This window comes from Azospirillum mesophilum (assembly GCF_053470405.2).
Map to the genome: position 1 here is coordinate 278731 of NZ_JBPXMQ020000001.1, position 54241 is coordinate 332971.

At 69.2% G+C, this 54241-nt stretch carries 56 protein-coding genes and 1 other RNA gene (1 of these 57 cut by a window edge); 29 read left to right on the forward strand and 28 right to left on the reverse strand.

Annotated elements, in window-relative coordinates; all coding sequences use genetic code 11:
* Window positions 1-57: 57 nt before the first annotated feature.
* From recR to ACSVC7_RS01340, 5 genes are all read right to left on the reverse strand, one after another.
* A complete protein-coding gene (gene recR, locus ACSVC7_RS01320) occupies window positions 58-651 on the reverse strand; it encodes a recombination mediator RecR (RefSeq protein ID WP_448204033.1) in 594 nt (197 codons plus the stop codon).
* Between the two features lie 72 nt (window positions 652-723).
* Window positions 724-1047, reverse strand: coding sequence for a YbaB/EbfC family nucleoid-associated protein (locus tag ACSVC7_RS01325; protein WP_448204034.1), 324 nt, complete (start codon window positions 1045-1047; stop codon window positions 724-726).
* Between the two features lie 3 nt (window positions 1048-1050).
* Window positions 1051-2916: a DNA polymerase III subunit gamma/tau gene (locus ACSVC7_RS01330; protein ID WP_448204035.1), complete on the reverse strand. Its 1866-nt coding sequence runs from the start codon at window positions 2914-2916 to the stop codon at window positions 1051-1053.
* A 101-nt stretch (window positions 2917-3017) separates the two neighbouring features.
* Window positions 3018-3115, reverse strand: an RNA gene (gene ffs, locus ACSVC7_RS01335) — signal recognition particle sRNA small type.
* 38 nt (window positions 3116-3153) lie between these two features.
* Complete coding sequence (locus ACSVC7_RS01340) at window positions 3154-3975, reverse strand: AraC family transcriptional regulator (protein WP_448204036.1); 822 nt, start codon at window positions 3973-3975, stop codon at window positions 3154-3156.
* 101 nt (window positions 3976-4076) lie between these two features.
* On the opposite strand from ACSVC7_RS01340, the gene ACSVC7_RS01345 reads away from it, so the two are divergent.
* From ACSVC7_RS01345 to ACSVC7_RS01360, 4 genes are all read left to right on the forward strand, one after another.
* Window positions 4077-5291: an MFS transporter gene (locus ACSVC7_RS01345; RefSeq protein WP_448204037.1), complete on the forward strand. Its 1215-nt coding sequence runs from the start codon at window positions 4077-4079 to the stop codon at window positions 5289-5291.
* 232 nt (window positions 5292-5523) lie between these two features.
* A complete protein-coding gene (locus ACSVC7_RS01350; protein ID WP_448204038.1) occupies window positions 5524-6573 on the forward strand; it encodes a hypothetical protein in 1050 nt (349 codons plus the stop codon).
* Between the two features lie 56 nt (window positions 6574-6629).
* Complete coding sequence (locus ACSVC7_RS01355) at window positions 6630-7058, forward strand: hypothetical protein (RefSeq protein ID WP_448204039.1); 429 nt, start codon at window positions 6630-6632, stop codon at window positions 7056-7058.
* A gap of 25 nt (window positions 7059-7083) precedes the next feature.
* Window positions 7084-7443: a winged helix-turn-helix domain-containing protein gene (locus ACSVC7_RS01360; protein ID WP_448204040.1), complete on the forward strand. Its 360-nt coding sequence runs from the start codon at window positions 7084-7086 to the stop codon at window positions 7441-7443.
* A 278-nt stretch (window positions 7444-7721) separates the two neighbouring features.
* Here ACSVC7_RS01360 and ACSVC7_RS01365 read toward each other — a convergent pair whose 3' ends face one another.
* Window positions 7722-8918: a phosphoglycerate kinase gene (locus ACSVC7_RS01365; RefSeq protein ID WP_448204041.1), complete on the reverse strand. Its 1197-nt coding sequence runs from the start codon at window positions 8916-8918 to the stop codon at window positions 7722-7724.
* Window positions 8919-9106: 188 nt separating this feature from the next.
* Here ACSVC7_RS01365 and ACSVC7_RS01370 point away from each other — a divergent pair, with 188 nt between their 5' ends.
* The 6 genes from ACSVC7_RS01370 (at window position 9107) to ACSVC7_RS01395 (ending at window position 14051) form a co-directional block, all read left to right on the forward strand.
* Entirely contained in the window at window positions 9107-10198 is a 1092-nt protein-coding gene (locus ACSVC7_RS01370) for a class I SAM-dependent methyltransferase (RefSeq protein WP_448204042.1), read from the forward strand.
* A gap of 86 nt (window positions 10199-10284) precedes the next feature.
* Entirely contained in the window at window positions 10285-11889 is a 1605-nt protein-coding gene (locus tag ACSVC7_RS01375; protein WP_448204043.1) for a CYTH and CHAD domain-containing protein, read from the forward strand.
* 11 nt (window positions 11890-11900) lie between these two features.
* Window positions 11901-12524, forward strand: coding sequence for a nucleotide-binding protein (locus ACSVC7_RS01380; protein WP_448204044.1), 624 nt, complete (start codon window positions 11901-11903; stop codon window positions 12522-12524).
* A gap of 117 nt (window positions 12525-12641) precedes the next feature.
* Entirely contained in the window at window positions 12642-13166 is a 525-nt protein-coding gene (locus ACSVC7_RS01385; protein WP_448204045.1) for a DUF4405 domain-containing protein, read from the forward strand.
* A gap of 202 nt (window positions 13167-13368) precedes the next feature.
* Window positions 13369-13740: a type II toxin-antitoxin system RelE/ParE family toxin gene (locus ACSVC7_RS01390; protein ID WP_448204046.1), complete on the forward strand. Its 372-nt coding sequence runs from the start codon at window positions 13369-13371 to the stop codon at window positions 13738-13740.
* Window positions 13737-14051: a helix-turn-helix domain-containing protein gene (locus ACSVC7_RS01395; protein ID WP_448204047.1), complete on the forward strand. Its 315-nt coding sequence runs from the start codon at window positions 13737-13739 to the stop codon at window positions 14049-14051. Before ACSVC7_RS01390 ends, ACSVC7_RS01395 begins: the two co-directional genes overlap by 4 nt.
* A gap of 20 nt (window positions 14052-14071) precedes the next feature.
* Here ACSVC7_RS01395 and ACSVC7_RS01400 read toward each other — a convergent pair whose 3' ends face one another.
* From ACSVC7_RS01400 to ACSVC7_RS01410, 3 genes are all read right to left on the reverse strand, one after another.
* Window positions 14072-14836: a methyltransferase domain-containing protein gene (locus tag ACSVC7_RS01400; RefSeq protein WP_448204048.1), complete on the reverse strand. Its 765-nt coding sequence runs from the start codon at window positions 14834-14836 to the stop codon at window positions 14072-14074.
* Window positions 14837-14880: 44 nt separating this feature from the next.
* Entirely contained in the window at window positions 14881-15087 is a 207-nt protein-coding gene (locus tag ACSVC7_RS01405) for a hypothetical protein (RefSeq protein WP_448204049.1), read from the reverse strand.
* Between the two features lie 113 nt (window positions 15088-15200).
* Window positions 15201-16607, reverse strand: coding sequence for a sensor histidine kinase (locus tag ACSVC7_RS01410; RefSeq protein ID WP_448204050.1), 1407 nt, complete (start codon window positions 16605-16607; stop codon window positions 15201-15203).
* A 127-nt stretch (window positions 16608-16734) separates the two neighbouring features.
* Between ACSVC7_RS01410 and ACSVC7_RS01415 the strand changes: the two genes are divergently transcribed.
* Window positions 16735-17055, forward strand: coding sequence for a hypothetical protein (locus ACSVC7_RS01415; RefSeq protein WP_448204051.1), 321 nt, complete (start codon window positions 16735-16737; stop codon window positions 17053-17055).
* A gap of 1 nt (window position 17056) precedes the next feature.
* Here ACSVC7_RS01415 and ACSVC7_RS01420 read toward each other — a convergent pair whose 3' ends face one another.
* The gene (locus ACSVC7_RS01420; RefSeq protein WP_448204052.1) at window positions 17057-18427 is read right to left on the reverse strand and encodes a dihydrolipoyl dehydrogenase family protein; all 1371 of its coding nucleotides are present in this window, start codon (window positions 18425-18427) and stop codon (window positions 17057-17059) included.
* A complete protein-coding gene (locus ACSVC7_RS01425) occupies window positions 18424-19107 on the reverse strand; it encodes a TVP38/TMEM64 family protein (protein WP_448204053.1) in 684 nt (227 codons plus the stop codon). Before ACSVC7_RS01425 ends, ACSVC7_RS01420 begins: the two co-directional genes overlap by 4 nt.
* A 134-nt stretch (window positions 19108-19241) precedes the next feature.
* Between ACSVC7_RS01425 and rfaE1 the strand changes: the two genes are divergently transcribed.
* Window positions 19242-20687 (forward strand): D-glycero-beta-D-manno-heptose-7-phosphate kinase, encoded by a 1446-nt coding sequence (rfaE1, locus tag ACSVC7_RS01430; RefSeq protein WP_448204054.1) that lies wholly within the window; start codon window positions 19242-19244, stop codon window positions 20685-20687.
* Between the two features lie 62 nt (window positions 20688-20749).
* Here rfaE1 and ACSVC7_RS01435 read toward each other — a convergent pair whose 3' ends face one another.
* Entirely contained in the window at window positions 20750-20908 is a 159-nt protein-coding gene (locus tag ACSVC7_RS01435) for an entericidin A/B family lipoprotein (protein WP_448204055.1), read from the reverse strand.
* Between the two features lie 127 nt (window positions 20909-21035).
* Here ACSVC7_RS01435 and ACSVC7_RS01440 point away from each other — a divergent pair, with 127 nt between their 5' ends.
* Window positions 21036-21914, forward strand: coding sequence for an alpha/beta fold hydrolase (locus ACSVC7_RS01440; RefSeq protein WP_448204056.1), 879 nt, complete (start codon window positions 21036-21038; stop codon window positions 21912-21914).
* Window positions 21915-22211: 297 nt separating this feature from the next.
* On the opposite strand, the gene hemA is transcribed toward ACSVC7_RS01440, so the two are convergent.
* Window positions 22212-23426: a 5-aminolevulinate synthase gene (gene hemA, locus ACSVC7_RS01445; protein WP_448204057.1), complete on the reverse strand. Its 1215-nt coding sequence runs from the start codon at window positions 23424-23426 to the stop codon at window positions 22212-22214.
* 484 nt (window positions 23427-23910) lie between these two features.
* Between hemA and ACSVC7_RS01450 the strand changes: the two genes are divergently transcribed.
* Window positions 23911-24246 carry a hypothetical protein gene (locus tag ACSVC7_RS01450; protein ID WP_448204058.1) on the forward strand — a complete coding sequence of 112 codons (336 nt, stop codon included), beginning with the start codon at window positions 23911-23913 and terminating at the stop codon, window positions 24244-24246.
* Between the two features lie 67 nt (window positions 24247-24313).
* Here the strand turns inward: ACSVC7_RS01450 and ACSVC7_RS01455 are convergent, their stop codons facing one another.
* Window positions 24314-25699: an aspartate aminotransferase family protein gene (locus tag ACSVC7_RS01455; RefSeq protein ID WP_448204059.1), complete on the reverse strand. Its 1386-nt coding sequence runs from the start codon at window positions 25697-25699 to the stop codon at window positions 24314-24316.
* A 186-nt stretch (window positions 25700-25885) separates the two neighbouring features.
* Here ACSVC7_RS01455 and ACSVC7_RS01460 point away from each other — a divergent pair, with 186 nt between their 5' ends.
* Window positions 25886-26533 carry a glutathione S-transferase family protein gene (locus ACSVC7_RS01460; RefSeq protein ID WP_448204060.1) on the forward strand — a complete coding sequence of 216 codons (648 nt, stop codon included), beginning with the start codon at window positions 25886-25888 and terminating at the stop codon, window positions 26531-26533.
* Window positions 26534-26587: 54 nt separating this feature from the next.
* Here the strand turns inward: ACSVC7_RS01460 and ACSVC7_RS01465 are convergent, their stop codons facing one another.
* Window positions 26588-28336 (reverse strand): putative bifunctional diguanylate cyclase/phosphodiesterase, encoded by a 1749-nt coding sequence (locus ACSVC7_RS01465; RefSeq protein WP_448204061.1) that lies wholly within the window; start codon window positions 28334-28336, stop codon window positions 26588-26590.
* Between the two features lie 365 nt (window positions 28337-28701).
* On the opposite strand from ACSVC7_RS01465, the gene ACSVC7_RS01470 reads away from it, so the two are divergent.
* The 4 genes from ACSVC7_RS01470 (at window position 28702) to ACSVC7_RS01485 (ending at window position 31102) form a co-directional block, all read left to right on the forward strand.
* A complete protein-coding gene (locus ACSVC7_RS01470) occupies window positions 28702-29541 on the forward strand; it encodes a universal stress protein (RefSeq protein WP_448204062.1) in 840 nt (279 codons plus the stop codon).
* A 153-nt stretch (window positions 29542-29694) separates the two neighbouring features.
* Complete coding sequence (locus tag ACSVC7_RS01475; RefSeq protein WP_448204063.1) at window positions 29695-30057, forward strand: hypothetical protein; 363 nt, start codon at window positions 29695-29697, stop codon at window positions 30055-30057.
* A gap of 138 nt (window positions 30058-30195) precedes the next feature.
* The gene (locus tag ACSVC7_RS01480) at window positions 30196-30732 is read left to right on the forward strand and encodes an outer membrane lipoprotein (protein WP_448204064.1); all 537 of its coding nucleotides are present in this window, start codon (window positions 30196-30198) and stop codon (window positions 30730-30732) included.
* Between the two features lie 175 nt (window positions 30733-30907).
* Window positions 30908-31102 carry a hypothetical protein gene (locus ACSVC7_RS01485; protein WP_448204065.1) on the forward strand — a complete coding sequence of 65 codons (195 nt, stop codon included), beginning with the start codon at window positions 30908-30910 and terminating at the stop codon, window positions 31100-31102.
* Window positions 31103-31477: 375 nt separating this feature from the next.
* Here the strand turns inward: ACSVC7_RS01485 and ACSVC7_RS01490 are convergent, their stop codons facing one another.
* The 4 genes from ACSVC7_RS01490 to ACSVC7_RS01505 all read right to left on the reverse strand — a co-directional run bounded on the left by ACSVC7_RS01490 (window position 31478) and on the right by ACSVC7_RS01505 (window position 35407).
* Window positions 31478-32368 (reverse strand): LysR family transcriptional regulator, encoded by an 891-nt coding sequence (locus ACSVC7_RS01490; protein ID WP_448204188.1) that lies wholly within the window; start codon window positions 32366-32368, stop codon window positions 31478-31480.
* A 295-nt stretch (window positions 32369-32663) separates the two neighbouring features.
* On the reverse strand, window positions 32664-32882 hold the full coding sequence (locus ACSVC7_RS01495; RefSeq protein WP_448204066.1) for a hypothetical protein: 219 nt from the start codon (window positions 32880-32882) through the stop codon (window positions 32664-32666).
* 58 nt (window positions 32883-32940) lie between these two features.
* Entirely contained in the window at window positions 32941-34383 is a 1443-nt protein-coding gene (locus ACSVC7_RS01500) for a DHA2 family efflux MFS transporter permease subunit (protein ID WP_448204067.1), read from the reverse strand.
* Window positions 34384-34627: 244 nt separating this feature from the next.
* Window positions 34628-35407, reverse strand: coding sequence for an enoyl-CoA hydratase-related protein (locus ACSVC7_RS01505; protein ID WP_448204068.1), 780 nt, complete (start codon window positions 35405-35407; stop codon window positions 34628-34630).
* A gap of 185 nt (window positions 35408-35592) precedes the next feature.
* Between ACSVC7_RS01505 and ACSVC7_RS01510 the strand changes: the two genes are divergently transcribed.
* The 3 genes from ACSVC7_RS01510 (at window position 35593) to ACSVC7_RS01520 (ending at window position 39249) form a co-directional block, all read left to right on the forward strand.
* Window positions 35593-37254, forward strand: a complete 1662-nt coding sequence (locus tag ACSVC7_RS01510; protein ID WP_448204069.1) for a peptide ABC transporter substrate-binding protein — start codon at window positions 35593-35595, stop codon at window positions 37252-37254.
* Between the two features lie 139 nt (window positions 37255-37393).
* Entirely contained in the window at window positions 37394-38359 is a 966-nt protein-coding gene (locus tag ACSVC7_RS01515) for an ABC transporter permease (protein WP_448204070.1), read from the forward strand.
* A complete protein-coding gene (locus ACSVC7_RS01520; RefSeq protein WP_448204071.1) occupies window positions 38356-39249 on the forward strand; it encodes an ABC transporter permease in 894 nt (297 codons plus the stop codon). Before ACSVC7_RS01515 ends, ACSVC7_RS01520 begins: the two co-directional genes overlap by 4 nt.
* Window positions 39250-39366: 117 nt before the next feature.
* Here ACSVC7_RS01520 and ACSVC7_RS01525 read toward each other — a convergent pair whose 3' ends face one another.
* From ACSVC7_RS01525 to nhaA, 7 genes are all read right to left on the reverse strand, one after another.
* On the reverse strand, window positions 39367-39840 hold the full coding sequence (locus ACSVC7_RS01525) for a protease complex subunit PrcB family protein (protein ID WP_448204072.1): 474 nt from the start codon (window positions 39838-39840) through the stop codon (window positions 39367-39369).
* 4 nt (window positions 39841-39844) lie between these two features.
* A complete protein-coding gene (locus ACSVC7_RS01530; protein WP_448204073.1) occupies window positions 39845-41038 on the reverse strand; it encodes a M20 aminoacylase family protein in 1194 nt (397 codons plus the stop codon).
* Between the two features lie 34 nt (window positions 41039-41072).
* Window positions 41073-41690, reverse strand: a complete 618-nt coding sequence (locus ACSVC7_RS01535) for a glutathione S-transferase family protein (protein WP_448204074.1) — start codon at window positions 41688-41690, stop codon at window positions 41073-41075.
* Between the two features lie 172 nt (window positions 41691-41862).
* Window positions 41863-43272: an oxygen-independent coproporphyrinogen III oxidase gene (gene hemN, locus ACSVC7_RS01540; protein ID WP_448204075.1), complete on the reverse strand. Its 1410-nt coding sequence runs from the start codon at window positions 43270-43272 to the stop codon at window positions 41863-41865.
* A gap of 96 nt (window positions 43273-43368) precedes the next feature.
* Window positions 43369-44136 carry a hypothetical protein gene (locus tag ACSVC7_RS01545; RefSeq protein ID WP_448204076.1) on the reverse strand — a complete coding sequence of 256 codons (768 nt, stop codon included), beginning with the start codon at window positions 44134-44136 and terminating at the stop codon, window positions 43369-43371.
* An 83-nt stretch (window positions 44137-44219) separates the two neighbouring features.
* Window positions 44220-44648 carry a DUF4112 domain-containing protein gene (locus ACSVC7_RS01550; protein WP_448204077.1) on the reverse strand — a complete coding sequence of 143 codons (429 nt, stop codon included), beginning with the start codon at window positions 44646-44648 and terminating at the stop codon, window positions 44220-44222.
* Between the two features lie 97 nt (window positions 44649-44745).
* Window positions 44746-45966 (reverse strand): Na+/H+ antiporter NhaA, encoded by a 1221-nt coding sequence (gene nhaA, locus ACSVC7_RS01555; RefSeq protein WP_448204078.1) that lies wholly within the window; start codon window positions 45964-45966, stop codon window positions 44746-44748.
* A 390-nt stretch (window positions 45967-46356) separates the two neighbouring features.
* Between nhaA and ACSVC7_RS01560 the strand changes: the two genes are divergently transcribed.
* From ACSVC7_RS01560 to ACSVC7_RS01570, 3 genes are all read left to right on the forward strand, one after another.
* The gene (locus tag ACSVC7_RS01560; protein WP_448204079.1) at window positions 46357-46584 is read left to right on the forward strand and encodes a hypothetical protein; all 228 of its coding nucleotides are present in this window, start codon (window positions 46357-46359) and stop codon (window positions 46582-46584) included.
* A gap of 188 nt (window positions 46585-46772) precedes the next feature.
* A complete protein-coding gene (locus tag ACSVC7_RS01565) occupies window positions 46773-47870 on the forward strand; it encodes a Tim44 domain-containing protein (protein WP_448204080.1) in 1098 nt (365 codons plus the stop codon).
* Between the two features lie 138 nt (window positions 47871-48008).
* Window positions 48009-48848, forward strand: coding sequence for an ImuA family protein (locus ACSVC7_RS01570; protein ID WP_448204081.1), 840 nt, complete (start codon window positions 48009-48011; stop codon window positions 48846-48848).
* A 14-nt stretch (window positions 48849-48862) separates the two neighbouring features.
* Here the strand turns inward: ACSVC7_RS01570 and ACSVC7_RS01575 are convergent, their stop codons facing one another.
* Window positions 48863-49033: a hypothetical protein gene (locus ACSVC7_RS01575; protein ID WP_448204082.1), complete on the reverse strand. Its 171-nt coding sequence runs from the start codon at window positions 49031-49033 to the stop codon at window positions 48863-48865.
* A gap of 241 nt (window positions 49034-49274) precedes the next feature.
* On the opposite strand from ACSVC7_RS01575, the gene ACSVC7_RS01580 reads away from it, so the two are divergent.
* The 4 genes from ACSVC7_RS01580 (at window position 49275) to ACSVC7_RS01595 (ending at window position 51486) form a co-directional block, all read left to right on the forward strand.
* Entirely contained in the window at window positions 49275-50009 is a 735-nt protein-coding gene (locus ACSVC7_RS01580) for a tRNA-uridine aminocarboxypropyltransferase (RefSeq protein WP_448204083.1), read from the forward strand.
* A 51-nt stretch (window positions 50010-50060) separates the two neighbouring features.
* Window positions 50061-50279, forward strand: a complete 219-nt coding sequence (locus tag ACSVC7_RS01585; protein WP_448204084.1) for an AbrB/MazE/SpoVT family DNA-binding domain-containing protein — start codon at window positions 50061-50063, stop codon at window positions 50277-50279.
* Window positions 50266-50616, forward strand: a complete 351-nt coding sequence (locus tag ACSVC7_RS01590) for a type II toxin-antitoxin system PemK/MazF family toxin (protein WP_448204085.1) — start codon at window positions 50266-50268, stop codon at window positions 50614-50616. Before ACSVC7_RS01585 ends, ACSVC7_RS01590 begins: the two co-directional genes overlap by 14 nt.
* A 291-nt stretch (window positions 50617-50907) precedes the next feature.
* On the forward strand, window positions 50908-51486 hold the full coding sequence (locus ACSVC7_RS01595) for a tyrosine phosphatase family protein (RefSeq protein ID WP_448204086.1): 579 nt from the start codon (window positions 50908-50910) through the stop codon (window positions 51484-51486).
* 3 nt (window positions 51487-51489) lie between these two features.
* Here ACSVC7_RS01595 and ACSVC7_RS01600 read toward each other — a convergent pair whose 3' ends face one another.
* On the reverse strand, window positions 51490-54241 hold the 3' portion of the coding sequence (locus ACSVC7_RS01600; protein WP_448204087.1) for an error-prone DNA polymerase. The gene runs 548 nt beyond the window's last position; only the last 2752 of its 3300 coding nucleotides appear in the window; the start codon falls outside the window, past its right edge; the stop codon is at window positions 51490-51492.

The window sequence follows — 54241 nt, forward strand, 5'->3', positions numbered from 1 at the left end:
CACACCGCGGACCTTTTGTTTTTCTCTTGTGTCCAACCCCACCCCCCGGGACCACCTCTACAGCGGCCTCCGCGCCTTCAGCGCCGCCGTCAGCGTCCCGTCGTCCAGGTAATCCAGCTCTCCGCCCACCGGCACGCCGTGGGCGAGGCGGGACACGGAGACGCCGGTGCCGGCCAGGCGGTCGGTCACCACATGGGCGGTGGTCTGGCCGTCCACCGTGGCGTTCAGCGCCAGGATGACCTCCGTCACCGCCGGGTCCTTGGCGCGTTCGACCAGGGAGGGGATGTTCAGGTCGTCCGGCCCCACGCCCTGCAAGGCCGACAGGGTGCCGCCCAGCACATGGTAGGTGCCGCGGAAGGCGCGCGTGCGTTCCAGCGCCCACAGGTCGCCGGCGTCCTCCACCACGCAGATGGTCGCGCGGTCGCGCGTGTGGTCCGCGCAGACGGAGCAGGGATCACGGCTGTCCAGGTTCCCGCAGACCGAGCAGTTGCGGATCGCCTCGGCAGCCAGGGCCATGGATTCCGACAGCGGCACCAGCAGCGTGTCGCGGCGCTTCATCAGATGCAGGGCCGCCCGCCGCGCCGACCGCGGCCCCAGTCCCGGCAGCTTGGACAGGAGCTGGATCAGCCGCTCGATTTCAGGTCCGATCATTCACGTCGTCATTCGTTGCGGGTCGGGCCAAGCGTCGGCGTGGCCCAACCCACGGCGCGGCGCGCCCGGTGATTAGAACGGCAGCTTCATGCCCGGCGGCAGCTTCAGCCCGCCCATCAGGTTCTGGGTCTCCTGGGCGACGTGCTGCTCGACCTTGGCCTTGGCGTCGTTGAAGGCGGCGATGATCAGGTCTTCCAGAACCTCGATGTCCTCCGGATCGACGATGGACTTGTCGAGCTTGATCTTCTTCATCTCGCCCTTGCCGTTCACGGTGACGTTGACCATGCCGGCGCCCGACTGGCCCGTCATCTCGACCTCACCCAGGCGGTTCTGCATCTCCGCCATCTTGGCCTGCATCTGCTGGGCCTGCTTCATCATCTGGCCGAGGTTCTTCATGGGTCAGAATTCTCCTTCATCGTCGAGCGGGTAATAAACCCCGTCTTCCTGCTGCATAACCATAAGGTCGGTGTTCTCGCCGTCATCCGCAACCGTGGGCTCGGCCTCGGCGGCCGCGGCGAGGTCGCGGACCTCGGTGATCTTGGCGCCGGGGAAGGCGTCCAGCACGGCGCGCACGACGGGGTTGGCCTCCGCCTCCGCCAGCGCGCGCTGGAGGGCGGCCTGCTCCTGCTGGATCAGGGTCGGTTCGCCCGGCGCGTCCGACACGATGACCACCCACCGCTGACCGGTCCATTCCGTCAACAGCTGGCCGACGCGATTCGGCAGGGTGGCCGGCGCCAGCGTGGTCAGGCGCAGTTCCAGCCGCCCCGGCTCCATGCGCACCAGATGCGCGCTGCCGGTCAGGTGGCCGTACAGCGCGCCCTCGCGCTTCTCGGCGAAGATCTGGACGAGCGTGCGGAAGTCGCGCGGCATCGGCACGCGGTCCTCATCCGCAACCGCCGCCGCGATGGCCACGGCCTGCACCGGCTGGGGCGCGGCCTGCGGGGCTTCCACCGGCCGGGCCACCGCCCGCACGTTGTTCCCGGCGACCGCCACCGGCCCGCCGCCCGGACCGCGCGGCGCAGGACCGCCGCCGTTGCCGGCGCCACCGCCGTTGTTCAGGTTCTGGAACTGCCGGATCAGCTCGCCCGGAGTCGGCAGGTCGGCGGCGTAGGCCAGCCGCACGATGACCATCTCCAGCGCCTGCTGTGGAACCGGGGCGGCCTGCACCTCGCCCAGCCCCTTCAGCAACAGCTGCCACGCGCGCGTCAGCGCCGGCATGCCCAGCCTGGTGGACAGGGAGGCGCCGCGCGTGCGCTCCGCCTCCGGCAGGGAGGGGTCGTTGGCGTTGTCCGGCACCACCTTCAGGCGGGTCAGGTTGTGCACGAGGTCCAGCAAATCCTGGAGGATCACCACCGGGTCGGCGCCGACGCGGTGCAGGTCGGCCAGGATGTCCATGGCCTCCGCCGGGCGGGCGGAGACGGCGGCCTCGAACAGGTCGATCACCTTCGACCGGTCGGCGAGGCCCAGCATGTCGCGCACCTGCTGCGCCGTCACGGTGCCGGCGGCCAGCGCGATCGCCTGATCGAGCAGCGACAGCCCGTCGCGCACCGACCCGTCGGCGGCGCGCGCGATCAGGCTGGCCGCGTCGGGCTCGATGCGAGCGCCTTCCAATTCGGTCACGCGGGTGAAGTGGTCCTTCAGCACCTGCGCGTCGACGCGCCGCAGGTCGAACCGCTGGCAGCGCGACAGCACCGTGACCGGCACCTTGCGGATCTCGGTGGTGGCGAAGACGAACTTCACATGGGCCGGCGGTTCCTCCAGCGTCTTCAGGAGCGCGTTGAACGCGCTCTTGGAGAGCATGTGGACCTCGTCGATGATGTACAGCTTGTAGCGGGCGGAGACGGGGGAGTAGCGCACGCCCTCGATGATCTCGCGGATGTCGTCGACGCCGGTGTGGCTGGCGGCGTCCATCTCCATCACGTCGACGTGCCGGTCCTCGGCGATGGCGCGGCAGTTGTCGCACACGCCGCAGGGGGTGACCGTCGGCCCGCCGGTGCCGTCCGGCCCGGTGCAGTTCAGCGCGCGCGCGATGATTCGGGCGGTGGTGGTCTTGCCCACGCCGCGCACGCCGGTCAGCATGAAGGCCTGCGCGATGCGGCCGGAGTTGATGGCGTTGGTCAGGGTGCGGACCAGCGCGTCCTGCCCGATCAGCTCGGCAAAGGTCTTCGGGCGGTATTTGCGCGCCAGGACCCGGTAGGCGAGCCCGTTCGAGGAACTGGCCCCGTTTTCGGACAGGGAGGATTCGGCAACGGTGGTATCGGTCACGCGGCTGGCCCGGAAATCGGCTTCACGACGGAGCGCAGAATAGCGTCACGGCGCGAAGCTGTCGCCGTTTCAATTCGCTATCACCGATGGATGAGGGGAAGGTGGGAGACTGGACAAACGACCCGAGCCGAAACTCGTTGCGGCTGCTTCCTTCCGGACCTGACCGGGTTGGCGAGGGACTCGTCCGCCGCCAGCCTCCCGCGCCTTATATCGGGGATGGCGCGGTCATATGCAAGATTAAAAGTATCCCTCGCCCGCCGGAGGCGGGCGAGGGGGAATAGTGTCCAGGTAGACGCTGGGCGCGGTTCCCAGGGCGCGGCGGAACATGGCGGTGAAGGCGCTGGCGCTGTCGTAGCCGGCGGCCCGCGCCACCTCGGCCACCGGCTTGCCGAGCGCCAGCTGCGCCACGGCCTCCGCCAGCCGGGCCTGCTGGCGCCACGCGCCGAAGGTCAGGCCGGTGTCGCGCAGGAACAGGCGGGCCAGCGTGCGGGCGCTGGCGCCGGCGCTTTCGGCCCAGCTTTCCAGCGTGTCGTCGCGCGCCGGGTCGTCCAGCAGGGCGCGGCACAGCGCCAGCAGCCGCGCGTCGCGGGGCAGGGGCAGGCGCAGGGGCACCTCCGCCGCGCGCGCCAGCTCGTCCAGCATCAGGCCGGTGACCAGCTCCACGCGCCGCGAGGGCGGCTCGTCGGCGCAGAAGGGTTCGGCCACCGCCGCCAGGATCAGCGCGCGCAGCAGGGGGGACACCTCCATCACCCGGCAGGCGGTGGACGGCAGGAAGGGGGCGATCTCCGCGCGCAGGAACAGGGTGCGCATGGACACCGCCCCGGTCATCGCCAGCGCGTGCTCCGTCCCCGGCGGGATCCAGACGGCGCGCAGCGGCGGGACGATCCAGGCGCTTTCATCCGTCGTCACCCGCATGGTGCCGCGCGTCGCGAAGAGAAGCTGCGCCCGCCCATGCCGGTGCGGCGGCACCAGCGTGCCGTGCGCGTACTCCTTCGCCATGGCGAGGACGGGGTGGGGCAGATGCTCCAGATCGCAGGGGCTGAGGGTTGGGGCTCGCACGGGAAGCTGTCCGTTTCGCGACGAAAGTTGGCCGGACACATCCTAGCGGACGCGCCTATCCTGTCCAGCGTTGCAACGGACTGGAGAAAAGGAAACCCGCCATGCCACCCCGACCACAGCGTGTGATCGCGTTCATCAACGCCGGCCATTTCATGGACCATCTGCTGATGCTGGTCTTCCCGACCGCCGTCCTCGGCATGAGCGACGGATTCGGCCTGTCCTATGGGGAGCTTCTGCCGCTCTCGCTCGGCGGCTTCATCGCCTTCGGGGCGGGGTCGATCCCAGCGGGCTGGCTCGGCGACCTGTGGAGCCGGCGCAACATGATGGTGGTCTTCTTCCTGGGCATGGGGGCGGCCTCCATCGCGACGGGCTTCGCGCCGACGCCCTTCTGGCTGGCGGCGGGGCTGACGGGGATCGGCCTGTTCGGCGCCATCTACCACCCCGTGGGCACGGCCCTGCTGACCGCCCATGCGGAGCGGCTGGGGCGCGCCATCGGCATCAACGGCGTCTGGGGCAACCTGGGCATCGCCGTCGCGGCACTGGCCACCGGTGGGCTGACCCAGTGGTTCGGCTGGCGCGCCGCCTTCGTGGCGCCGGGGATCGCCTGCATGCTGATGGGCGTCGCCATGCTGGCGCTGGTGCCCGATTCGCCGGTCGCGCCGAAGGCCGGGGCCAAGTCCGCCGCCGCCCTGCCGCGTGCCGTGGTGGTGCGGGCCTTCGGGGTGCTGGCCGTGACGACGGTCTTCGGCAGCCTGGTCTTCAACGCCGCGGTCATCGCCCTGCCCAAGCTGTTCGACGAGCGTGTCGGCGCGCTGGCGGCCACGCCGCTGGGCATCGGGGCGCTGCTCTGCGCGGTCTATGTGGTGGGGGCGACCTCGCAATGGATCGTCGGGCGTCTGGTGGACCGCCACACCCTGCGCCGCATCTTCATCCCGCTGTCGCTGTTGCAGGCCCCCTGCCTGTTCCTGGCGGCGAGTGCCGAGAACGCGGTCCTGGTCGCGGTGTCGGTGGTGGCGATGTTCGCGATCTTCGGGCAGGTGACCATCAACGACACGATGGTCGCGAAGTACACCGACGAGGCGTGGCGGGCACGGGCCTACGCCATCCGCTACCTCGTGTCCTTTGCGTCGAGTGCTGCGGCGGTGCCGCTGGTCGCGACCCTGCACGACCGCACGGGCGGCTTCGCGCTGGTGTTCCTGGTTCTGGCGGCGGGCGGGGCGGCGATCTTCCTGGCGGCCCTGGCCTTCCCGCACCGCCCGGACGAGGTGGAAACCGGCCCGGCACCGGGCGCCATTCCCGCGCCGGTTGAAGGATGATGCCCGGCGTCGCTCGAAACCGCTTGACACTCTGAAACGCAGAGTGACATAACTCTGCGAAACAGAGTGATGCCGGCGTGCGCATGAACGGACCTCCTCCGTTCATGCGCACGCCGGAGCGCCCGACCAAGCGCCGCGCCTCCCAATTCTTTTGTGGTTGGTGCGGAAAAGCCTGCGTGGCGTTTGAGCGCAATACGGCAAGTCATCGACTTGCCGGTAAGGAGGTCAAGCCGTGAGCGACGCCGTCAACCGCCAGCTTTTCGCCATCCAGTCCATGCTGTCCTCGGGCCACCGCAATTTGCGGATCGAGCGGCACACGTTGCTGTTGTGGGGGCTGTCGGGCGGCGGGCTGCTGGTGGTCAGCGACCTGATCTTCACGCCCCAGCAGATACCTTCCAACGAGATGCGGGCCTTCGCCTGGCTGGCCCTGCTGACGGCGGTGCTGGGGGCGGCGGGCCTGATCGACTGGCACCTGACCCGCCGCGTCAAGCAGCAGCGGGACGAGACTTGGTCCTTCGTGCACCGGCAGGTGCTGAAGGTCTGGTGGCTGCTGGTGGCGATGGGCACGCTGCTGACCTTCGCCACCTTCTTCTTCGGCGGCGGCTACATGATCTGCGCCGCCTGGGTGATCCTGCTGGGCATCGGCCTCTACGTGCACGGCCTGTTTTCCGAAGAACTGCTGGAGTGGGTCGGCGCCACCGCCATCCTGATCGGGGCGGGGACGCTGGTCGCCCGGCTCGACTACGACCAGACGCGCTGGATCGCCGCCTCCTTCTGCGGGCTCGGGCTGCCGCTGCTGGCCGGCATGCTGGACCACGGGCGCCGCCGTCCGGCGTGGCACCGCATGGCGCAGACCGTGGCCTGGATCCTGGTGGTGCTCGGCCTCCCCCTGGGCGCCCGCCTTGCCGGGCAGCGCGCGGTGGATGACGCGGCGCCGCGCTTGTCGCTGGAGTCCTACCGCCGGAATCCGGTGACGAGCGGCCCCGCGCTGGTCACCCTCCCGGCCGGCGCCGCCGTTCCCGTGACGCTCGCCATCAGCGGCAACCTGCTCGACGTCGAAGGACCGTTCACCCTGCCGCTGACCCTGCGGGAGCCCGTGGAGGTGCTGTTCCAGGACGGCCGCCCGACCGAGCGCTTCCGCGTGGGTGACGGCGGCTGGGCCCGCGCGTCGAGCAACATCTCGATCACCATGCCGTCCTGGACCATCACCCTCGACCCGGCCCGCGGCCCGGCGGTCGAGACCTCCCTCCTCGTCACGCGCTTCCCAACGCCCGGCCCCTGACGGCGCCGCGGCACCTTTTACCACCCCAACCACACCCCAAGAGAAGGACCCGAGCCATGAGCATCGGCAACGCCACCCGCTTGTCCACACGCCATCTGTCCAAAATCGCCCTTTGCCTCGCCGCCGCGGCTTCGCTGAGCGCCTGCGCCGGCATTCCGCCCTCGGCGGACGAGATGGCGAAGCTTCCCGTCGTGCGCTACGGCCAGCCGGCCCCGGCCGACAAGAACTTCGTGCTGCTCTACCCGGCCGGCGCGCCGCTGCCGGTGGTGGCGTCCGTCAAGGGCGACCTGCTGCAGCGCACGGACGAGAAAACCTTGGAAGTCAGCACCAAGCGCGACATTTATACGTATCGCGAGTGGGTCAGCTTCGACGGCAAGACGTGGGAGCGCGGCGACAACGCCACCAGCAGCCGGTTCGAAATTCTTCTGCCGGGCGGCGACGGCGTCAGCCCCGGCAAGCTGAGCGCCAGCTTCGACAAGAAGTAAGGCCGGAACGGAAAGACGGATCAGAATGGGACCAACGATGGAGCCGCTCGACCCGCTGCTGCACCAGCCGTTGCGGACCCAGCTCGCCGCCTTTCTCGCCGGCACCGGGGAGGCGACCTTCACCGAGATCAAGAGCCGGCTGGACGTCTCCGACGGCAACCTCGACTCGCACATGAAGAAGCTGCTGGCCGCCGGCTATGTGGCCGTCCGCCGGGAAACCGGCGACGGCCGCCCGCAGTCCTTCTACAGCCTGACGCCGGAGGGCCGCGATGCGCTGGCCCGCTACGTCAAGGCGCTCTACACGCTGCTTCCGCCGGACGCCGTCGCCGAAACGGGCGACACCCCGGCGGGCTTCCCCCTGACCCCGGTACCGCTTCTGCGGTGACGGGGCAGCGGTGGGTTGGGCCGGGCCGGGGCGGAGCGCAACGGTCGCTGCTCCAGGAGGCCGGGGTGTTCTCTCCGCGTCCCGGCCCAATTCACGAATGTCCGGTAAAGCCGGCGTAGGTTGGGTTGAGGCGCAGCCGAAACCCAACAGGTTTGCCATGGCGAGGGTGTTGGGTTTCGCTTGACGCTCAACCCAACCTACGAATGCCTACGGATGCCCGGAAAAGAAAAAGGCGGAAGGGATGCTCCTTCCGCCTTTTTCCTTGATCAAAACAGGTCTTACTTCTTCTTCAGAGCGGCGACGCCCGGCAGGTCTTTGCCTTCCAGCCACTCCAGGAAGGCGCCGCCGGCGGCGGAGATGTAGGTGAACTTCTCTTCCACGCCGGCGTGGGCCAGTGCCGCCACCGTGTCGCCGCCGCCGGCCACCGACAACAGGCCGCCTTCGGACGTGCGCTCGGCAACCAGACCGGCCACGGCGTTGGTGCCGGCGTCGAAGGGCTGGATCTCGAAGGCGCCCAGCGGGCCGTTCCACACGATGGTCTTCGCACCCTGGAGCTTCAGGCCCAGGAACTCGACCGTCTTCGGGCCGACGTCCAGCGCCATCTCGTCGGCGCCGATGGCGTTCGCGGCGACGGCGCGGTTGGCGGCACCGGCCTTGAACTCCTTGGCGACGATGAAGTCCACCGGCAGCAGCAGCTCGCAGTTGGACGCCTTGGCCGTCTCCATGATGGCGCGGGCCTGGTCGGCCATGTCCTTTTCACAGAGCGAGGCGCCCACGTCCACGCCCTGCGCGTAGAGGAAGGTGTTCGCCATGCCGCCGCCCAGCGCCAGCATGTCCACCTTGCGGACGAGGTTGCCGAGCAGGTCCAGCTTGGTGGAGATTTTCGCACCGCCGACGACGGCGGCGACCGGGCGCTCCGGCTTCTCCAGGGCCTTGGTCAGGGCCTCCAGTTCGGCCTGCATCAGGCGGCCGGCGGCGGCCGGCAGGTGGTGGGCCACACCCTCGGTCGAGGCGTGGGCGCGGTGCGCGGCGGAGAAGGCGTCGTTCACGTACACGTCGCCCAGCTCGGCAATCTGCTTGGCGAAGGCCGGATCGTTCTTCTCTTCCTCGGCGTGGAAGCGGGTGTTCTCCAGCAGCACGATGTTGCCCGGCTGCACGCCGGCGATGGCGGCCTTCGCCTTCTCGCCCACGCAGTCCTCGCCGAAGGCGACGGTCTGGCCGACGGCGGCGCTCAGCGCCTCCAGCACGTTGCGCAGCGAGTTCTTGGCGTCCGGGCCGTTCTTCGGCCGGCCGAAGTGCGACAGGACGACGACCTTCGCGCCCTTCTTCGCAAGCTCCGTCAGGGTCGGCGCCAGACGGTCGATGCGGGTGGTGTCGGACACCTTGCCGTCCTGCATCGGCACGTTCAGGTCGGCGCGCACCAGCACCGTCTTGCCGTTCACGTCGAGGTCGTCGATGGTGTTGAACTCGGTCATGGCCGCTGTTTCCCCAAGGTTCAAACTTTGACGGTTTAAATTTTGGGGCGCAATCCAGCACAGCATCGCCCGCTTTGCAACGCCCCGCGTGGGCTTCTCCCTTCGCGGCGATGCCATATGTGACGATGGGGCGCGGGGAAAAGGGGCAGTGCTGGGCGCCCGCCGTCGCGGCCCCCATTTGTTAACTCATGACGACATCCGCTTCCGCCCCCCTGGCTCCCCGCCTGGCCCCAAGGCTGGCCCCAAGGCTGGCCTATGCGGCGAGCCAGTCCGCCCGCGTGGCGTGGTTCCTCGGCCAGTACATGCTGGCCGCCCGGCTCGGCAACCGGCTGAACGGCCCGACGCGGCTGAGGCACGCGCCCGGCCGCCCCGTCCCCGACACCCGCGCCATCCTGGAGGAACTGCGCGCCCTGCTGGCCCGCGACCTTGCCAACATCGAGGCCGGCTACTACCGGCTGCCGCACGATCTCGTTCCCGACCCGCGCCGCGTGCTGACCGACGCCGCGGCCTTCTTCCGCGACGTGCCGGCGGTGTCCCGCCGCCGCCGCGACCATGTGGCGACGGAGGTGCGGGCGAACCCGCCGCCCGGCTCCGAAAGCCTGCCCGCCTACTACCGCCAGAACTTCCACTACCAGACCGGCGGCTACCTGACGGAGGAGAGCGCGCGGCTCTACGACCATCAGGTGGAGGTCCTGTTCGGCGGCGGGGCGGACGCCATGCGCCGGCAGGCGCTGGTGCCCATCTTCCGCCATCTGCGCGACCGCCGCGTCGCCGACGGACGCCTGTTGGACGTGGCGGCGGGGACCGGGCGCTTCCTGACCTTCGTGAAGGACAACCACCCGCGCCTGCCGGTGACCGCGCTGGACCTCTCCCCGGCCTATCTGCGGGAGGCGCGGCGCAACCTCACCCCCTGGGCGCGCAGTTCGTCGCTGGTCCAGGCGGCGGCGGAGGCGATGCCGCTCGCCGAAGGCTCGCAGGACATCGTCACCTGCATCTATCTGTTCCACGAGCTGCCGCCCAAGATCCGCGCCCAGGTCGCCCGGGAGATGGCCCGCGTGCTGAAGCCCGGCGGCATCCTGGTCTTCATGGACAGCATCCAGTACGGCGACAACCCGGCCCTGGACGGGCTGATCGACCTGTTCCCGCAAGCCTTCCACGAGCCCTTCTACGCCCATTACGCGCGCGACGACCTGCCGGCCCTGTTCGGCAACGCCGGCCTGCGCCTGCGCGACACGACGCTCGCCTACATGTCCAAGCTTCTGGTCTTCGAGAAGCCTTGATGCAACAAAAGCGTAACCGTTCTGTAACTTGACCGTGGCGGGGGGCTGTGCAACACGGAATCCACCGGGAAAACGTCGGGGCACATATGGTCGAAGCGGAGTCCAACCGGGAAACCGAGCTGAAGCTGGCCGTCAAGCCCGACGACATGGCGACGCTCCAATCCTCTCCCGCCATCGCGTCCCGCGCGACGGGAAAGCCGGTCACCAAGACCCTGGAAAGCGCCTATTTTGACACCGCCGACCGCCGGCTCGCCCGGCGGATGGTGGCGTTGCGGGTGCGCAAGGTCGGCGACCGCCACATCCAGACCGTGAAGGGCGCCCCCGACCGCGACGCGCTGGGCCGCGCGGAGTGGGAGATGCCGGTGGACGGGCCCACCCCCGATCTGTCGCGGATCGAGCCGCCGGAGGCGCTGGACCTGCTCGGTCCGGTCGGCGAGTCGGAGCTGATCCCCCTCTTCACCACCGTTATCCAGCGCACCGTCCGCATCGTGACGATGGGCGAGGGCGACTCGGCCAGCACTATTGAGGTCGCCTTCGACCGCGGCGACATCCGCACGCCGGACGGCGGCTCCGTCCCCGTGTCGGAGGTGGAGCTGGAACTGAAGCAGGGCTCCCCCGCCGCCCTCTACGAGCTGGCGCTGGAGCTGGCCAAGGCCGCCCCCCTGCGCCTCGACCCCCGCACCAAGGCGGAGCGCGGCTATGCGCTCGCGGACGGGACCGGGGACGCGGTGGTGAAGGCCGGCAAGCTGACGCTCGACCCCGACACGACGGTGGAAAGCGCGCTGGCCCGCATCGTCCGCACCTGCGTCAACCACCTCGCCGCCAACGAGGCGGTGTCGGTGAAGGGCGAGGATCCGGAAGGCATCCACCAGATGCGCGTGGCGCTGCGCCGCCTGCGCTCCGCACTCGCCCTGTTCCGGCCCTTCATCCCCGCCGACCAGTACGGCTGGGTGGTGGGGGAAGTGAAGTGGCTGGGCGGCAACCTCGGCCCGGCGCGCGACTGGGACGTCTTCCTGACCGAACTGCTGGCGCCGGTGCGCGACGCCTTCCACCGCGCCGACGGGCACGGCAAGCCCCTGCAGGAGGACATCGACGCGCTCGCCGCCGCCGCGTCGGCCAAGCGCGACCGCGCCTACGAGGCGGCGCGGGAGGCGATCCAGTCCGACCGCTACACGATCTTCCTGCTGAAGCTCGGCGCCTGGGTCGAGTCGCGCGGCTGGCGCGCCCAGAACGTCACCGAGCGGTCCGCCCGCCTGTTCGAACCGGTGGAGGATCTGGCCGACCATCTGCTGTCGCGCCGCGCCAAGAAGGCCCGCCGCGCCGGCCAGGGCTTCGCCGACCTGTCGGTCACCGAACGGCACGAGCTGCGCATCGCGCTGAAGAAGCTGCGCTACGCGGCCGAATTCTTCCGCAGCCTGTACGAGGACAAGCCGGCCCGCCGCTACATCCAGCAGCTCGCCGCCTTCCAGGACGCGCTGGGCCACCTGAACGACGTGGCGACGGCGACCCGCCTGCTGCACGAGCTGCACGACGACGGCAGCCGGCCCAAGCCGGGCGAGCCGCGCGCCGCCGGCATCGTCATCGGCTGGCACGCCCGCGGCGTGGCCGACGGCGAAGCGGCGCTGGTCGGCCTGTGGGAGGGATTCGCCGGGGCGAAACCCTTCTGGTCAAAGCCTGTGCGGGAGGCGTAATCTCCTCCTCCATGCGCACGATCCTCGTCGCCAACATCAAGGGCGGTTGCGGCAAGACCACCATCGCCACCCACCTCGCGGCCGCTTACGCCGGGGCGGGGCAGCGCACCGTTCTGGCCGACGTGGACCGCCAGCGCTCCGCGCTGGGCTGGATCGACCGCCGGCCGGTGAGCGCGGCGGCCCTGGTCGGGCTCGACTGGGCCAAGGACTTCACCGACGCGCCCAGGGGCACGCAACGCCTGATCATCGACGCGCCCGCCGCGCTGAAGACCAAGCAGATCGAGGATCTGGTCCGCATGGTGGACGTCGTCGTCCTGCCGGTGCTGCCCAGCGCCTTCGACGAGCAGGCGACCCAGCGCTTCCTCGGCAAGCTGGAGGAGCTGAAGTCCATCGCCCGCAACAAGAAGTCGGTCGCGGTGGTCGGCAACCGCTTGCGCGCCCGCACCAAGGCCGCCGACCGGCTGGACCAGTTCCTGGGCGGGGTGGGGCACCGCGTGGTGACCCGCCTGCGCGACAGCCAGATCTACGCGGACGCCGCCGCGTCCGGCCTCAGCCTCTTCGACCTGCCCGGCAAGCGCGCGGCGGAGCACCGCGCCGACTGGGACCCGCTGCTGGCCTACATCGACGGGGTGTGAGGGCCGGCGCGGCGCTGTTACACTCTGTTACGCAAGGCGCGCCCGCTCGACATCAAACATTTACAAACCGGCGTCAGCTTGGCCGCTGTTTTGTTCATCGGTCAGCAGGCTTCCGCGATGTCGTCCCCGTCCTTTTCCATCTCCCGCACCATCGTCACACCGGTCGTCACGGTGCTGTTCATGGTCTCGACCGTGTCGGGGATCATGCTGTTCTACAAGTGGAACCCCAATCTGGTGCGCAACGCGCACGAATGGCTGGGCCTCGGCTTCGGCGCCTTGGGGATCTGGCATCTCGTCCGGAACTGGAAGGCGTTCACCCAGTACTTCAAACGCAAGCCGGCGCTGGGCGCCTTCGCCGTCACGGCGGTGGTCGCGGTCGCCATGATCAGCCTGACCGGCACCAACCCGTCGCCCGGCGGCGGTCCCGGCGCGATGGTCCGCGCCCTGTCCAACGCCCCGCTGGAAACCGCCGCCCCGGTCTTCGGCCTGACCGCCGACAAGGCCATCCTGGTGCTGAAGGGGGCGAACATCGAGGCCACCAACACCGACACCCTGGCGGCCATCGGCACCAAGGCCGGAACCAACGCCGTCGCCGTCGCGTCGATCCTCAACGGCCAGAAGCCGCGCCCGCCGCAGCCGTAGGAGCGTGTGGCGCTCCCGCGAGTTCGGTCTTGAAAGTATGCCAAAAAAGGCATATATGCGTCTCAGGTAAAAGCCGGCCTATCATTAAGAAGCACGCGCACTAAGGCGCACAAACTAAGGAATGTCCGAATGCTCAAGCACCGAGGGATACCCTCGCCGTGGGGGCGTCGATTGATTTTGCGCCCTAAGGAGGGGCGCCCACATGGCCGACACACTCAAGACCGTTCGTTGGATCGGGTCCTCGCTTAAGGACCTGTCGCGCTTTCCGGACGATGTAAAGCAAGTCATGGGCTTCGGCATTTTCCTGGCCCAGGCCGGCGAAAAGCATCCCGACGCCAAGCCGCTCAAGGGCTTTGGCGGGGCCGGCGTCCTGGAAATCGTCGACGATTTCGACGGCGACACCTATCGCGCGGTGTACACGGTCAAATTCGAATCAAGCGTTTACGTCTTGCACGCCTTTCAGAAGAAATCGAAGCAGGGGGCCGCAACGCCCCAGGCGGACATCGCGTTGATCAAGGCGCGTCTCAAGGCCGCAGAGGACGACCACCGTCGCCGGCAGGAGGAAACAGGATGACCGATGCGACCGCAAGCAGCGGAAATGTCTTCGCGGACCTCGGTGTGGAGCAGGCCGAGGTTCATCTCGCCAAGGCGAACATCGCCGCGGAAATCTGCCGTCTCATCCGCGAGAGGGAACTGACCCAGAAGGATGCGGCGCAGCTTCTCGGCATCGACCAGCCGAAGGTCTCCGCCCTCATGCGCGGCAAGCTGTCGGGCTTTACCCTCGACCGGCTGCTGCGTTTCCTGACCGATCTGGACTGCGACGTGGAGATCACCGTCCGCCCGGCCAAGCGCAAGGGTCAGGGGCAAATTGCCGTTGCGGCCTGAACCGCTCCGGCCAATGCCGTCTACACCCTCGCCACGATGAACAGGCGCTTGAAGGGGAACAGGGTGTTGCCGTCGGGGTGCTGGGGGTAGGCGGTGTCCAGCTTTGCCCGGTAGGCGGCGAGGAAGGCGTCCAACTCCTCCCCCTGCAAGGTTTCCATGACCGGGACCAGCGTGGTGCCGCGCGTCCATTGCAGGACCGGCACGTCGCCGTTCAGGACCTGGAGATACTCGGTCTCCCAGATGTCCACGCGCGCGGCGCGCGGGCTCAGCCAGTCATAATAGGCCTGCGGGGCGTGCACCGGCTTGGTGCGCAGCACCTCCGCCAGCCTGTCCGCCCAGGGGCCTTCCTCCGCCGTCTCGTACAGCAGGCGGTGGGAGGGGGCGTCGAAGTTGCGGGGCATCTGCACGGCCAGCACGCCGCCAGGCGCCAGCGATTGCAGCAGTTCCGGGAACAGCCGCTCGTGGTCGTCCAGCCAGTGCAGCGCGGCGTTGGAGATCAGCAGGTCCACCGGCCACTGCGGGCGCCACGTCCGCAGGTCGGCCTGAAGCCAGCGCACGCGGGAGTTGGTGCCCTCCGCCCAGTTCAGCATGGCCGGGGAGTTGTCCACCCCCAGCACGTCCGCGTCCGGCCAGCGCTCGGCCAGCAAGCGGGCAAGGTGACCGCCGCCGCAACCGAGATCGACCACCGTCCGGGGCTGCAGGGAGGGCAGCGCCGCCACGAGGTCGTAGGCCGGGCGGCGGCGCCACGCGTCGAACCGCGCGTATTGTTCGGGATCCCAAGGCATGATTCAGCCTCCCCCTTGATGCGCGCGGTCGGCGTCGATGGGTGTCAGTGCCCGCGATGCCGGGCGATCTGCTCGTCCATGCGGTCGTAGTGTTTCACGACCATATAGAAGATCGCGACCACGCTGCCGATGGCCAGGATCCAGCCACCGTAATAGAACGCCTCGTCCGCCGCCCGCGACGCCGCGAGCAACCCCAGGAATGCCAGGAGGCCGAGCACGCCCCCGACGATCCACCGTCCAGTACCTTCCACGTCTCTTCCCCTCGTCCATAGTGCCGGGCTTTGTCCGGCTGGTTGCTTATGAGGGCCGGGCTTGGCCCGGCCTGTTGCTTATGGGCGAATTTTGCGCGGGCGGCGGCCGGAAATCAATGCGGCATGGACGTGCCGTCCGCCGCAGGCTCCTCCATCGGTAGCTCCAGCGCGAAGACGGTGCCGGCGCCGGTGCTCTCCACCAGCCGCAGCTCCCCGCCGTGGGCGCGCAGCACTTCCCGCGCGATGGCGAGGCCAAGCCCGATGCCGCCCGCCCGCGCCGACCCGGCGAAGGGCTGGAACAGGTTCTCCCGCGCGCGGGGCGGCAGGCCGGGGCCGTTGTCCGCGACCAGCAGCGCCAGCGTGCCGTCGCGCCGCTCGGCCGTCACGGTCACCGCGTCGGCGCCGGCCTGCACGGCGTTGCGCCCCAGATTGACCAGCGCACGGCCGAGTTGCACCGCGTCCGCCCGGACGGTCAGTCCCGCCGGCACCCGGTTGTCCCAGCGCGCCTCGCTTCTGGTTCCGGCCAGCACCTCCTGCCCGGCCTCTTCCACCAGCGCCCGCGCGTCCAGCGGCGTCCGTTGCAGCGGCAGCACGCCGTCGCGGCTGTAGGCCAGCGTCTGGCCGCACAGCTCCACCGCCCGGTCGATGGAGTCCATCAGCCGGGGCGTCACGCGCCGCACCTCCGGGTCGGTGCTCTCGGCCAGCCGTTCGGACAGAAGCGCCGCCGTGGACAGGATGCCGCGCAGGTCGTGGTTGATCTTGGTGACCGCGGTGCCGAGCGCGGCCAGCCGCTCCCGCTGGCGCAAAGCAGTGCGCACGGTGTCCTGCATCCCGGCCAACTCGCGCTCGGCCACGCCGATCTCGTCGGTGCGGGAGCTGGGTTCGATGGGCGGGGTGTTGTCCGGGGCGCGGCGGAAAGCAACCATGCTGGCCGTCAGCCGCCGCATCGGGCGCACCAGCAGCCCGTTCAGCGCCAGGAACACCAGCCCCGCCGTGATCAGCGAGATCACCACCGACAGCGCCAGGATGCGGCCCGAATAGTCGAGCATGGCGTCAATCATCGGCCGCTCGTCCAGCGCGACCTCCACGCGGAAGGCCGGGTCCTTGGGCGATTGGCCGATCACCTTGATGACGCGGTCCCCCGTCTGCGCCAGCGCCACGAAGGCGTCGGCGATCAGCGAGGCGGCCGTGGCGTCGCGCAGGTCGAAGACGGCGTCGATGCGCGGCGGCATGGAGCGCGCCAGCATGTAGACGCGCGAGTCCGGCTGCACCAGATCGACCGCGCGGGCGCCGACATGGGCCAGCAGCTTTTCCTGGAGCCCCATCGCCACCATCATGGTGGGCGAGGCCTCCACCGACAGCGCGGCGAGGTGGGCGGCGGCCAGCCGCTCCTCCAGGTAGGTCAGGCGGAAGCGCGCGATGGAGGGGGTGTAGATCAGCACCTCCGCCAGCATGACGAACAGCACCGTCAACACCAGCAGCTTGGCCGACAGGCTTCTCGTCACGGGCGGGAGCGGCATGGGACCGGCGCTGCGGAGGGGGGAAGGACGCCGGCATGGTACGCCCCGCGGGTCCCACTGCCTAGGCGGCGTTGACACCGGGCCGGAGCGGGACCATACCGGAGGAGGACAATCAGGAGTTGGCGCGATGCGATTTCTGCGGATCGAAGCGGTTGTGCGGACCGACCGCAACGCGGCGCTGATGGCGGTGTCCGACGCCATCAGCGGTTCCGGTGGATGGATCGTCGATCATTCCCTGTTCTCCGACGTGATGGCGGTCATCACCTTCGCCGTGCCCGCCGACCGCACCGGCGACCTCGGACGGGCGCTGGACGCCGCCGGCATCCCCGTCACACCGGCCCCGCCGGACAGCATGGGCGGTGCGGAGGGCGAGGTGTCGGGCCAGCTGACCCTGACCTTCGCCAACGGCACCGGCGATCTGCGCCGCACCGTTCCCGCCTTCCAGTGATTCAGCCGAACCACCCCAGGAACCGCACCAGCCGCCGCGTGCGCGGGCCGAACAGGGTGGGCGTGTAGAAGGCGCCAGCCGCGCGCTTTCCGGCTTCCGCCAGGGTGGGGTAGGGCAGGGTCAGGCCCGCCACGTCGCCGACGCTCATCCGCTTCGCGACGGCGAGGCACCACAGCGCGATCTGCTCCCCGGCGTGGGGGCCGACGATGCCCGCCCCCAGCAGCCGCCCGCGTTTCGTCGCGACCAGCTTCACCAGCCCGTCCGCCGCGCCCTCTGTCCGCGCCCGGTCGTTGTCGGAGAAGGGGGAGCGCAGCACCCGGACGCCAGAGCCGAACCGCTCCCGCGCCGCCGGCTCGGTCAGCCCGACCTGGGCCAGCTCCGGATCGCCATAGGTGACCCAGGGCAGGGCGTCGTAGCTTACCCTGGCCGGCAGCCGGAACAGCGCGTTCTTGATGACGACGGAAGCCTGCTGGCCCGCCACATGGGTGAAGGCCGGCCCGCCCGTCACGTCGCCCACGGCATAGACCCGCCGGTTGGTGGTGCGCAGCCGCGCATCGACCTCCACGCCCTTCGTGCCGGTGACGATGCCCGCCGCCTCCAGCCCCAGCCCCTCGACGTTCGGCGCGCGCCCGGCGGCGACCAGCAGGTCGGAGCCCTCGACCCGCCGCCCGTCTTCCAGGACCATGGCGATGCCGTTCCCGGTGCGCTCCACCCGTGCGACGGCGGCGCCTTCAATGAGGGTGACGCCCTCGGCTGCCAGCCGCCGGCGCACGACCTCCACCAGTTCCGGGTCGTCCTTGGGCAGCAGGGTGGACTTCTCGACCACCGTCACCCGCGCGCCGAGCCGCCGGTGCGCCTGCGCCATCTCCACCCCGATGGGGCCGCCGCCCAGGATGAGCAGATGGTCCGGCGCGGAGGTACGCTCGAACAGCGTCTCGTTGGTGAGGAAGGGCACGTCGCCGAGCCCCGGCACCGGCGGCACCAGAGGCCGCGAACCGGTGGCCAGCACGAAGCGCCGCGCCCGCACCACCGTCCCGCCGGCCTCCACCGCGTCGGGCGCGATGAAGCGCGCCGACTCGCGGATCACCCGCACGCCCAGCCCCTCGAACCGCTCCTGGCTGTCGTGCGGGGCGATGGAGTCGATCACGCGCCGCACATGCGCGTGCGCCTCGGCGAAATCGACGCGCGGTGTGGCCCTGGCGGCGGCCAGCAGGGACTTGGACGGCACGCAGCCGCTGTTCAGGCAGTCTCCGCCCATGGCGCCGCATTCGATCAGCACGGTGTCGGCGCCCATCTGCGCGGCCCCCGCCGCGACGGACAGCCCGCCCGACCCGGCCCCGATCACGCACAGGTCGCAGCGAAGTTCCCTCATCGCCGCCACCGCTTCAGCGCCACCGGCAGCAGCGCCAGCAGCCCCAGCCCGACCAGCGGCAGCAGCACCTTCGGCGCGAAGACCAGCCCCAGGTCCGGCCGTCCGCCAGCGTCCAGCACCGCGCCCAGCCCGTTCCCGACCGAGGCGTAGACCAAGGCCCCCGGCACGATGCCGACCAGCGTGGCGAGCGCGTAGACCCCCAGCGGCACGCCCAGCACCGCCGGCACGAGGTTCACCAGCCAGAAGGGGAACAGCGGCACCAGCCGCAGGAACAGCGTGTAGCTGAAGGCATTCTCCCGAAACCCACGCTCCAGCCGCCCGACCCAAGGCCCGGCCTTTGCCCGCAGCAGCCCGCCGAAGGCGGAGCGCGCGGCCAGGAACACGGCGACCGCCCCGGCCGTCGCCCCGGCCACGGCGTAGGCCGTCCCAGCGACCGTCCCGAACAGGAACCCGCCCGCCAGCGTCAGGACCATCGCCCCCGGCACGGAGAAGGCGACGACCAGCGCGTACAGCCCCACATAGGCCAGGGCGGCCAGCGCCCCGTCCTCCGCCACGAAACGCGTCAGGGACTCGCGGTGCACGGCCAGCGCGTCCAGCGTCAACTGCCGGTGCAGCCCCAGCGCCAGGGCCACCGCCAGCCCCGCCAGCAGAAGCAGCGGCGGCCCCCACCGTCGCGCCATGCCCGCCTCCCGTCCGTTGTCTCTTCCCTCACCTATCACCGCGCCCGCCTGGCGGCCATTCAAAGCCCGTTCACCATCGCGTGAGGCACGCTCTGCACTGGCGCGCGCCGCGCAAGGTTGGTACTAGGTCAGGCATGAGCGACCTTGCCCGTCACATCGAATCCCTGTCCCGCGCCAGCGTGCTGTGCGTCGGCGACGTCATGCTCGACCGCTTCATCTACGGCTCGGTCGACCGCGTCTCCCCCGAAGCGCCCATCCCCGTCCTGCGGATCGAGCGCGAGACCGCCATGCTCGGCGGCGCCGGCAACGTGGCGGCCAACGTCATGGCGCTGGGGGCCGCCTGCCGCTTCGTCTCCGTGGTGGGGGAGGACGCGGCGGGGCTGGAGCTGGTCCGGCTGGTCGCGAAGGAGACGGGCGACGGCGGCGGCCTGATCGCGGAGCCCGGCCGCCAGACCACCGTCAAGACGCGCTTCATCGGCGGCCGCCAGCAGCTCCTGCGCGCCGACGCGGAGACCATCGCCCCGGTCGAACTGGCCGAGGAGGTCATGGTCGCCGCCCGCACGGGCATGCTGACGGTGGGGGCCGTGATCCTGTCCGACTACGGCAAGGGCGTGCTGACCGACGACCTCGTGATGCAGCTGATCCACGCGGCGCGCGAGGCGAACCTGCCGGTCGTGGTGGACCCGAAGGGCGACGACTTCGGCCGCTACCGCGGCGCCAGCGTCGTGACGCCCAACCGCAAGGAGTTGATGCAGGCCACGGGCATGCCCGCCGACAGCGACGCGGAGGTCGAGGCCGCCTGCCGCTTCCTCATCGACACCTGCGGCATCGACGCCGTCGTGGCAACCCGCAGCGAGCGCGGCATGAGCGTCGTCACCCGCGATCAGGCGACGCATCTGCCCGCCAAGGCGCGGGAGGTGTTCGACGTGTCGGGCGCCGGGGACACGGTGGTGGCGACGCTGACCTCGGCCCTGTCGGTGGGCGTGGAACTGGCCGACGCCGCGCGTCTGGCGAACCTCGCCGCCGGGATCGTGGTGGGCAAGGTCGGCACGGCGGTCGTCCGCGCGCCTGAACTGCTGTCCGCGCTTCACGAGCAGGAATGGCGCAGCGGGGAGCAGAAGGTGGCGGCCCTGCCCCAGGCCGTGGAGTGGGCGGAACGGCAGCGCGCGCGCGGCAAGCGGGTGGGCTTCACCAACGGCTGCTTCGACCTGCTGCACCCCGGCCACATTTCCTTGCTGAATCAGGCCAAGGCCGCCTGCGACGTGCTGATCGTCGGGCTGAACAGCGACGCCTCGGTCAAGCGCCTGAAGGGCGAGACGCGCCCCGTGCAGAACGAGGCCGCGCGGGCGACCGTGCTCGCCTCGCTGGCCTGCGTCGATCTGGTGGTGATCTTCGGGGAGGACACGCCGGAAACGCTGATCCGCTCCCTGCGCCCCGACGTGCTGGTGAAGGGGGCCGACTACACCATCGCCACGGTGGTCGGCGCCGGTTTCGTGCAGAGCTACGGCGGCAAGGTCGTGCTGGCCGAACTGGTCGACGGCCAGAGCACGACCAACACGATCAAGCGCATGCAGGGCTGACGCTTCGTGTCTTCCCCGCCCGCCGCTTTCGGCGATGCGGGCGGGGAGGACGGGCCGAAGCCTTACATCTTCTTCTGGACGTTGTCCGACGACCGCTCCATGGCACGGCCGCCGGCCTGCACGTCCTCGCCCATGCCGGAGACCGTGTTGCAGGCGGCGAGGGTGGAGCCGAGCGCGGCGCCGAGCATGGCGAAAAGAACAAGCTTCTTCAGGGTACGCATGGCAATCTCCCGGTTGCGGTCACAAGCAATCGCCTGAAAAACGCGCGAACGGGGCCAAGGGTTTCCAGGCCGCCGCAAGCTCGGCAAGCGTGGCCGCCACTCGAACGGATAAGGGGGAGGCTCGCGCATGTTCGAAGGATTCGCCCGCCGCCGCGTCGCGACCAGCGGGGCGGAGATCAACGCCCTGATCGGGGGCGAGGGGCCTCCGCTGCTTCTGCTGCATGGCTTTCCGCAGTCCCACGTCATGTGGCACCGCGTGGCCCCGAAACTGGCCGAGCGCTTCACGGTGGTGGCGGCCGACCTGCGGGGCTACGGCGAATCCTCCAAGCCGCCGGGCGATCCGGCGCATGAGACCTACTCCAAGCGCGCCACCGCGCGCGATCAGGTGGAGGTGATGGCGGCGCTGGGTTTCGACCGCTTCCGCCTCGCCGGGCACGACCGGGGCGCGCGGGTGTCGCATCGCCTCGTGCTCGACCATCCGGACCGGGTGGAGCGCGTCGCCTTCCTGGACATCGTGCCGACGCTGGAGGTCTTCGCCCGCATCGACCAGCGCATGGCGACCGCCTATTACCACTGGTTCTTCCTGATCCAGCCGGGCGGCCTGCCGGAGCACCTGATCGGGCTGGATCCGGATTATTACCTGCGCCGCGTGCTGGGCTCCATCGGCAGCACCGCCGAGGTCTTCGACCCGGAGGCCATCGCCGCCTACCAGACCGCCTTCCGCGATCCCGCCGCCGTCCACGCCATGTGCGAGGACTACCGCGCCGCCGCGTCCATCGACCAGGACCACGACCGCGAGGACCGCGCCGCCGGCCGTCTGGTGACCTGCCCGTCGCTGGTCCTGTGGGGGCGCAACAGTGCGGTGGGGCGCCTCTACGACGACCCGCTGGGCATCTGGCGCGCCTACGCCCCCGGCATCCAAGGGCGCGCGCTCCCCGCCGGCCACTTCATCCCCGAAGAGGCGCCGGAGGAAACCGCCAAGGCCCTGCTGGATTTCTTTGCGTAACAGTCCATGCAGCAAAGAAAAAGCCCTTCTCGCCTTGGGGGAGAAGGGTTGGGATGAGGGGTCGTTACGCCCGGTAGGGCGGAAAAATTAGCTTCCGGCCTCTCGCGGGAACTACGTTCCCGCTGACGGCGTCAGGCGAATGCCTTGGCATTCGCCGAGAGCCAGCGACGCTGGCCCGCCACCCTCACCCCAACCCCTCTCCCTCAAGGGAGAGGGGCTTTCGACAAGCCACTCAGGCACTTACCGTGCTTGCGAAAACTTTGCATCCCGTAGTGTTTGAAGGGCTTTTTGGGATCGTCACGCCGCCAGACGCAGGTCCAGGCGGCTCCACACGTCGAGAAGGGCGTCCACGAGGCGGGCCATCTCGGCGTCGCTGTGCAACGGGGTGGGGGTGAAGCGCAGGCGCTCCGTGCCGCGGGGCACGGTGGGGTAGTTGATCGGCTGCACATAGATGTTGTGCCGCTCCATCAACTCGTCCGAGGCGCGCTTGCAGCGGTGGGCGTCGCCGACCATCACCGGCACGATGTGGCTGACCGACGGCAGGACCGGCAGCCCGGCATCCGACAGCAGGCGCTTCAGGGTGGCCGCGCGCTCCTGGTGGCGGTCGCGTTCGGTCTGGCTGGACTTCAGGTAGCGGATGCTCGCCAGCGCGCCGGCCGCCAGAACCGGCGACAGCGAGGTGGAGAAGATGAAGCCCGCGGCGAAGCTGCGGATGCAGTCCACCAGCGCGGTCGAGCCGGTGATGTAGCCGCCCTGCACGCCGAAGGCCTTGCCCAGCGTGCCCTCGATGATGGTCAGGCGGTCCATGGCGCCGTCGCGCTCGGCCACGCCGCCGCCGCGCGGGCCGTACATGCCGACCGCGTGCACCTCGTCCAGGTAGGTCATCGCCCCATGCTTCTCCGCGACGTCGCAGAGATCGTGGATGGGGGCGATGTCGCCGTCCATGGAATAGACGCTCTCGAAGGCCACGACCTTGGGCCGGTTCGGGGCGATCTGGGAGAGCAGCTCGTCCAGGTGCTTGGGGTCGTTGTGGCGGAAGATGTGCTTTTCGGCGCCCGAGTTGCGGATGCCGGTGATCATCGAGTTGTGGTTCAGCGCGTCGGACAGGATCACGCAGTTCGGCAGGATCTTGCCCAGCGTGCCCAGCGTGGCGTCGTTCGACACGTAGCCGGAGGTGAACAGCAGCGCCGCCTCCTTGCCGTGCAGGTCGGCCAACTCACGCTCCAGCAGCACATGGTAGTGGTTGGTGCCGGAGATGTTGCGCGTGCCACCGGCCCCGGCGCCGACACCGTCGATGGCGTCGTGCATGGCCTTCAGCACGGCGGGGTTCTGGCCCATGCCGAGATAGTCGTTGGAGCACCACACCGTCACCTCGCGCTCCCGGCCGGAGCCGTCGCGGTAGGTCGCCTTCGGAAAATTCCCCGCATGGCGTTCCAGGTCGGCGAAAACCCGGTAGCGGCCATCCTGCTTGAGGGTCGCGATCTGGGTGCGGAAAAAGCTCTCGTAATCCATCGCGCGCTTCCGTTCGCGGTCATCCGAAGGGGTCGGGGTGCCTGGCCGGCCGGCGGATCCTCGCCCTTGGCTCTAGCACCTTGGAAAGATGGCATGATCGGTGCCGTCTTGCCACCGGGCATTGATTGAAGTCAAAGGATGGCGGCGAAGACAACCGAATTCCGCGCCGCCCGTCGCGGTCCGGGGGCACCATTCCCCCTTCGTCGCCGCCCGTCCATGGCCGAACGCGCAACTCAGCCGTGTTCCTTTCGATCTTGGGCTCGCACGCGAAGGCTAATCCCGAAGAGCCATTTTTCATGGCTGCAACAAAGCGTTTCCCAAAGGAAATCTAAATTATGAAAAGGTGATCGGCTTGTCTTCCTCTGATGGAATAGAGCTGCATTCAGCCTTTTCTATACGCGGATAAGCTTATGGACGCATCTTAGTGATCGCTGTCACCATCATCATGGGTCTTCGTTGTGGAGGACACGCCATGAGTGCGGTCATGAGAGCGAACAGCGTGCCGGTCCGGCAGGCGTCCGGTCCGGAGCGCGGCAGGGACGTGCATGCCGGCGAGACGCCGGACCACCGGCGCGTGCGGCCGGACTTGCGGCCCGACTTGCGAATTGTGCCGATGGCGTCCGCTCCCGCGCCGGAGCCGGAACGTCTGGCCCGCGTCATCCACATGGCCAGTCTCGGCTGTTACGTCGCTGTGCATCACGGGCGGTTGGTCGAGGTGAACGGGCGCATGACGTGGCCCAGCGCCGAGTCGCTGGCCCGGGACGCACGGACGGCGGGCATCGTCGCGTCGCCGATGGCGATCGACACCACCCGCGCCTGACCGTACAGAACCAACGAAAAGGGCCACCCCCGCCGGTGGGCGGACGGCGGCCCTGTCGTGTCTGCCGTTACCCGCGCAGGGTCGGCGCCGCAGCGTCCAGCGCCTTGGTCAGGCGGTCGAAGATGGCGTCGATGTCGGCCTCTCCGATGACCAGCGGCGGGCAGAGCGCGAGGCTGTCGCCCATGGCGCGGGTGATCAGGCCGTTCTCCTGGGCCAGCGTGTTCACGATGGCACCGGCGCGGCCCACGGGCTCGAAGGGGGCCTTGGTCGCCTTGTCGGCCACCAGCTCGATGGCGCCGATCAGGCCGGCGCCGCGCGCCTCGCCGACCAGCGGGTGCTCGGCCAGCGCCTTCAGCCGGCGCTGGAAGCGCGGCGCGACGGCGCGGACGTGGCTGACGATGTCGCGCTCCTCATAAATCTTCAGCGTCTCGATGGCGACCGCCGCCGCGACGGGGTGCGCGGAGTAGGTGTAGCCGTGGCCGAAGGTGCCGATCTTTTTGCTCTCGTCCACACAGGCCCGGTAGATCCTGTCGGTCACCATGACCGCGGAGATCGGCAGGTAGCCCGACGACAGCTGCTTGGCGCAGGTCAGGATGTCCGGCTCCATCCCCATGGTCTGGCTGCCCCAGAAGTTGCCGGTGCGGCCAAAGCCGCAGATCACCTCGTCGGCGACCAGAAGGATGTCGTACTTCTTCAGGACCGCCTGGATCTTCGGGAAATAGGTGGCCGGCGGAACGATGACGCCGCCCGCACCCATGACCGGCTCGGCGAACATGGCGGCGATGGTGTCCGGCCCCTCCGCCAGGATCAGCTTTTCCAGGCTTTCGGCGAGGCGGGTGGCGAACTCCTCCTCGCTCTCGCCCGGCTCGGCGAAGCGGTAGTGGTGCGGGCAGTCGGCGTGCAGGATGCGCGCGATGGGCAGGTCGAAGTCGCGGTGGTTGTTCGGCAGGCCCGTCAGGCTGGCCGTCGCCACGGTGACGCCGTGATAGGCCTTCACGCGCGACAGGATCTTCTTCTTTTCCGGCCGGCCGAGCGCGTTGTTGTAGTACCACAGCAGCTTGATGACCGTGTCGTTCGCCTCCGACCCCGAATTGGCGAAGAACACCTTGGACATTGGCACAGGCGCCAGCTTGATCAGCCGCTCCGCCAGATCGATGCCCGGTTCGTGGCTCTTGTGGCCGAAAACGTGGTAGGTCGGCAGCTTGCGCATCTGCGTGGCCGCGGCCTCGACCAGCCGATCCTCGCCCCAGCCCAGCGACACGCACCACAGGCTGGCCAGCCCCTCGATGTATTCCTTGCCGCTGTCGTCGAAGACGCGCACGCCCTCGCCGCGCTCGATGATCAGCGGACCCTGGGTCTCGTGCGCGTGCAGGTTGGTGTAGGGGTGCAGAAAATACGCCTTGTCGCGGCTTGCCGCCGAGTTACCCAAAGCCGTGTTGCCGTTTTCGGTCATGTTTGCCCTTCCCGGTTTCGCTGCCGTGTTCGAAATCTTAAACAGCGAGTCCGATCATACGCAGAACGGGCGATGACGACAAACCCGTAGACGGGACACCTCGGGTATGCGCAACGCGGTGGCTTCTGGACGTCTGGGTTGGCGTGGGTGTATGCGGGACAGGACGCCAAAATGTAAGGGAAAAAGATGATCACGCTATATGGTATACCGAGTACTGCCGCCCTAGCGCCTCACATTCTGTTGCGTGAGATCGGGCTCTCTTTCGATCTGAAGTTGCTGAGCCGCGAGAAGGCTGAGCACAAGTCGGATGACTATCTGCGCCTGAATCCCAATGGCCGCGTGCCGACGCTGGTGGATGGCGACCTCGTCTTGTTTGAGACGGCGGCGATCTGTCTGCATCTGGCCGATTCCTACCCGGCAGTCGGTCTCGCGCCCGCGGTGGGCACGGCGGAGCGCGCACATTTTTATAAGTGGCTGGTCTACCTGACCAACACCGTGCAGGCCGACATGCTTGTCTACTTCTACCCCGAGCGTTACGTGGAGGGGGAAGCCCCCCAAGCGATGGTGAAGGCTATGGCCGAGGCGCGTCTGTTCGACCAGTTCACGCTGCTGGACCGGGAATTGGGTGGCAAGATGTGGTTTTTGGGTGACCGCTACAGTGTTGTAGACCCGTATCTGTTCGTGTTGGCGCGCTGGACGCGCTTCATGGCCAAGCCGGCGCGCTCCCTGCCGAACCTCGGACCATACCTCGCCCGCGTGCTGGAACGCCCTGCGGTTAAGGCGGCGTTTGAGGCTGAAGGTTTGAATGCGCCGTATTATTTGCCGTGTTACTGATGGTCAGATCGTAACGTTGTCGGCGGCGCCGCAAATTTTCAAGAAATCCGGCGCTTACCGCGGCTCCTGCCAGGGCAGATGCTCGGCGCCGACCAGCTTTTCGACGTCGGCGGCGGGCATGGGCCGGGCGAAGTGGTAGCCCTGCCCGTAATCGCAGGCGAGCGCCCGCAGCAGGTTGGCGTCGGCGCTCGTCTCGATGCCTTCGGCGATCACGTCGAAGCCCAGCAGGCGCGCCAGGTCCATGATGATGCGGACGATGGCGCGGTTTTCCTCCGAATGGTGCATGGCCATGACGAAGGAGCGGTCCACCTTCAGGCTGTCGATGGGCAGCTTGTGCAGGTAGGACAGCGACGAATAGCCGGTGCCGAAATCGTCGATGGACATCTTGATGCCCAGGCCGCGCAGGCTCTGCAGCAGGCGGATCGCCTGCTCGGCCTTTTCCATCACGGCGCTTTCGGTGATCTCCAGCTTGATCCAGGAGGGCTCGGCCCCCGTCTCGCGCAGCACGTCGCGCACCAGCGAGACCACGTCCGGGTCGTTCAACTGGCGGGTGGAGAGGTTCACGCTCATGAACAGCGTGGCGGAGCCGGGCAGGCGCTTGTCCTGCCAGTCGGCGATCTGCTTGCACGCCTCGCGCAGCACCCAGGCGCCCAGCGCCACGATCAGGCCGGTGCTCTCCGCGATGGGGATGAAGACGCCCGGCGGGATGTTGCCGCGCTCCGGATGGTTCCAGCGCACCAGCGCCTCGAAGCCGGCCAGCCCGCCCGTCACCATCTCCACGATGGGCTGGTAGGCGACCCACAGCTCCTCCCCGCGTTCCAGCGCGCGGCGCAGGTCATGCTCCAGCCGCACCTGCTCCACGACGCGGGTGTGCATGCCCGCGTCGAACCAGGCGTGGCGTCCGCCGCCCTGCTCGCGGGCGCGGCCGGTGGCGATCTCCGCGTCGCGCAGCACGTCCTCCGGTCGCTCATGCGCGTCGGAGGAGCGGGCGACGCCGATGCTGGCGGACAGGAACACCGACGCGCCGGAACTGGACTTGGCCGAGCGCACCAGCCCGGCGATGACCTCCAGCCGGTGCTCGATGGAGTTCGGCTCGCAGTCGCCGCCGATCAGCAGGGCGAAGGCGTGGTCGCTGATGCGCGCGATCAGGTCGGCGGAGCCGGCCTCGTTGCTGAGCTTCGTCGCGACGTCGGTCAGGATTTCGTTGGCGAAGCCCTGGCCCAGGCTGGTGCGGATGTCCACGAAGCGGTCGAAGTCCACGATCACCAGCGTGAACGGTTCGCCCATGCCGTGGAAGTCGGTCATGTGCTTGACCAGCAGCATGCGGTTCGCCAGCCCCGTCACCGGGTCGTAGTAGGCGAGCCGGAACAGGTCGTCCTGGGTCCGCCGCCGGTCCGTCATGTTCTGCATGATGACGAAATAGCCGGCGACGCGGCCGTCCGGCGTGCGGTAGGGCGCGTGCGTCCGCACGATGTAGTCGTTCCCGCCGCCGGGGCACGGCAGCCAGCCTTCCGTCTGCACGACCTCGCCGTTCAGCGCGCGCTCCGCCGCATCCTTGGTGGTGCGCAGCGTGTCGGCGCCCAGCAGGTCGCCGACGGTCGTGCCGACGATGCCCTCCAGCGTGCGCCCCATACGCTCAAGATAGGGCCGGTTCGCGTAGACGTGCCGGCGATCGCGGTCGAGCAGGCCGATCATGACCGGCATCAGGTCGAGCGTTTGGCGCAAGGTGTCCAGCGCCGGAGCCCCGGATTCGGTGCCGGAAAGGGCGGCGGCCAGCGCGACGATTTGAGGATCCGGCGTCATGGGCGGGAAAGGTCGGGGCACCTTGATTAAACGACGGCCAACACTTACGCGAAACATCGCCCACGCGTCAAAACCAAAGCCACGGGAAGCGGCAATTTGCACCGGGCGTCTATTGCCGCAGCATGGCGGGGGCTTTCATGCCCCGGTATTCATGCGCAGGAAGGTTGTTGAAGTTCCTGATAAAAGCCGTTTTCGTTGCGCTGCGCGGAGGCACCGATTCCACCTGGAAGCGCTGAGACGGCATGCCTGCGTCCTCCAATCTGATCATCGTCATACGGCCGCGTGCCGGCTATAATTTCGACCCTCGCGCGAGTGGTGGGCCCGACCAATGACCTAGCCCCCCGCGCGCACCAGGGAGAATCGCCATGGCATTCAAAGATCTGCTGGTGGTGGTCGACGACACGCCGGCCTCGGCCGCGCGCATCGACCTTGCCGCCCAGTTCGCCGCCCGCAACGACGGGCACCTCACCGGGCTGTACGCCGTCGTTCCCGTCGTGCTCCCCGGCTACATCGAGACCGAACTGCCGGAAGAGGTTCGGGACAACCAGCGCCGCTTCGCCGAGACGCAAGCCGCCAAGGCCGAGGCGCTGTTCAACGAGGCGGTGCGCCGCCACGGCCTGACCGACCGGTCGGAATGGCGTTCGGTGCGCGGCAACCCGACGGACGCCGCGGCGCTGCACGGCCGCTACGCCGACCTCGTGGTCGTCGGGCAGGTGGACCCGCACCGCGACCGCGAGCATGCGGTCGTCCTGCCGCAGGATCTGGTGTTCGAGTGCGGGCGCCCGCTGCTGGTGGTTCCCTACGCCGGCGGCTTCTCCAAGCTTGGGGAGCGCGTGCTGGTCGGCTGGAACGGCAGCGCCGAGGCGGCGCGCGCCGTCGCGGACGCCATGCCGCTGCTGGAAGCGGCCAAGCGTGTCCTGCTGATGGCGGTGAACCCGAAGACCGGCCGCGCCGGCATCGGCGACGAGCCTGGTGCCGACATCGCCAAGCATCTTTCCCGCCACGGCTGCCGCGTCGAGGCCGCGCACGTCACCACCGACCAGGTGGAGCCCGGCGACGCCCTGCTGAACGCCGTCGCCGACGAGTCCTGCGATCTGGTGGTGATGGGCGCCTACGGGCGTTCCCGCCTGCGGGAGCAGGTGCTGGGCGGCATGACCCGCTACATGCTCCAGCACATGACCGTACCGGTGCTGATGAGCCACTGACGGTTCGTTCCGTGGATCGAGGGGGGCGCCGTCTCCCCTCCGTCCCTCCCACCGCCGCTTCGTCCGATCCGGGAATAATTCGGCGCCGCCGCACGTTCGTGGTGGTGTCGCGATGCCCGCGACACGACCTTGCGGTGTTGAGGAGAGCGGACGATGCGTGCGCTGTCTCGTGTCCTGACGGCCCTGATCCTGTCCTGCGGACTGGCCCTCGCCCTGGTGCCCACTGGTGCGGCGGCGCACGGCGACCGCGGTTACTGGTCGAATGGGCCGGGAGTGGTTGTGCCGCCGCCCGGCAGCACCGTCATCGTCGTACCGCGCCCACGCCCCGTGCCACCGCCCGTGTACGTGCCGCCGGTCTACGCCCGTCCCTATTGGGGGCCGGAGCCGCGCTACCGCTCCTGGGACGGTCCGGAGCGGCACCATCACCACCATTGGGGTGAGGGGCGGGATGAGGGCTGGGGCCGTTCCGGCTGGTCCTCCGGCGGCGATCCCGGACCGTTCCGCCATCGCTGGTAACCCGGCGGAGGACCCGTCCACACGTCTTCTGTGCAATCGTCTGTGCGATCGCGCCGTGGAAGGGGGGCGATTGCCCGCGCACAGTCGCGAGATGGAAGCCGCGCTTGGCCTTCTTCTTTTCGACTGTGCGGGGATGACATGAGGCTTTCGGCATTGGGAAGACGGCGACCGCTGGCCGCCGCCGCTCTGGTCGCGTCCATGCTGTCGCTGGGCGCCTGCGCGACGCAGGGGCAGAGCCGGTACGGCTATCGGGACGTCGGCCAGACGACGTCGGTCGCCTTCGGGACGGTGCTGGCATCCCGCCCCGTGGACATCCGCGGGCAGAACACGGGGGCGGGCGGCGTGATCGGCGCGGGCGCCGGCGGCCTCGCCATGTCCAACGTCGGGCGCGGCACGGGCAACGTGGCGGCCATCTTCGGCGGTGCCGTGGTGGGCGGGCTCGCCGGCGCGGCGGCCGAGCAGGCCATATCGGACCGCACCGGCATCGAGTATGTGGTCACGCTCGCCAGCGGCCAGACCATCACCATCGCGCAGGACCAGGCGCCGGGCGATCCGGTGTTCGGCCCGGGCCAGCGCGTGATGGTCCAGACCAGCGGCAGCTACCAGAGGGTTCTCTCGGCCAGCCATCTCCCGACCGAGGTGAGCCGGCCCAAGGACATCAAGGTCGTGGACTGAGGCGCGCCCCGATCTTCGCCGCCCAACGGACCGGGGGTGACGGGAACGGTGAAGGGCAGGCCCGGCCGCTCCCTTCGAAGGGGCGGCCCGTTCCGTCGATCGGCGCGGTTGCGGAATAAAAATTATCAGGACCAATATGCCCTAATCGACATAACGGAACTGCGGGTTGGGCGGAATGCGCGACGTGGCGATTTCGTTTCTGGTGATTGCGGCCATGGCGGCCGGCGCTCACTGCGCCGCAACCGCGTGGTGCGACCGCAACGTCCCGCTGGAAGGTTCAGGCCCAATGGCAGCCATGGCGGCCACGCCGACGCCCTTGGCCAATGCTCCGGGCAGCGCTTTATCCCTGGCCGTGCTGTCGGCCCGGTGATCCCAGGCGTGCCCCACAAAAAAATCCGCCGCCAAGCCTTGCGGCTGGCGGCGAGTTGAACAGGGAGGCTTCACGTCTGGGAGACGCTGGGTCCGAAGACCCAACCCCGGAAGCGTGCTTCCGGGACGAAACGCCGGATGCTGCGGCGCAACATCCAACGCCCAAGTTTTGACCATTCTGCCCAAATCTTTCCATCATCAATTCGCCCAATCGGCCATGCGATATCCGCATGGCTTGCAAGTGCTTGAAATCAAACGGTCTAATCCCGCTTTGAGCGTGATGATGCCAAAGAAGCATGCGCCCGCCGCCGGTGCGGCAGCGGGCTTGCAATGCATTCTTTCTGGGCTCTTGTCGTTCGGCCGAAAGGGGGCCGGATCAGAAGGCGGACTCGGCCACCTTCTTGACGAGGAAGTCGCGGAACACCGCGATGCGCTTGGAATGGCGCAGTTCCTCGGCATAGACGAAATAGGCGTCGACCTTCGGACCGTCGATGTCCGGCAGGACGCGGGTCAGTTCCTTCGTGCCGTCCACGAGGTAATCGGGCAGGGCGGCGATGCCCAGGCCGCTCTCCACCGCGCGGTAGATGGCGTACATGCTGTTGACCTGCAGGACCGGCTTGCGCGCCCCCGGGGCCGGGTCGCCCACCTCGGTGATCCAGTTCACGTTGGCGATGGGCGCACGCACGTCCGGCGGGTAGGCGATGACGTCATGGTTGTCCAGGTCGGCCGCCACCTTCGGCGCGCCGCGCTTCTTCAGATAGCTCGGGTGCGCGTAGAGGTGGAAGTGCACCGACATCAGATGGCGCTGGATCAGGTCGGGCTGGCGCGGCGTGTTCATGCGGATGGCGATGTCCGCCTCGCGCATGGCCAGGTCCAGCTCGTCGTCGTCGATCAGCAGCGTCAGCTGGATATCGGGATAGATCTGCAGGAATTCGTTGATGCGCGGCGTCAGCCAGCTGGAGCCGAACGCCACCGTGGTGGTGACGCGCAACGGTCCCTTTGGATGCTCCCGGCTTTCGGTCAGCATCGCTTCGGTCATCGACAGCTTGGCAAAGACGTCGCGCGCCGTCCGGTGCAGCAGTTCGCCCTGTTCCGTCAGGATCAGGCCGCGTGCGTGCCGATGGAACAGCGGCACCCCGAGGCTTTCCTCAAGCGCGCTGATCTGGCGGCTGACCGCCGATTGGCTCAAATTCAACGTCTCGCCGGCGTGCGTGAAGCTTCCAGCCTCGGCCACGGCGTGGAAGACCCGAAGCTTGTCCCAGTCCATCATGCCTGTCCTGCCACCCGCGACATTGGCGGGGAGCCTCCCGTTTGTTCTTTATTGTCGGCGCATGGCCGACATGCATGTTTATACCGGGTACGCGCGACGAACGCACGCCCAACCACAGGCCATCGGCACGAAAAAGAGCCAAGCTTGGTAAGAATTTTCGATCGTGCGACCAAGATCGCACGTTTCTTTTCGGCTTTTTGTATGGATTGACCTGTCCTGCAACTGCTCAATGGTGTGGCCGGCGGGGATTTGCACCGTTCTTTCCGATAATCAGGAGGGGCCGGCCGGCGACTCAGGATCGGTCTTCTCCGCCGGGCGTCTTGCCGGCCTTCGTATCGTCCGTCCCCACTTCGCTGTTGCGCTTCGCTTCGGGCCGCGACGGCGCGCGGCCGGGCAGGGGAGTCTGGGGGATGGTGCCGGGCGTCGTCTCGATGGACGGCGCCTGGAGACCGTCCCGGTCGTTGGCGAAGGTGGGCGTGTCGGCGTCTTTCTCGTGCTGCGTCGGTGCCATGGCGGTTTCTCCGGCGGGTTTCTCCGGTGGGGGGTGCCGGGAACAACAGCCGGGACGGTCAATCCGCCGCTTCGATCGCCTGCGGCACCTCTTTCGCCCGCGCCAGCTGTGTCCTGTCCCGGTGCCCGCTGATCTCGGCGCCCGCGTCGGGCGGCAGCGGCACGAAGAACAGGGCCGACACGCAGGCCATCGCCCCCACGGTCAGGAAGGCCGGGACGAAGTCCACCGGGGCCAGCGCGGCACCGCCGGCGAAAACCTGCGTCAGGTGCAACACCAGCGCGCCCACCGCCACGCCGAGGCTCAGCGAGATCTGCTGCATCACGCTGGACAGCGTGTTGGCCCGGCTCAGCCGTGGCGGAGGCACTTCGGCGTAGGCGAGGCTGTTCAGCCCGGTGAACTGGAGCGAGCGGAAGAAGCCCCCGGCCAGCAGCGCGCCCAGGATGACCCAGTGCGCCGTCTCCGGCCGGAAGGCCGCGTAGCTCATCAGGATCGCGCCGCTCAGCAGCGCGTTGCCGATCAGCACCCGGCGAAAACCCATCCGGCGCAGGATCGGCCCGGCCAGCGTCTTCATGGTCAGAGCCCCGACCGCCCCGGCGAAGGTCAGCGCGCCCGATTCGAAGGGCGTGCGACCGAACCCGACCTGGAGCAGCAGCGGCATCAGGAAGGGCACCGCCCCGATGCCGATGCGGAACAGCGTGCCGCCGAGGATCGAAGCCCCATAGGTCGGCAGCCGGAACAGGCTGGGGTCCAGCACCGGCCGCGCTACCCGGCGGGCGTGGCGCAGGTACAGTCCGCCGGCCACCACCCCGACCGCCAGCACCCCGGCGACGGCGGCGGGCGGCATCACGGTGCGCCCGACATTCTCCAGCCCGAACATCAGCGCGGCCAGCGCCATCGCGCTGAAGGCGAAGCCCCGGCCGTCGAAGGGGTCGATTTCCTCCTCCCGCACGTTCGGGATCAGGGCGAGCACGAGGGCGATGCCGATCAGGCCGATGGGCACGTTGATGAAGAAGATCCAGCGCCAGGAGGCGTAGGTGGCGATGAAGCCGCCGACCAGAGGCCCCAACGCCGGTCCGACCAGCGCCGGGATGGTCATCTGCGCCATGGCGCCGACCAGCCGGTCCTTCGGCACGGTCTTCAGCAGGATCAGCCGCCCGACCGGCACCATCATGGCACCGCCCATGCCCTGCACCACGCGGGCGGCGACCAGCTCGAACAGGCCGTTCGACAACCCGCACAGCACCGACCCCACCGTGAACACCGCGATGGCGGAGGCGAAGATCGTGCGCGCGCCGTAGCGGTCCGCCGCCCAGCCGCTGACCGGCAGGAACACCGCCAGCGCCAGCATGTAGGAGGTCATGGCGAGGCTGAGCCGCAGCGGATCCTCGCCCAACGAACGCGCGATCTGGGGCAGCGCGGTGGCGATCACCGTCGCGTCCAGATTCTCCATGAACAAGGCGCAGGCAACGATGAAGGGAACGAGGCGGAGGGCACGGGGCATGGCGGGGAGCGGAGCGGTGGGGACGCTCTCAATCTGGGCGTTCCGGAAAACGGGACCACCGCTTTCGGGGGAACCCAGGCATGCGCGCGGGAGTTCGGCCGCGGTGCCCCCTCCCTAACCCTCCCCCGCTTCGCAGGGGAGGGGACTGCCGCCGATTTGCCCTAAAACTCCCTCTCCCGCGAAGCGGGGGAGGGAAGGGGCCCGCGGCGAAGCCGTGGGAAGGGAGGGGGCACCGCGTCGGAACTCACCGCCCCCGGAACTCCGGCTTGCGCTTCTCCAGGAACGCCCGGTAGCCCTCGCGGAAGTCTTCCGTGCCGAAGCAGTGGTAGCATTCGGCGATCTCATCCTCGCTCAGCGGGGTCGGGTCGGCGAGGCGGCGGACGAACTGCTTGTGCAGGCGGGCGGCCAGCGGGGCGCCGCCGGCGATGCGCTCGCAGGTCGCGGCGACCTCGCCCTCGAACTCGGCCTCCGTCACGATGCGGTGGACGAGGCGCTTGTCCTTGGCCTCCGCCGCGCCGAACACGCGGCCTTCCAGCAGGATTTCCAGCGCCGCCGGCCCGCCGGCGATGTCGTAGACCAGCTTCAGTTCCGGCAGGGCCATGGAGATGCCGAGCCGGCTGACCGGCACGCCGAAGCGGCTGTTGTCGGTGCAGACCCGCAGGTCGCAGGCCAGCGCCACCGCCAAGCCGATGCCGCAGCAGGCCCCCTGAATCGCCGCCAGCGTCGGGTGCGGCAGCTCGCGCAGCAGGTTCAGCCCTTCGTCCATCAGCACGCCGTAGTCGGCGCCCTGTTCGGGGCTGTTGCGCTCCGTCTCGAACTCGGAGATGTCGGCACCGGGGCTGAAGGCGCGCCCGCCGGCTCCGCGCAGCACCACCGCGCGCACCGAGTCGTCGGCGCCAAGCTGCCGCAGCAGCGGGATCAGCGCGTGCCACATCGGCTTGTCGAAGGCGTTCAGCTTGTCCGGGTTGCTGAGCGTCAGGGTGGCGACGACGCCCTCGCGCGTCAGGGTCACGGTGCCGGGCATGGGCTTGGAAGGCTCCCCATCCATTTGGTTGCGTATGGCCATTCGGTTGCGTATGGGAAATGCACAAACACCCGCACGGCTTTCCCGTCAAGCGGTTCGGCGCTGGACCGGAAGCCCGCCGCTCCCCATAGTTCGGAAGCGAGACCTGGGTAAATGGGACTTGGTGGATGGGAGACGACGCCGCGATGCGAACCGGACTGGCCGCGCTGATGCTGGTGGGAACCTTGGCCGCTTCACCCGCGCTGGCAGCGAAGGATGAGTTGGTGATCGGCCTGACCCAGTTCCCGTCCAACTGGCACCCGTCGGTGGAGGCGATGTCGGCCAAGGCCTACATCCTGTCCATGGCCCGCCGGCCCTTCACCGCCTACAACGCCGACTGGCGGCTGACCTGCATGCTCTGCACGGATCTGCCCGCGCTGGACAAGGGCACGGCGGAGTATGAGACCCGGCCCGACGGCAAGCAGGGCATCAAGGTCACCTACACCATCAACCCCAAGGCCACCTGGGGCGACGGCAAGCCGGTGACGACCGAGGACGTGCTGTTCACCTGGACCGTCGGCAAGCACCCGCAGAGCGGCTACGCCAACGCCGACCTGTTCGCGCGCGACATCGTCGCCATCGACGTGAAAGACGAACGCACCTTCACCATCCACCGCGACAAGCCGGTCTGCACCTACGCCGAGATCAACGATTTCGAGATCCTGCCCTCCCACCTCGAAAAGCCGGTGTTCGACGCGGACCCGGCCAACTACCGCACCCGATCCAAATACGAGACGGACACCACCAACCCCGGCCTCTATTTCGGCCCCTACCGCATCGCGCAGGTGGAACCGGGCAGCCATGTGGTGCTGGAACAGAACCCGACCTGGTGGGGACCGAAGCCGGCCTTCAAGCGCGTGATCGTCAAGGCCATCGAGAACACCTCCGCGCTGGAGGCCAACCTGCTGGCCGGGCAGGTCGACATGGTGCCGGGGGAGACGGGCCTGCCGCTGGATCAGGTGCTGGCCTTCGAGAAGCGGCACGGCGGGCGTTTCAACGTGGTCTACAAGCCCGGCCTGTTCTTCGAGCATGTGGAGCTGAACCTCGACAACCCGGCGCTGGCCGACGTGCGGGTGCGCAAGGCGCTGCTCTACGCCATCGACCGCGAGGCGATCTCCAAGCAGCTCTACGACGGGCGCCAGCCGGTCGCCCACAATGAGATCAGCCCGCTCGACCGCGTGCACGCGCCGGGCTACCCGACCTACCCCTACGACCCCGCCCAGGCGGCGAAGCTGCTGGACGAGGCCGGCTGGAGCGAGCGCCGCGCCGGCGTGCGCCACAACGCCAAGGGGGAGCGCCTGTCGCTGGAGATCATGACGACCGCCGGCAACCGCTCCCGCGAGGTGCTGGAGCAGGTGCTCCAGGCGCAATGGCGGCAGGCCGGCGTCGAGGTGCGCATCGTCAACGAGCCGCCGCGCGTCCTGTTCGGCGACACGCTGGAAAAGCGCCGCTTCAAGTCCATGGCGCTGTTCGCCTGGGTCAGCGCGCCGGAGAACATCCCCCGCACCATCCTGCATTCCAGCATGATCCCGACGGAGGCCAACAATTGGGCCGGCCAGAACTACACCGGCTACAAGAACCCGGAGATGGACAAGGTCCTGGAAGACCTGGAACACGTCTGCGAGCCCGACGCCAACCGCGCCCTGTGGGCGAAGATGCAGACCATCTACGCCCAGGACCTGCCGAACCTGCCCCTGTTCTTCCGCGCCGATCCGTATGTTTTGCCGCAATGGCTGGACGGGGTGGTCCCGACCGGGCATCTGGACAGCAGTTCGCTGTGGATCGAGACGTGGAAGCCGAAGGGGTGAGGCGCGCGCCCTGCGTGCCCCCTCCCTCCCACTTCGTGGGTCCCTCCCTCCCCCGCTTCGCGGTGGAGGGTGATTTAACTCCCTCTCCCGCGAAGCGGGGGAGGGTTGGGGAGGGGGCATCCGTGTCCATAACGTGCGCATGACCCGCTTCCTCGCCTCGCGCCTGCTCCAGGCGCTCGTCGTGCTGCTCCTCATGAGCCTTGCGGTCACCGTCCTGATGACGCTGATGCCGGGCGATCCGGTGGACATGATGCTGGCCGGCAACCCGCGCGCCACGCCGGCCGACGCGGCGCGGCTGAAGGCGCTGTACGGGCTCGATAAGCCGCTGCTGGAGCGTTACGGGCACTGGCTGCTGGCCGCGCTGTCCGGCGACTTCGGCTTCTCGCGGATGTACGCGCAGCCGGTGCTGTCGATCCTCGGGCCGCGGCTCGGCAACACGCTGGTGCTGCTGGGGGCGGCCATGGCGCTGACGCTGGCGGTGGCGATGCCGCTGGGCGTCTACGCGGCGCGGCGGCCGCACGGCTGGGCGGACAACGCCATCAACCTGTTCTGCTTCGCCGGCATCTCGGTGCCCGCCTTCTGGCTGGCGCTGCTGCTGATCCTGCTGTTCGCCGTGGAGCTGCAATGGTTCCCGGCCTCCGGCCTCGGACCCGTCGGCGGGGAGAGTTGGTGGGAGCGACTGCCCTACCTCGTGCTGCCGGTGGCGTCGCTGACGCTGTCCAGCATCGGCGGCTACACGCGCTACGTCCGCGCGGCGATGATGGGGGAACTGCGGCAGGACTACATCCGCACCGCCCGCGCCAAGGGGCTGGGGGAGCGCCGCGTGGTCTGGCGCCACGCGCTGCGCAACGCGCTGATCCCCATCGTCACCATCGTGGCGCTGGAGTTCGGCGCCCTGTTCTCCGGCGCGCTGGTGACCGAGACGATGTTCGCCTGGCCCGGCATGGGAAAGCTGATCTACGACAGCATCATGGGCAACGACCTGAACGTCGCGCTGGTGGCGCTGCTGTTCGCCACGCTGACCACGCTGGTCGGCAACCTGCTGGCCGACATCGCCTACGCCGCGCTCGACCCGCGCATCACCTTCAAGGGCGGGGAATCGTGAGGCTTCTGCCCTTCCTGCGGCGCTTCGCCCGCCACAAGCTCGCGCTGGGCAGCGCCCTGCTGCTGCTGGTCCTGGCCGGCGCCGCGCTGGCCGCCCCCTGGGTGGAGACGTGGATGGGGGTGGAGGCGACGGGCGTCAGCCTGCTCGACCGCTTCGGCCCGCCGTCGTTCGCTCATCCGCTGGGCACGGACGAGCTGGGGCGCGACGTGCTGGTGCGGCTGCTCTACGGCGGGCGGGTGTCGCTGTTCGTCGGTGTGGCGGCGGCGCTGGCCTCGGGCATCCTGGGCACGGGCATCGGGCTGCTGGCGGGCTATTTCGGCGGGCGGCTGGACGACCTGCTGATGCGCTTCACCGACGGGCTGATCGCGCTGCCCCTGCTGCCGCTGCTGATCGTGCTGGGTGCCATCGACCTGATCCGCCTCGGCGTCCCGCCGGAGGTTGCGGGCAGCGAGGACGCCAGCCTGATCCGCATCGTCGTGCTGGTCGCCCTCTTCGGCTGGACGACGGTGGCGCGGCTGGTGCGCGGGGCGACCCTGTCGGCGCGGCGGCGCGACTATGTGCTGGCGGCCGTCGCCATGGGGGCGGGTAGCCGCCGAGTCATGCTGGCCCACATCCTGCCGAACGTCGCGGCCCCCGCCGTGGTGGCGACGACGCTGACCGTGGGCAACGTGATCCTGCTGGAGTCGGTGTTGAGCTTCCTCGGCCTCGGCATCCAGCAGCCGCTGCCCTCCTGGGGCAACATGCTGACCAACGCGCAGGAGATGGTCGGTACGGCCCCCTTGCTGGCGGTGTGGCCGGGGCTGCTGATCTTCCTGACGGTGATCGCGGTGAATCTGCTGGGGGACGGCTTGCAGGACGCACTGGACCCGCGGACGTCGGGGAAGCGGTAGATGCGCGTGCCCCCTCCCTAACCCTCCCCTGCTGTCGCAGGGGAGGGGACTTGGGCGAAGCGGCGGCAGTCCCCTCTCCCTCGAAGAGGGGGAGGGTTAGGGTGGGGGCAACAGCGCCTATTTCTCCCGCTGGAACTTCGGCGTCCCGTTCACCTTCGGCAGCAGGCGCACCGCGTAGGGGCTCGTCTGCATCTGGGCGACGGCCTGGGCCGGTCCCGGCACGCGCTCGTGGTAGCCGACCTGGAGTTCGCCGTCGGCCTGCCGCACGCTGTCGATGGCGACGCCGTAGCCCGCCGTGTCGCGCGGGCCGAGGAAGACGGCCACCGCCATGCGGTCGTCGGGCAGGGAGACCGGGGCCGGCTCGCCGATGCGGGACCACAGTTCCGTCCATTCCTGCGGGCTGCGGGCGACGACGTAGGCCCGCTCGAAGGCCTGGCTGCGGTCGCCGTGCCAGTAGGTGCCGGGCGTGCCGTCGGTGGGGAGCAGCGAGCGCGACGCCGTCGGCAGGTCCGAACCCGTCTGGCAGGCGCCCAGAAGCGGCAGGGCGATAGCGAAAGCGATCAGGGCGGCGGTGGGCGTCGTCGGTCGCATGTGGTCAGGCGCTCCGGGGCAGGAGGGTCTCGACCAGCGTGGCCCAATAGCTGGCGCCCGTGGTCAGGATCTCGTCGTTGAAGTCGTAGTGCGGGTTGTGCAGCCGGCAGGCCGGGCCGCCATGTCCATCGTTGGCATGCCCGCCGTGGCCCAGCCAGACATAGGCGCCCGGCCGCTCGCGCAGCATGTAGCTGAAGTCCTCCGCCCCCATGGACGGATTGGGCGCCCAGGCCACGTTGGCCTCGCCCACCACCTTGGCGGCGACCGCCGCGGCCAGCCGCGCCTGAGGCTCGGTGTTGACGGTGGCGGGGTAGCCGGGCCGGTACTCCAGCGTCGCCGTCGCGCCGAAGCCGGCGGCGATGCTTTCCGCCAGCCGGCCGAGCTGCTCGCGGATGCGGGCGCGGGTCGGCTCGGCGAAGGTGCGCACGGTGCCGTGCAGCTTCGCCTCGTTGGGGATGACGTTGAAGGTGGTGCCGGCCTCGACCCAGGTGACGGAGACGACGGCGCTGTCCGCCGGGTCGGTGCCGCGGCTGACGAGGCTCTGCGCCGCCGTGATGATGTGGGCGGCGACCAGCACCGGGTCGATGCCCCGGTGCGGCATGGCGGCGTGGCCGCCGTGACCCTCGATGGTGATGGTGAACTGGTCGGCCGCCGCCATGACCGGGCCGGGGTGGACGGCGATGCTGTTGGCCGGCAGCTCCGGCCAGTTGTGCAGGCCGAAGACCTGCTCGCAGTCGAACTTCTCGAACAGCCCGTCCTCGATCATCCTGCGGCCGCCGCCCTTGCCCTCCTCGGCGGGCTGGAAGATGAAGTGGACCACGCCGTCGAAGTTGCGCGTCTCCGCCAGATAGCGGGCGGCCCCCAGCAGCATGGTGGTGTGGCCGTCGTGGCCGCAGGCGTGCATGGCCCTGGCGTGCCGGGAGGCGTGGTCGAAGCCGTTGGCCTCCGGCATGGGCAGCGCGTCCATGTCGGCGCGCAGGCCGATGCTGCGGCGGCCCGGACCGCTGCCGGCCAGCGTGCCGACCACGCCGGTGCCGGCAAGGCCCCGGTGCACCGAAATCCCCCAGCCGGCCAGCTTTTCGGCCACGAGGTCGGCGGTGCGGTGCTCCTGGTAGGCCAGCTCCGGGTGGGCGTGGATGTCGCGCCGCCACGCGGTCATGTCCGCCTGGAATTCGGCGATGCGGTTGATGATGGGCATGTCTCTGACGGTCCCTGTTGCGGTCCCTGGCCGGTCAGGCGGGAACGGCCATGCCGCGCTTCACCGCGGGGCGTTCCGCCACCATGTCGTGCCAGCGCTTCACGTTGGGGAAGCGGTCGGCCAGCGTGCCGTCCGCCGCCAGGGCCACCGCGAAGAAGGGATAGCAGGCGATGTCGGCGATGGAGTAGGTGCCGGCCAGATGCTCCGCCCCGGCCAGCCGCTCGTCCATGGCGGCGTAGCAGCGGGCCAGCTCCTCCTTGAAGACGTCGATGGCGTAGGGGATCTTTTCCGGCGCCCGGACCGCGAATCGGAACTTGTTCATGCCCGAGGGGCCGAGGTCGCTGATGCCCATCATGAACCAGCTCATCGCCTCGGCGCGGTCGTCCACGCCTTCGGGCAGCAGGCGGCCGGTGCGCTCCGCATAGTGCAGGAGGATGGCGCCCGATCCGAACAGCCGGCGCTTCTTGCCGCCGGGCAGGTCTTCCACGATGGCGGGAATCTTGCCGATGGGACTGATCGTCCGATAGTCGGGCTGCAGATGGTCCCCCGCCAGTAGGTCGAGCTTGTGGACCTTGTAGGTCAGCCCCAGCTCTTCCAGCAGGATGGACGCCTTGTGCCCGTTCGGCGAGGCGAAGGTGTACAGCGTGATCATGGGTGCTCGTCCCCCTCCTCTGGCCCCTCCCGCTTGCGCGAAAGCGTTCTTTGACCACTACTTTCGCCGATTTGCGCGCGGAAGGCCAGAGGATGCGGCGCTCGGGGGTGGGGAGCGCTGGCACTTACCCCCTCGCCCATCGGGAATGGGCGAGGGAGCTTTGGTGAGTGCGTTACACCGCCCGGCTGTGCCGTCCCGCACCCGTGGACAGGTAGGTGTCGAAGCGCGCCGCCACGATGCGCATCAGCGGGCGGGCGGACTCCGGCACGGAGACCCGGCGCCCTTCGACCACCGCGACCCCGTCGGCCACCAGATCGTCCATGGCGGCGAGGTCGGCGTCGAAGGCCCCGGTTTCCAGCCCGTGCGCCTCGGCCACGGCACCCACGTCCACCGCCAGATCGCACATCAGCCGTACGATCAGGTCGCGGCGCAGCCGGTCCTCGGCGGTGAGAGGCAGCCCCTTGGCGGTGGCGAGATTGCCCGATTCAATGGCCTGGGCGTACTGGTCGAAGGGCACGGCGTTCTGCACATAGCCCTGCGGCAGCGCGCCGATGGAGGACGCGCCGAAGCCCAGCAACACCTCGGCGTCGTCGGTGGTGTAGCCCTGGAAGTTGCGGCTCAGCCGGCCCTCGGCCTGCTGCACGGCCAGCTCGTCGTCGGGCTTGGCGAAGTGGTCCAGCCCGATGGGGCGGAAGCCGGCGTTGGTCAGCACGTCGGCGATGGCCGCGAACTGCTCCCACCGGCCGAGCGTGTCGGCGAGCGCCGATTCGTCGATCTTCTTCTGGTGCGACTTCATCCACGGCACATGGGCGTAGCCGAAGACCGACAGCCGGTCCGGATTCATGGACAGCGCGATCTCGGCGGAGCGCGCGACGCTCTCCACCGACTGCTTCGGCAGGCCGTACATCAGGTCCAGGTTGACGTGGGTGATGCCGTTGGCGCGCAGCCATTCCAGCGTCCGCTCGGTCATCTCGCGCGGCTGGTGGCGGTTGATGGCGCTCTGAACGTCGGCGTCGAAGTCCTGCACGCCGAGCGAGGCGCGGTTGACGCCGGCGCGGCCCAGCGCCTCCGCCATTTCCTTGGTCAGGGTGCGCGGGTCGATCTCCACCGCGATCTCCGCGCCGTCCACCACGTCGTAGCGGTCGCGCAGCAGGGCGATCAGCGACTCGAAATCCTCCGGCGCCATCATGGTCGGCGTGCCGCCGCCGAAATGGATGTGCCGCACCTTCAGCCGGCCGGGGATGATGTCGGCGACCATGCCGACTTCCTTGCGCAGATGGCCCAGATACTCCGCGATAGGGGCGTAGCGCGCCACGATCTTGGTGTGGCAGCCGCAGTACCAGCACATCTGCTTGCAGAAGGGCACGTGCAGGTACAGCGAGCCCGCGTGGGCGGCCGTGTCCAGCCCGGCCAGCCAGCCGCGGTACACCTCCGCCCCGACGGCGGGGGTGAAGTGCGGCGCGGTCGGGTAGCTGGTGTAGCGGGGCACGCGCAGCCCGTCATACTTGGCGAGCAGGCCGGCGTTCAGGCTGGCGGCGCGGGGGGCGGTGGCGGTGAGGGGCACGGGGGAGATCGCGTTCATGGCGGGGAGGATCGTTCAGCCCCGATCCTAACGCTTTGACTCACGTCAAGCGAATGTTTGTCTCATCCTTTTGCGCGAAACTCCGTCCAGTCCCCGCTAGCTCATCGCCCAGCTGGGCATCCCCGTCAGGGCGGCGGCCATGCCCTCCGCCGCGCTGGTCAGGTCACCGCCGGAGAAGGTCATCTGCCCGCTGACCGCCTCGATCCTCTGGAACAGCCGCTCGTACTTGCGGAAGATCTTCTCCCGCTCCTTGTCGCTCTTTGCGTCGTCCAGCTCTTCCTCGTACCGGATGGCGATCTTGCCGTGGGCGTTGAAGGCGTGGGCGCCGGCGATCTCGCGGTACTGGTTGGCGAGGTCCTTGTCCTCGGCGAACAGGCGTTCGATCTTGGCCTTGTCCGGGTGGTCGCCGCGCACCGTGACGCTGCCGTCGGACGCGACGTCCAGCTGGACCGGGATGCGCGTGTCCACGTCGGCCAGCGTGAAGCGGCGGTTCAGCGTGTCGGCGAAGGCGGCAGTTTTTTCCTTCAGGACCCCGGCAAAATTCTCCAGGCGGCAAAGTTTGCCGGTGTCCGCGGCAGCCGATCCGGAGAGGTCGGACGCGACCGGCGGCGGACAGGCCGACGCGGCGTCGGCCTCGTTGGCCGCTGCCAGGGTAAGCTCGGCCAAGCCCGTGACACGCGCGCCGCCGCCCGTGGCGCTGGTGCCCAACATATTGACCGTAAAGGCGGAATTCTGGGCGTCGGGGGCGCTCTCGTCCGCCAGGATGGCGGAAAAGGACGACTCCGACACGGCGGAGACCCTGGTCGTCGGGCGCTGAATCGCGGCCTCGGCCTTCAGCCGGTCGGCGGCGGAAATGACGGTCATACGTCTCTCCCGGTGTTTTCTTGTGGGGGCGTACAACCGAAACTCTGCAAGTGCCTTGCCGGAGTGGGCCTTGCCGGAATGGCTCACGCCAGCCCGGCCAGGCGGTCCTCCAGATGCTTGTGCAGCAGGTCGAGGTTCATGCGGTTGGCCTTGAAGGCGATGTCGAAGACGGTGCCCAGCACGGGGACCGAGCCGCCCGCCCAGTCCAGCACCACATTCGCGATCATGCGGGCGAGCAGGGTCTTTGGGATGCCGAAGCGGCTCGCCTCCAGGATGATGTAGGCGGACACGACGGCGGTCGCCGTGTCGCCGACGACGGGGAGCAGGCTGGCGATGCCGTCGAGCCCGACGGGGATCCGGGTGCCCGGGATGCGCCAGCGGGTGTCCATCAGCCGTGTCAGCCACCGCAATCGTTCCAGCCGCCCGAAGTCGATGTCGATGGCCGGCGACGCGGCCGAGGCGCGTGTGTGGGCGGAGGCGGGCGCGGCGGGACGGGTGCGGGTGGCGGTCATGGCTGTCACCGGGGGCTGGAGGCTCTGCCGGATGGTTTCGTGTTCGAACAACCCGTGGCTGCGGCGTCGGTTCCCGGCTTATGCCTCCGGAGTGCGATTAGCGCGCCGGCGACGCCACCCGTGCGGCGCGCGCGGTCCCGGCGGCGTAGAGCACCGCGTAGCCGAACAGGGCCGAGACGATGGAGCCCGCCAGCACGCCCAACCGCACCGCCACCGCATGCTCCGGGTCGGGGAAGGCGAGGGTGCCGATGAACAGGCTCATGGTGAAGCCGATGCCGGTCAGCATCGACACGCCGTAGAATTGCGCCCAGTTCGCCCCGGCCGGCAGGGTCGACAGCCCAAAGCGGATCGCCAGGCCGGAGGCCAGAAGGACGCCCACCTGCTTGCCCAGGAACAGGCCCAGCGCGATGCCCAGCGGCACCGGCTCGGTCAGGCTGGACGGCGTGATGCCGGTCAGCGAGACGCCGGCGTTGGCCAGCGCGAAGACCGGCAGGATCAGGAAGGCCACCCAGGGGTGCAACGCGTGCTCCAGCCGGTGCAGGGGGGAATCCTCGTGCCCGTTCTCGTGCCCGTCTTCCGCCCCGTTGCCGTCGGCGCGCAGCGGGATGGTGAAGGCCAGGGCCACGCCGGCCAGCGTGGCGTGCACGCCCGACTTCAGAACGCAGACCCACAGCACCAGCCCCAGCAGCATGTAGGGCGTCAGGCTGCGCACCCCGATCAGGTTCATCCAGAACAGCCCCAGCCCGGCGATGGCGGCGAAGCCCAGCGCCATCGGCACGATCCCGTGGCTGTAGAAGGCGGCGATGATCACGATCGCGCCCAGGTCGTCCATGATGGCGAGCGCCAGCAGGAAGATGCGCAAGGACGTCGGCACGCGCGAGCCCAGCAGGGCCAGAACCCCCACCGCAAAGGCGATGTCGGTGGCCGCCGGGATGGCCCAGCCCTGCAGGGTCACCGGGTCGCCCCAGTTGAAGAAGACATAGACCAGCGCCGGCGCCGCCATGCCGCCCAGCGCCGCGATGCCCGGCAGCATGGCCTTGGCGCGGTTCGACAGCTCGCCGGCCAGCACCTCCCGCTTGATCTCCAGCCCGACAACCAGGAAGAAGATCGCCATCAGCCCGTCGTTGATCCACAGGATCAGCGGCTTGTCGATGCCGACCCCGCCCGCCGTGACGGTCACCGGCAGGGCCAGCAGCGCCTCGTACAGCGGGGCGGCGGCGGAGTTCGCCCAGACCAGGGCGACGGCGGAGGCGATCATCAGGGCCACCCCGGCGGCGGCCTCGTTCTCCAGGAAGTCTCGGATGGCGGGGAGTTTCATCGCGGCTCTTCTCGGTTGTCCGGCAGGTCTTCGCGGTGGGGCTTCGTCAGGGGATCAACACGAAGGGCGCCGAAGGGTGCTCTGGAATCGTAAGAGCCGGGATGTGGGGGTTATCGGCCGAAAGGTGAAGCCAAGCCCACGCCGGATTGCGGCGAAACGCCGCGCCGGCCGGTGTGTTTGGAACCTAAATCATTATTAATGAAACAGTTTCATGGGCTGTTTGTTGGCCATAGCCACGCCAACGAACGGCCATATGTCGATTGCTCGCTGGCGCGGGGGCGGCTGGTGCGCGAAGAATGCGACCACCAACGACAAAGACCCGACGGCAAGTCGGGACATACGCCAAGAAAACTGGCGCCAAGAAAACTGGCCAGGATTTGGGAGGAATTGATGGGAACTTTGTACTGCGCGTGCTGCGGCCAACCCTTCCAGCGCACGTCGGCCCGCGGCCCGGCGCCGCTCTACTGCTCGCGCGACTGCCGCCGGCAGATGGAGGTCCGACGCCGCGTCTGGTCGTCGATGGAGGCGGTGCCGTCCACTTCATCCATTGCCCCGGCCCAGGCGGCCTGGGGGCTGCGCCGGCACGGCGGCCGCCTCGGCCGCGCGGCGTCGGCCTGACGGGCTCCATCAAGACAAGCCATCATGAGAGGGCACCCCCGGCGGGTGCCCTTTGCGTTTCGGTCCTTTCCCATTCGCCCGCTTTTTGCACATTTTGTTGTCGGACCGCAGGGACCCCCTCTAAAACGGGCCAACGCCCACACCATATGTGTGGTCGTCCCCAAGGAAGGGCTTCACCGAACACGGCCATGACCCAGACCACTCGATCCACCCGCACTCAGCCTCGCTCTCCGGCTCGCGCCTTTGCCGCCATCGCCCTGGCGCTGGCCGTCGCGCTGACCGCCGGCACCGCCGACGCCCGCGCGGGCAAGAGCAGCTCGATGGGCAGCCGCGGCACGCGCACCTACGAGGCTCCGGCCACCACCAACACGGCCCCCCACACGGCCGCGCCGATGGAACGCTCCATGACTCCGGCCCCCTCGCCGGGCATGCAGCAGCGTCCGGGCATGGGCGCGCCGGCCCCGGCCCCGCAGCCGGGCGGCTTCTTCTCGCGCGGCGGCTTCCTGCCGGGCCTGATGGGCGGCCTGATCGGCGCCGGCATCGGCGGGCTGCTGTTCGGCGGCGGCTTCTTCTCCGGGCTGGGCAGCTTTGCCGGCATCCTGGGCTTCATCCTCCAGATCCTGCTGGTGGTCTTCCTGGTCCGCCTCGCCATCCGTTTCTTCCGGAACCGCTCCGAAGGGGCGGCCCGGCCGATGGGCATGAGCATGGGCAGCCCCGGCACCGCCTACGCCGGCCCGACGCAGGGTGCCCCGATGGGTGCTCCGCTGAACCGCGACCCGGCGGACGTCGGCTATAACCCCCTGAATGGCGGCCCCCTGAATGGCGGTCCGGTGGGCGGTGGCGCCGCGTCCGGGTCCCGTCCGGGCGTCGGCCGCGACGACGTCGGCATCGGCCCGGCCGATTACGAGGCGTTCGAGCAGACTCTGGTCACCGTCCAGACCGCCTACGGGCGCGAGGATCTGGCCGCGCTCCGTTCCGCCGCGACGCCGGAGATGGTCTCCTACTTCGCGGAGGAGCTGGCCCAGAACAGCAGCCGCGGCGTGGTGAACAAGCTGTCCGACGTCCGCCTGCTCCAGGGCGACCTGGCCGAGGCGTGGCGCGAGGCCAACATGGAGTACGCCACCGTCGCCATGCGCTTCTCGCTGGTCGACGCGACGGTGGACCGCGTCACCAACCGCGTGGTGGAGGGTGATCCGAGCCGCCCGGTCGAGGCGACGGAGATCTGGACCTTCACGCGCTCGCGCGGCGGCCGCTGGCTCCTGTCGGCGATCCAGCAGACCCGCTGATCGGTTCCAATCCACGCTGTTGAAATCTGCAAAGGGGTGCCCGAAAGGGCGCCCCTTTCGTTTTTTCCGGACTCCTCTGGACGGGCGGGCCGTGTTAGAACATATCAGGAACATAAACCTGTCGAACGGACGCGAGTCATGCCCGATGTCCAGCCTTCCGCAGCCATCCAGTCCCCGCCGGGCCAGTCCTCTCCGGGCCAGTCCCCTCCGGACCGCGCCGCGCTGCTTGCCGATCTGCGCGCCCGCATCCAAAAGATCGAGGGGCTGGGCGGGGACAGCGCGCGCCGACTGCCCTTCGGCGTGCCCGATCTCGATTCGGCCTTGCCGGGGGGAGGGTTGCCGCTCGGCTGCCTGCACGAGGTCGCGGCGGAGGACCCCGGCGCCGGCACGGCCTTCGCCGCGGGGCTGCTCGCCCGGCTTGGAAGCGTTGCGGGGCCTGTGGTTTGGCCTGTGGTTTGGATCGTGCGCGGGCGCGACCTGCACGCCGCCGGGCTGGCCGCCTACGGGCTGACGCCGGACCGGCTGATCGCCGTGCGCGCGACCCGCGACGCCGACGCGCTGTGGGCCATGGAGGAGGCCTTGCGCTGCAAGCGCCTGTCGGCCGTGCTGGGGGAGACCGGCGCGCTGGACCTGACGGCGAGCCGGCGACTGCAACTCGCCGCCGAGTCCTCCGGTGTGACCGGAGTCCTGTTGCAGCTCGGCCCGCGCCGGTCTTCCGCAAGCGCGGCGGTCACCCGCTGGCGCGTCGCGTCCGCCCCCAGCGCGCCGCAGGAACCCGGCGTGGGAGACCCGCGCTGGTCCGTGGCGCTGGAGCGCTGCCGAGGCGGCCGTCCGGGCGCATGGTTGCTGGAATGGCGCGACGGCGCGCTCGCGGCAGCCACGACAGTGACGACGACACCGAAGCGGACGACACCTGCGCCGGCGACCGCTCAGCCGGTCACGCGCCTTCCGGTCGGACGGCTGGCCGATGTCGCCTGATGTCCGTCACCGCGTCAGTAGTCGGTCGCCCAATCGGGCTCCTTGCGCGCGGCCTCGCCTTCGGCGTCCGCGTCCAGGGGATAGGGCGTGTCGTCCGCGTAGAGCGGAAGCTGGCGGGCGAACTCCGCCGATTGCTCGGCCCGGCGTTGCTCCAGCAAGCGAGCGGCCAAATGAGCGGGCAGCATGGCAGGCCTCCTTCTGAGCGTCGGGGGAGCCTCGGGGAGCGGTCCTATGACCGCCCTCGGCCCACCCCGTCCTGTGTGCCTGATTGCTATCATGCAAGCTACGGGCCTATGAGTGAGCCAGATCACCTCTTTCGGAAACTTTAACGCCGTCTGTTCCTTTTTAAGGGCGGTCGGCCCATAGTCCTCGCCACTAGGCCCCGCCACCGCGCTTTCCCCGATGCCCTTTCCTCCGAGACCGACCATGGACGCCGAAACCTGCTCCGCCTGCCTAAAACCTCAGCACCTGTGCGTTTGCGAGGCGGTGGAGCCGATCGACAACGCCGTTTTCCTGCTCATCCTCCAGCACCCGCAGGAAAAGCGCGAGGCGCTGGGGACGGCGCAGATCGCGCATCTCCAGTTCAAGAACTCGGCCCTCAAGGTGGGTCTCAGCTGGTCGAACCTGAAGCGCATCCTGGGCCGCGAGGTCGATTACAAGCGCTGGGGCGTGCTCTACCTCGGCCCGGTCAAGCAGGGCGACAACGCGCCGAAGGCCGAGGTCGCCGTGGTGGACAAGAACGGCAGCGTCCAGAAGGACAGCGATCTGGTCCTGGCTGATCTGGAAGGCGTCATCGTGCTGGACGGCACCTGGAGCCAGGCCAAGACCCTGTGGTGGCGCAACCCGTGGCTCCTGAAGTGCCGCCGGATCGTGCTGCACCCGCAGTTCCGCTCCCTCTACGGGCAGGCCCGCAAGGAGCCGCGCCGCGAGAGCGTCTCCACCCTGGAGGCCGGCGCCTTTCTGCTGTCCCGTCTGGAGGCCGACCCGACCGTCCTGGACCGCGCGCTGAAGCCCTTCTCCCTGCTGCTGAAAAAGCTGCGCGCCCCGCGCCCACGCCGGGTCCTGCCGCCGAAGGAGGCACCGGCGGCGTCCGTGGACGCGGACGCTCCGGCGAACACGGCCCCGACGAACATGGCCGAAGGGGAGGGCGGGGCGCCTTGAAGGCAGTAAGGAATTTCCTTACTATAATGCCATCCGCTCATGGAGGCCGTCATGATCACCAGTAAGCTGACGAGCAAGGCGCAGACAACCATCCCGCAACCCGTGCGTACGGCGCTGGGGTTGCATGAGGGTGACGAGATTGCCTACAGCATCGAGGATGGGCGCGTCATTTTGACCCGTGCGGCGCGGGTGGAAGCGGTGGACGATCCCTTCCACACCTTCACGGAGTGGGACAGCGAAGCGGACCGGCGGGCCTATGCCGACCTTTGATGTTTGGGACGTCGTCAAGGTCCCGTTTCCCTATGCGGACCGGCCGGTGCGTCAGCGTCGGCCGGCTCTGGTCGTGGCCGCCGGGGATCTCCAAACCAATCACTGTCTGATTTGGGTTTTGATGATCACCAGCGCCGATAACCGGGGCTGGCCCAGCGACGTCGAAGTTTCCGACCTTGCCGCAGCCGGATTGCCGGCCCCCTCCGTCGTGCGCACGGCGAAGATTGCCGTAATCGATTCTCGCGATGCCCAACACTTGGGCACGCTTGCGCCGACAGACCGGCGGGATATCGCCACACGCCTGACCAATCATCTCTCTTCCGCCTTTTTGGAGTAGCCCTCGCCCGGACGGGGCAAGCCCTGCAACCGATGCGCCCTTGCGTTGTTGAGGTTTCATTGGCCGGCACGGCCTCAACCGAGGGAGCGTTCCATGAGGGGTGTTCTTCTGTGGCTTGTCGGGATCCCGATCCCGGTCATCATCCTGCTGTATCTGTTCCATGTCATTTGACGGGGTGATCTGGCCGGTTGGTCTGGTCGGGATGGCCGGCGCCGCTTGACGGTCCGGAGCGGGGGTGCCACATGCGTTTCCGCGCCCGCCCTTTCGGGGCGCACGGAAGAGAAGAGGATCATGGCCCGCGATTTCGTCCCATTCGGAGTCACCGTCTGCGGCATCGACGAACTGAACGGCTTCTGCGAGGCCGGGGTGACGCATGTGCTGTCGATCCTCGACCCCGGCCATCCGGAGCCAACCGCCTTCGGCGCCTATGGCGAGCATGAACGGCTGGAACTGCGCTTCCACGATATCATCGACCCCTTCATGGGCCAGACCCTGCCGCAGCGCTCGGACGTGGAGCGCATCCTGGCCTTCGGCCGCGACCTGCTGGCCGAGCCGGCGGGGGTGGGCGGCCTGCTGGTGCATTGCCATGCGGGCATCTCGCGCTCCACGGCGGCGCTGACCATGATCCTCGCCCAGGCCCGCCCCGACCGCCCGGCCGCCGACGCGCTGGCCGCCGTGGTGAACATCCGCCACAAGGCCTGGCCCAACCTGCGCATGATCGAGTTCGCCGACGATCTGCTGGGCCGCAAGGGAGAACTGGTTGCCGCCGTCCGTGCCCGCCACAACGCCTACGGCAAGGAGCGGCCCGATCTGGTCCAGTTCCTGATCGACAACGGCCGCGTCCGCGAGGTCGCCGATCTGATCGACTGATTTTCACCGGAAATTCCGGCCCTCCGGGAAGGCGCCGGCGGACGGGGGCCGCCGCGTCGGCTCCGGTTCCAGCAATTCCTCCAGACGGTGGGTCAGGTCGAGCAGGCGTTCGACGCGCAGGTGGATGACCTCGCCACCTTCCGGGTTGGGCGGGCCGTCCTTCTCCACGCGGCCGGTCGCGGCGATCAGGCGGGCGCCGAGGATCGGCTTGCGGAACTTTTCGAACACGTCCGGCAGGATGACGAGGTTGGCGATGCCGGTCTCGTCCTCCAGCGTGATGAAGATGACGCCTTTGGCGCTGCCCGGCCGCTGGCGCACCAGCGGCAGCCCCACCACCGTCAGCCGCGCGCCGGGCCGCGCGCTGCGCAGCCGCTCCGCCGGGGCGACGCCCGAAACGCCGTCCCGCAGCAGCGCCATGGGGTGCGCCTTCAGCGACAGGCACAGGCTGCCGTAGTCCATCACCACATGCTCGCCGAGCGCCATGGCCGGCAAGGCGACCTCCGGCTCGGCGAGGGCGGAGTCGTCGAGGCCGGCGAACAGCGGCAGCGGCTGCTCCCCCAGCGCCTTCACCGCCCACAAGGCCGCCCGCCGGTCGAGCCCCGTGGAGCGGAAGGCGTCCGCCTTGGCCAGCCGCTCCAGCGCCGCGACCGGCAGCCGAGCCCGGCGCCACAGGTCGTACGGGTCGCGGTAGCCGTTGCCGCGCGACAGGACGAGGCGGTGGGCTTCGTCCTCCGTGATCCCCTTGACGAGCCGCAGGCCCAGGCGCAGGGCGTGGCGGCCATCCTTCCCCTCGCCCGCCTCCGGCGGGAGAGGGGGGGACCCACCGCTTCGCGGTGGGGGGGTGAGGGCAAGGTTTCTCGGGATGACCTTGCCCTCACCCTCCCATGCGAAGCATGGGCCCCTCCCTCTCCCGGCGGAGCCGGGCGAGGGAGTTATCGGCTCCAGCGTGCAATCCCAGTCCGACCGGTTCACATCCGGGGGCAGCACCTCCACCCCGTGCTCGCGGGCGTCGCGGACGATCTGGGCGGGGGCGTAGAAGCCCATGGGCTGGCTGTTCAGCAGGGCCGCCGCGAACACGTCGGGGTGCCAGCGCTTCAGCCAGGCGGACACGTAGGCCAGCAGGGCGAAGCTCGCCGCGTGGCTTTCCGGGAAGCCGTATTCGCCGAAGCCCTCGATCTGCTTGAAGCAGCGCTCGGCGAAGGCGCGGTCGTAGCCCTTGGCGACCATGCCCTCGACGAAGCGGTCGTGGAAGGTGTGGACCAGCCCGGTCTTGCGGAAGGTCGCCATGGCGCGGCGCAGCCGGTCGGCGTCCTCCGGGCTGAAGCCGGCGCCGACGATGGCGATCTTCATCGCCTGTTCCTGGAACAGCGGCACGCCCAGGGTCTTCTTCAGGACGGCTTCCAGCTCCGTCGAGGGATAGTCCACCCGCTCCGCGCCGGTGCGGCGGCGCAGGTAGGGGTGCACCATGTCGCCCTGGATCGGGCCGGGGCGCACGATGGCGACCTCGATCACCAGATCGTAGAACTCCTTGGGGCGCAGGCGGGGCAGCATGGACATCTGCGCCCGGCTTTCCACCTGGAACACGCCCAGGCTGTCGGCCCGGCACAGCATCTCGTAGACCGCCGGGTCGTCCTGCGGGACGGCAGCCAGCGTCATGGGGTGGCCGTGGTGCCGCTCCAGCAGTTCGAAGCCCTTGCGCAGGCAGGTCAGCATGCCCAGCGCCAGAATGTCCACCTTCAGGATGCCCAGCGCGTCGATGTCGTCCTTGTCCCACTCGATGGTCGTGCGGTCCTCCATGGCCGCGTTGGCGACGGGGCACAGGTCGCTCAAGGGGCCGCGCGTGATGACGAAGCCGCCCACATGCTGCGACAGGTGGCGCGGGAAGCCGATCAGTTCTCCCGCCAGTTCCAACGTCTGCTTCAGGCGCGGGTCGTCGGGGTCGAGGCCGTATTGGCGGGCGCGCTCCTCGTCGATGCCCTCGCGGCTCCAGCCCCAGATGGAGCCGGACAGCCGCGCCACCAGATCGGCCGACAGCCCCATGGCCTTGCCGACCTCGCGGATGGCGCCGCGCGCGCGGTAGCGGATGACGGTGGCGGTCAGGCCGGCGCGCTCCCGCCCGTATTTGCGGTAGATGTACTGGATGACCTCCTCGCGCCGCTCATGCTCGAAATCGACGTCGATGTCCGGCGGCTCGTTGCGGGCGGCGGAGATGAAGCGTTCGAACAGCAGGTCGAACTTGGCCGGATCGACCGCCGTGACGCCCAGGCAGTAGCAGACTGCCGAGTTCGCCGCCGACCCGCGCCCCTGGCACAGGATGTCCTGCGAGCGGGCGTAGCGCACGATGTCGTGCACGGTCAGGAAATAGGGCGCGTAGCCGAGCTGCCCGATCAGCGCCAGCTCGTGCCTCACGGCATCCGCCACCTTGTCCGGCACGCCACCAGGGTAGCGTTCCACCGCCCCACGCCACGTCAGGTCGATCAGGGTTTCCTGTGGGGTGCGCCCGTCCTCCGCCACCTCGTCCGGATATTCGTAGCGCAGCTCCTCCAGCGAGAAGCGGCAGGCGTCGGCGATCTCCACCGTGCGGGCGACGGCCTCGGGGTAGCGGCGGAACAGGCGGGCCATCTCCACGCCGGCCTTCAGGTGCCGCTCCGCGTTGGCGGACAGCAGCCAGCCGGCCTCGTCGATGGTGGTGCGGTTGCGGATGCAGGTCATCACGTCGGCCAGTTGGCGGCGGGCGGGCGCGTGGTAGAGCACG

Bases quoted from the DNA above. Each gene is read 5' to 3' on its own strand.
- ACSVC7_RS01380 (WP_448204044.1), top strand. From the start codon at position 11,901: ATGCGCACGATCCTCGTCGCCAACATCAAGGGCGGTTGCGGCAAGACC.
- ACSVC7_RS01585 (WP_448204084.1), top strand. From the start codon at position 50,061: ATGATCACCAGTAAGCTGACGAGCAAGGCGCAGACAACCATCCCGCAA.
- ACSVC7_RS01395 (WP_448204047.1), top strand. From the start codon at position 13,737: ATGACCGATGCGACCGCAAGCAGCGGAAATGTCTTCGCGGACCTCGGT.
- ACSVC7_RS01410 (WP_448204050.1), bottom strand. From the start codon at position 16,607: ATGCCGCTCCCGCCCGTGACGAGAAGCCTGTCGGCCAAGCTGCTGGTG.
- ACSVC7_RS01400 (WP_448204048.1), bottom strand. From the start codon at position 14,836: ATGCCTTGGGATCCCGAACAATACGCGCGGTTCGACGCGTGGCGCCGC.
- ACSVC7_RS01505 (WP_448204068.1), bottom strand. From the start codon at position 35,407: ATGCCCGGCACCGTGACCCTGACGCGCGAGGGCGTCGTCGCCACCCTG.
- ACSVC7_RS01575 (WP_448204082.1), bottom strand. From the start codon at position 49,033: ATGCTGCCCGCTCATTTGGCCGCTCGCTTGCTGGAGCAACGCCGGGCC.
- ACSVC7_RS01435 (WP_448204055.1), bottom strand. From the start codon at position 20,908: ATGCGTACCCTGAAGAAGCTTGTTCTTTTCGCCATGCTCGGCGCCGCG.
- ACSVC7_RS01440 (WP_448204056.1), top strand. From the start codon at position 21,036: ATGTTCGAAGGATTCGCCCGCCGCCGCGTCGCGACCAGCGGGGCGGAG.
- ACSVC7_RS01465 (WP_448204061.1), bottom strand. From the start codon at position 28,336: ATGACGCCGGATCCTCAAATCGTCGCGCTGGCCGCCGCCCTTTCCGGC.
- ACSVC7_RS01480 (WP_448204064.1), top strand. From the start codon at position 30,196: ATGAGGCTTTCGGCATTGGGAAGACGGCGACCGCTGGCCGCCGCCGCT.
- rfaE1 (WP_448204054.1), top strand. From the start codon at position 19,242: ATGAGCGACCTTGCCCGTCACATCGAATCCCTGTCCCGCGCCAGCGTG.
- ACSVC7_RS01500 (WP_448204067.1), bottom strand. From the start codon at position 34,383: ATGCCCCGTGCCCTCCGCCTCGTTCCCTTCATCGTTGCCTGCGCCTTG.
- hemN (WP_448204075.1), bottom strand. From the start codon at position 43,272: ATGAACGCGATCTCCCCCGTGCCCCTCACCGCCACCGCCCCCCGCGCC.
- ACSVC7_RS01565 (WP_448204080.1), top strand. From the start codon at position 46,773: ATGACCCAGACCACTCGATCCACCCGCACTCAGCCTCGCTCTCCGGCT.
- ACSVC7_RS01530 (WP_448204073.1), bottom strand. From the start codon at position 41,038: ATGCCCATCATCAACCGCATCGCCGAATTCCAGGCGGACATGACCGCG.
- ACSVC7_RS01560 (WP_448204079.1), top strand. From the start codon at position 46,357: ATGGGAACTTTGTACTGCGCGTGCTGCGGCCAACCCTTCCAGCGCACG.
- ACSVC7_RS01525 (WP_448204072.1), bottom strand. From the start codon at position 39,840: ATGCGACCGACGACGCCCACCGCCGCCCTGATCGCTTTCGCTATCGCC.
- ACSVC7_RS01415 (WP_448204051.1), top strand. From the start codon at position 16,735: ATGCGATTTCTGCGGATCGAAGCGGTTGTGCGGACCGACCGCAACGCG.
- ACSVC7_RS01420 (WP_448204052.1), bottom strand. From the start codon at position 18,427: ATGAGGGAACTTCGCTGCGACCTGTGCGTGATCGGGGCCGGGTCGGGC.
- ACSVC7_RS01570 (WP_448204081.1), top strand. From the start codon at position 48,009: ATGCCCGATGTCCAGCCTTCCGCAGCCATCCAGTCCCCGCCGGGCCAG.
- ACSVC7_RS01425 (WP_448204053.1), bottom strand. From the start codon at position 19,107: ATGGCGCGACGGTGGGGGCCGCCGCTGCTTCTGCTGGCGGGGCTGGCG.
- ACSVC7_RS01550 (WP_448204077.1), bottom strand. From the start codon at position 44,648: ATGACCGCCACCCGCACCCGTCCCGCCGCGCCCGCCTCCGCCCACACA.
- hemA (WP_448204057.1), bottom strand. From the start codon at position 23,426: ATGGATTACGAGAGCTTTTTCCGCACCCAGATCGCGACCCTCAAGCAG.
- ACSVC7_RS01580 (WP_448204083.1), top strand. From the start codon at position 49,275: ATGGACGCCGAAACCTGCTCCGCCTGCCTAAAACCTCAGCACCTGTGC.
- ACSVC7_RS01470 (WP_448204062.1), top strand. From the start codon at position 28,702: ATGGCATTCAAAGATCTGCTGGTGGTGGTCGACGACACGCCGGCCTCG.
- ACSVC7_RS01450 (WP_448204058.1), top strand. From the start codon at position 23,911: ATGAGAGCGAACAGCGTGCCGGTCCGGCAGGCGTCCGGTCCGGAGCGC.
- ACSVC7_RS01370 (WP_448204042.1), top strand. From the start codon at position 9,107: ATGACGACATCCGCTTCCGCCCCCCTGGCTCCCCGCCTGGCCCCAAGG.
- ACSVC7_RS01510 (WP_448204069.1), top strand. From the start codon at position 35,593: ATGCGAACCGGACTGGCCGCGCTGATGCTGGTGGGAACCTTGGCCGCT.
- ACSVC7_RS01375 (WP_448204043.1), top strand. From the start codon at position 10,285: ATGGTCGAAGCGGAGTCCAACCGGGAAACCGAGCTGAAGCTGGCCGTC.
- ACSVC7_RS01495 (WP_448204066.1), bottom strand. From the start codon at position 32,882: ATGGCACCGACGCAGCACGAGAAAGACGCCGACACGCCCACCTTCGCC.
- ACSVC7_RS01460 (WP_448204060.1), top strand. From the start codon at position 25,886: ATGATCACGCTATATGGTATACCGAGTACTGCCGCCCTAGCGCCTCAC.
- ACSVC7_RS01475 (WP_448204063.1), top strand. From the start codon at position 29,695: ATGCGTGCGCTGTCTCGTGTCCTGACGGCCCTGATCCTGTCCTGCGGA.
- recR (WP_448204033.1), bottom strand. From the start codon at position 651: ATGATCGGACCTGAAATCGAGCGGCTGATCCAGCTCCTGTCCAAGCTG.
- ACSVC7_RS01485 (WP_448204065.1), top strand. From the start codon at position 30,908: ATGCGCGACGTGGCGATTTCGTTTCTGGTGATTGCGGCCATGGCGGCC.
- ACSVC7_RS01390 (WP_448204046.1), top strand. From the start codon at position 13,369: ATGGCCGACACACTCAAGACCGTTCGTTGGATCGGGTCCTCGCTTAAG.
- ACSVC7_RS01455 (WP_448204059.1), bottom strand. From the start codon at position 25,699: ATGACCGAAAACGGCAACACGGCTTTGGGTAACTCGGCGGCAAGCCGC.
- ACSVC7_RS01590 (WP_448204085.1), top strand. From the start codon at position 50,266: ATGCCGACCTTTGATGTTTGGGACGTCGTCAAGGTCCCGTTTCCCTAT.
- ACSVC7_RS01490 (WP_448204188.1), bottom strand. From the start codon at position 32,368: ATGGACTGGGACAAGCTTCGGGTCTTCCACGCCGTGGCCGAGGCTGGA.
- ACSVC7_RS01355 (WP_448204039.1), top strand. From the start codon at position 6,630: ATGAGCATCGGCAACGCCACCCGCTTGTCCACACGCCATCTGTCCAAA.
- ACSVC7_RS01595 (WP_448204086.1), top strand. From the start codon at position 50,908: ATGGCCCGCGATTTCGTCCCATTCGGAGTCACCGTCTGCGGCATCGAC.
- ACSVC7_RS01545 (WP_448204076.1), bottom strand. From the start codon at position 44,136: ATGACCGTCATTTCCGCCGCCGACCGGCTGAAGGCCGAGGCCGCGATT.
- ACSVC7_RS01385 (WP_448204045.1), top strand. From the start codon at position 12,642: ATGTCGTCCCCGTCCTTTTCCATCTCCCGCACCATCGTCACACCGGTC.
- ACSVC7_RS01345 (WP_448204037.1), top strand. From the start codon at position 4,077: ATGCCACCCCGACCACAGCGTGTGATCGCGTTCATCAACGCCGGCCAT.
- nhaA (WP_448204078.1), bottom strand. From the start codon at position 45,966: ATGAAACTCCCCGCCATCCGAGACTTCCTGGAGAACGAGGCCGCCGCC.
- ACSVC7_RS01360 (WP_448204040.1), top strand. From the start codon at position 7,084: ATGGGACCAACGATGGAGCCGCTCGACCCGCTGCTGCACCAGCCGTTG.
- ACSVC7_RS01515 (WP_448204070.1), top strand. From the start codon at position 37,394: ATGACCCGCTTCCTCGCCTCGCGCCTGCTCCAGGCGCTCGTCGTGCTG.
- ACSVC7_RS01365 (WP_448204041.1), bottom strand. From the start codon at position 8,918: ATGACCGAGTTCAACACCATCGACGACCTCGACGTGAACGGCAAGACG.
- ACSVC7_RS01535 (WP_448204074.1), bottom strand. From the start codon at position 41,690: ATGATCACGCTGTACACCTTCGCCTCGCCGAACGGGCACAAGGCGTCC.
- ACSVC7_RS01325 (WP_448204034.1), bottom strand. From the start codon at position 1,047: ATGAAGAACCTCGGCCAGATGATGAAGCAGGCCCAGCAGATGCAGGCC.